Annotated in this window: 52 protein-coding genes and 3 pseudogenes (1 of these 55 only partly in view); 25 read left to right on the forward strand and 30 right to left on the reverse strand. The window is 60.1% G+C overall.

Annotated elements, in window-relative coordinates; all coding sequences use genetic code 11:
• From BN2476_RS14785 to BN2476_RS14795, 4 genes are all read right to left on the reverse strand, one after another.
• The coding region (locus BN2476_RS14785) for an acyl-CoA dehydrogenase N-terminal domain-containing protein (protein WP_143810968.1) at positions 1–100 on the reverse strand (100 nt) is incomplete at its 3' end.
• A gap of 181 nt (positions 101–281) precedes the next feature.
• Entirely contained in the window at positions 282–1,295 is a 1,014-nt protein-coding gene (locus BN2476_RS14790) for an AraC family transcriptional regulator (RefSeq protein WP_087734928.1), read from the reverse strand.
• Positions 1,296–1,400: 105 nt separating this feature from the next.
• The gene (locus BN2476_RS45500; protein ID WP_143810969.1) at positions 1,401–1,580 is read right to left on the reverse strand and encodes a hypothetical protein; all 180 of its coding nucleotides are present in this window, start codon (positions 1,578–1,580) and stop codon (positions 1,401–1,403) included.
• 289 nt (positions 1,581–1,869) lie between these two features.
• Positions 1,870–3,423, reverse strand: coding sequence for a hypothetical protein (locus tag BN2476_RS14795; RefSeq protein WP_087734929.1), 1,554 nt, complete (start codon positions 3,421–3,423; stop codon positions 1,870–1,872).
• 807 nt (positions 3,424–4,230) lie between these two features.
• Between BN2476_RS14795 and BN2476_RS14800 the strand changes: the two genes are divergently transcribed.
• The 4 genes from BN2476_RS14800 to BN2476_RS14815 are packed head-to-tail and all read left to right on the forward strand — an operon-like array spanning position 4,231 to position 7,694.
• The gene (locus BN2476_RS14800; RefSeq protein ID WP_328590292.1) at positions 4,231–4,950 is read left to right on the forward strand and encodes an ABC transporter permease; all 720 of its coding nucleotides are present in this window, start codon (positions 4,231–4,233) and stop codon (positions 4,948–4,950) included.
• A complete protein-coding gene (locus tag BN2476_RS14805; RefSeq protein WP_087734930.1) occupies positions 4,947–5,864 on the forward strand; it encodes a glycine betaine ABC transporter substrate-binding protein in 918 nt (305 codons plus the stop codon). Before BN2476_RS14800 ends, BN2476_RS14805 begins: the two co-directional genes overlap by 4 nt.
• Positions 5,865–5,877: 13 nt before the next feature.
• Complete coding sequence (locus BN2476_RS14810) at positions 5,878–6,531, forward strand: ABC transporter permease (RefSeq protein WP_087734931.1); 654 nt, start codon at positions 5,878–5,880, stop codon at positions 6,529–6,531.
• Entirely contained in the window at positions 6,528–7,694 is a 1,167-nt protein-coding gene (locus BN2476_RS14815) for an osmoprotectant ABC transporter ATP-binding protein OsmV (protein WP_087734932.1), read from the forward strand. The genes BN2476_RS14810 and BN2476_RS14815 overlap by 4 nt, the downstream gene beginning before the upstream one ends.
• 177 nt (positions 7,695–7,871) lie before the next feature.
• Here the strand turns inward: BN2476_RS14815 and BN2476_RS48200 are convergent.
• Both BN2476_RS48200 and BN2476_RS14825 read right to left on the reverse strand, forming a co-directional pair.
• A pseudogene (locus BN2476_RS48200) lies at positions 7,872–8,000 on the reverse strand (response regulator); the annotation flags it as partial.
• Positions 8,001–8,171: 171 nt separating this feature from the next.
• Entirely contained in the window at positions 8,172–8,885 is a 714-nt protein-coding gene (locus BN2476_RS14825) for a GntR family transcriptional regulator (protein WP_087734933.1), read from the reverse strand.
• A gap of 207 nt (positions 8,886–9,092) precedes the next feature.
• Between BN2476_RS14825 and BN2476_RS14830 the strand changes: the two genes are divergently transcribed.
• From BN2476_RS14830 to BN2476_RS14870, 8 genes and pseudogenes are all read left to right on the forward strand, one after another.
• Positions 9,093–10,391, forward strand: a complete 1,299-nt coding sequence (locus tag BN2476_RS14830; protein WP_087734934.1) for an MFS transporter — start codon at positions 9,093–9,095, stop codon at positions 10,389–10,391.
• Between the two features lie 73 nt (positions 10,392–10,464).
• The gene (locus BN2476_RS14835; protein ID WP_087734935.1) at positions 10,465–11,193 is read left to right on the forward strand and encodes a maleate cis-trans isomerase family protein; all 729 of its coding nucleotides are present in this window, start codon (positions 10,465–10,467) and stop codon (positions 11,191–11,193) included.
• A gap of 10 nt (positions 11,194–11,203) precedes the next feature.
• Entirely contained in the window at positions 11,204–12,610 is a 1,407-nt protein-coding gene (hydA, locus tag BN2476_RS14840) for a dihydropyrimidinase (protein WP_087734936.1), read from the forward strand.
• Between the two features lie 55 nt (positions 12,611–12,665).
• Positions 12,666–13,862 (forward strand): serine hydrolase domain-containing protein, encoded by a 1,197-nt coding sequence (locus tag BN2476_RS14845; RefSeq protein ID WP_087734937.1) that lies wholly within the window; start codon positions 12,666–12,668, stop codon positions 13,860–13,862.
• A gap of 108 nt (positions 13,863–13,970) precedes the next feature.
• Positions 13,971–14,584 (forward strand): annotated as a pseudogene (locus BN2476_RS14850) (amino acid transporter); the annotation flags it as partial.
• A 485-nt stretch (positions 14,585–15,069) separates the two neighbouring features.
• A complete protein-coding gene (locus BN2476_RS14860) occupies positions 15,070–15,384 on the forward strand; it encodes a hypothetical protein (protein ID WP_235850833.1) in 315 nt (104 codons plus the stop codon).
• A gap of 208 nt (positions 15,385–15,592) precedes the next feature.
• Positions 15,593–16,012: a hypothetical protein gene (locus tag BN2476_RS14865; RefSeq protein WP_235850834.1), complete on the forward strand. Its 420-nt coding sequence runs from the start codon at positions 15,593–15,595 to the stop codon at positions 16,010–16,012.
• Between the two features lie 298 nt (positions 16,013–16,310).
• Positions 16,311–16,850, forward strand: a complete 540-nt coding sequence (locus tag BN2476_RS14870) for a class I SAM-dependent methyltransferase (RefSeq protein ID WP_087734939.1) — start codon at positions 16,311–16,313, stop codon at positions 16,848–16,850.
• 140 nt (positions 16,851–16,990) lie between these two features.
• Here the strand turns inward: BN2476_RS14870 and BN2476_RS14875 are convergent, their stop codons facing one another.
• From BN2476_RS14875 to BN2476_RS14915, 9 genes are all read right to left on the reverse strand, one after another.
• Complete coding sequence (locus BN2476_RS14875; protein ID WP_160111718.1) at positions 16,991–19,240, reverse strand: glycoside hydrolase family 28 protein; 2,250 nt, start codon at positions 19,238–19,240, stop codon at positions 16,991–16,993.
• Positions 19,241–19,383: 143 nt separating this feature from the next.
• The gene (locus BN2476_RS14880) at positions 19,384–19,716 is read right to left on the reverse strand and encodes a non-heme iron oxygenase ferredoxin subunit (protein ID WP_087734941.1); all 333 of its coding nucleotides are present in this window, start codon (positions 19,714–19,716) and stop codon (positions 19,384–19,386) included.
• Position 19,717: 1 nt separating this feature from the next.
• Entirely contained in the window at positions 19,718–20,074 is a 357-nt protein-coding gene (locus BN2476_RS14885) for an SUF system Fe-S cluster assembly protein (protein ID WP_087734942.1), read from the reverse strand.
• Positions 20,075–20,093: 19 nt separating this feature from the next.
• Positions 20,094–20,549 carry a Fe-S cluster assembly sulfur transfer protein SufU gene (gene sufU / locus BN2476_RS14890; protein ID WP_087734943.1) on the reverse strand — a complete coding sequence of 152 codons (456 nt, stop codon included), beginning with the start codon at positions 20,547–20,549 and terminating at the stop codon, positions 20,094–20,096.
• Complete coding sequence (locus BN2476_RS14895; RefSeq protein ID WP_087734944.1) at positions 20,546–21,799, reverse strand: cysteine desulfurase; 1,254 nt, start codon at positions 21,797–21,799, stop codon at positions 20,546–20,548. Before BN2476_RS14895 ends, sufU begins: the two co-directional genes overlap by 4 nt.
• Positions 21,796–23,121 (reverse strand): Fe-S cluster assembly protein SufD, encoded by a 1,326-nt coding sequence (gene sufD, locus BN2476_RS14900; protein ID WP_087734945.1) that lies wholly within the window; start codon positions 23,119–23,121, stop codon positions 21,796–21,798. The genes BN2476_RS14895 and sufD overlap by 4 nt, the downstream gene beginning before the upstream one ends.
• Positions 23,122–23,163: 42 nt before the next feature.
• Positions 23,164–23,946, reverse strand: coding sequence for a Fe-S cluster assembly ATPase SufC (gene sufC, locus BN2476_RS14905; RefSeq protein ID WP_087734946.1), 783 nt, complete (start codon positions 23,944–23,946; stop codon positions 23,164–23,166).
• A 13-nt stretch (positions 23,947–23,959) separates the two neighbouring features.
• Positions 23,960–25,408 carry a Fe-S cluster assembly protein SufB gene (gene sufB, locus BN2476_RS14910; RefSeq protein WP_087734947.1) on the reverse strand — a complete coding sequence of 483 codons (1,449 nt, stop codon included), beginning with the start codon at positions 25,406–25,408 and terminating at the stop codon, positions 23,960–23,962.
• A 12-nt stretch (positions 25,409–25,420) separates the two neighbouring features.
• The gene (locus BN2476_RS14915) at positions 25,421–25,951 is read right to left on the reverse strand and encodes an SUF system Fe-S cluster assembly regulator (protein ID WP_087734948.1); all 531 of its coding nucleotides are present in this window, start codon (positions 25,949–25,951) and stop codon (positions 25,421–25,423) included.
• Between the two features lie 667 nt (positions 25,952–26,618).
• Here BN2476_RS14915 and BN2476_RS14920 point away from each other — a divergent pair.
• Together BN2476_RS14920 and BN2476_RS14925 are read left to right on the forward strand one after the other, a co-directional pair.
• Positions 26,619–26,882: a hypothetical protein gene (locus tag BN2476_RS14920; RefSeq protein ID WP_087734949.1), complete on the forward strand. Its 264-nt coding sequence runs from the start codon at positions 26,619–26,621 to the stop codon at positions 26,880–26,882.
• Positions 26,869–28,248, forward strand: a complete 1,380-nt coding sequence (locus BN2476_RS14925; protein WP_087734950.1) for a nicotinate phosphoribosyltransferase — start codon at positions 26,869–26,871, stop codon at positions 28,246–28,248. The genes BN2476_RS14920 and BN2476_RS14925 overlap by 14 nt, the downstream gene beginning before the upstream one ends.
• Positions 28,249–28,342: 94 nt before the next feature.
• On the opposite strand, the gene BN2476_RS14930 is transcribed toward BN2476_RS14925, so the two are convergent.
• Positions 28,343–28,615, reverse strand: coding sequence for a hypothetical protein (locus BN2476_RS14930; RefSeq protein WP_143810970.1), 273 nt, complete (start codon positions 28,613–28,615; stop codon positions 28,343–28,345).
• A 571-nt stretch (positions 28,616–29,186) separates the two neighbouring features.
• Complete coding sequence (locus BN2476_RS14935) at positions 29,187–29,639, reverse strand: PA2169 family four-helix-bundle protein (protein WP_087734952.1); 453 nt, start codon at positions 29,637–29,639, stop codon at positions 29,187–29,189.
• A gap of 80 nt (positions 29,640–29,719) precedes the next feature.
• On the opposite strand from BN2476_RS14935, the gene BN2476_RS49335 reads away from it, so the two are divergent.
• Positions 29,720–29,842, forward strand: a complete 123-nt coding sequence (locus BN2476_RS49335; RefSeq protein ID WP_268957902.1) for a hypothetical protein — start codon at positions 29,720–29,722, stop codon at positions 29,840–29,842.
• A 112-nt stretch (positions 29,843–29,954) separates the two neighbouring features.
• On the opposite strand, the gene BN2476_RS14940 is transcribed toward BN2476_RS49335, so the two are convergent.
• The 3 genes from BN2476_RS14940 to gcvA form a co-directional block, all read right to left on the reverse strand.
• Positions 29,955–30,305 (reverse strand): RidA family protein, encoded by a 351-nt coding sequence (locus BN2476_RS14940; protein ID WP_087734953.1) that lies wholly within the window; start codon positions 30,303–30,305, stop codon positions 29,955–29,957.
• A gap of 34 nt (positions 30,306–30,339) precedes the next feature.
• Entirely contained in the window at positions 30,340–31,671 is a 1,332-nt protein-coding gene (locus tag BN2476_RS14945) for an NAD(P)/FAD-dependent oxidoreductase (protein ID WP_162849248.1), read from the reverse strand.
• A 352-nt stretch (positions 31,672–32,023) separates the two neighbouring features.
• A complete protein-coding gene (gcvA, locus tag BN2476_RS14950; protein WP_087735121.1) occupies positions 32,024–32,932 on the reverse strand; it encodes a transcriptional regulator GcvA in 909 nt (302 codons plus the stop codon).
• A 244-nt stretch (positions 32,933–33,176) separates the two neighbouring features.
• On the opposite strand from gcvA, the gene BN2476_RS14955 reads away from it, so the two are divergent.
• Both BN2476_RS14955 and fdxA read left to right on the forward strand, forming a co-directional pair.
• Positions 33,177–34,583, forward strand: coding sequence for a KamA family radical SAM protein (locus BN2476_RS14955; RefSeq protein WP_087734954.1), 1,407 nt, complete (start codon positions 33,177–33,179; stop codon positions 34,581–34,583).
• Between the two features lie 63 nt (positions 34,584–34,646).
• The gene (fdxA, locus tag BN2476_RS14960) at positions 34,647–34,985 is read left to right on the forward strand and encodes a ferredoxin FdxA (RefSeq protein WP_087734955.1); all 339 of its coding nucleotides are present in this window, start codon (positions 34,647–34,649) and stop codon (positions 34,983–34,985) included.
• Between the two features lie 83 nt (positions 34,986–35,068).
• Here the strand turns inward: fdxA and BN2476_RS14965 are convergent.
• Together BN2476_RS14965 and BN2476_RS14970 are read right to left on the reverse strand one after the other, a co-directional pair.
• Positions 35,069–35,206, reverse strand: a pseudogene (locus tag BN2476_RS14965) (DUF1330 domain-containing protein); the annotation flags it as partial.
• A gap of 80 nt (positions 35,207–35,286) precedes the next feature.
• On the reverse strand, positions 35,287–36,165 hold the full coding sequence (locus tag BN2476_RS14970; RefSeq protein WP_218274520.1) for a LysR substrate-binding domain-containing protein: 879 nt from the start codon (positions 36,163–36,165) through the stop codon (positions 35,287–35,289).
• Positions 36,166–36,487: 322 nt separating this feature from the next.
• Between BN2476_RS14970 and BN2476_RS14975 the strand changes: the two genes are divergently transcribed.
• Positions 36,488–37,747, forward strand: coding sequence for an aromatic ring-hydroxylating oxygenase subunit alpha (locus BN2476_RS14975; RefSeq protein ID WP_087734957.1), 1,260 nt, complete (start codon positions 36,488–36,490; stop codon positions 37,745–37,747).
• Between the two features lie 82 nt (positions 37,748–37,829).
• Here BN2476_RS14975 and BN2476_RS14980 read toward each other — a convergent pair whose 3' ends face one another.
• Together BN2476_RS14980 and BN2476_RS14985 are read right to left on the reverse strand one after the other, a co-directional pair.
• Positions 37,830–38,804: an Ldh family oxidoreductase gene (locus BN2476_RS14980; protein WP_087735123.1), complete on the reverse strand. Its 975-nt coding sequence runs from the start codon at positions 38,802–38,804 to the stop codon at positions 37,830–37,832.
• Positions 38,805–38,917: 113 nt separating this feature from the next.
• Positions 38,918–39,970, reverse strand: a complete 1,053-nt coding sequence (locus BN2476_RS14985; protein WP_087734958.1) for a proline racemase family protein — start codon at positions 39,968–39,970, stop codon at positions 38,918–38,920.
• A gap of 365 nt (positions 39,971–40,335) precedes the next feature.
• Between BN2476_RS14985 and BN2476_RS14990 the strand changes: the two genes are divergently transcribed.
• On the forward strand, positions 40,336–40,923 hold the full coding sequence (locus BN2476_RS14990) for a dimethylsulfonioproprionate lyase family protein (RefSeq protein WP_087735124.1): 588 nt from the start codon (positions 40,336–40,338) through the stop codon (positions 40,921–40,923).
• A gap of 189 nt (positions 40,924–41,112) precedes the next feature.
• Here the strand turns inward: BN2476_RS14990 and BN2476_RS14995 are convergent, their stop codons facing one another.
• Positions 41,113–42,189 carry an ABC transporter substrate-binding protein gene (locus tag BN2476_RS14995; protein WP_087734959.1) on the reverse strand — a complete coding sequence of 359 codons (1,077 nt, stop codon included), beginning with the start codon at positions 42,187–42,189 and terminating at the stop codon, positions 41,113–41,115.
• A 799-nt stretch (positions 42,190–42,988) separates the two neighbouring features.
• On the opposite strand from BN2476_RS14995, the gene betI reads away from it, so the two are divergent.
• Positions 42,989–43,660, forward strand: coding sequence for a transcriptional regulator BetI (gene betI / locus BN2476_RS15000; protein ID WP_087734960.1), 672 nt, complete (start codon positions 42,989–42,991; stop codon positions 43,658–43,660).
• A gap of 20 nt (positions 43,661–43,680) precedes the next feature.
• On the opposite strand, the gene BN2476_RS15005 is transcribed toward betI, so the two are convergent.
• On the reverse strand, positions 43,681–45,351 hold the full coding sequence (locus tag BN2476_RS15005; RefSeq protein WP_087734961.1) for an electron transfer flavoprotein-ubiquinone oxidoreductase: 1,671 nt from the start codon (positions 45,349–45,351) through the stop codon (positions 43,681–43,683).
• Between the two features lie 214 nt (positions 45,352–45,565).
• On the opposite strand from BN2476_RS15005, the gene BN2476_RS15010 reads away from it, so the two are divergent.
• The 5 genes from BN2476_RS15010 (at position 45,566) to BN2476_RS15030 (ending at position 50,214) form a co-directional block, all read left to right on the forward strand.
• Positions 45,566–46,585 carry a LysR family transcriptional regulator gene (locus BN2476_RS15010; RefSeq protein ID WP_160111719.1) on the forward strand — a complete coding sequence of 340 codons (1,020 nt, stop codon included), beginning with the start codon at positions 45,566–45,568 and terminating at the stop codon, positions 46,583–46,585.
• Between the two features lie 147 nt (positions 46,586–46,732).
• Positions 46,733–47,920: an NAD(P)/FAD-dependent oxidoreductase gene (locus tag BN2476_RS15015; protein WP_087734963.1), complete on the forward strand. Its 1,188-nt coding sequence runs from the start codon at positions 46,733–46,735 to the stop codon at positions 47,918–47,920.
• Between the two features lie 10 nt (positions 47,921–47,930).
• The gene (locus BN2476_RS15020; RefSeq protein WP_160111720.1) at positions 47,931–48,518 is read left to right on the forward strand and encodes a HutD/Ves family protein; all 588 of its coding nucleotides are present in this window, start codon (positions 47,931–47,933) and stop codon (positions 48,516–48,518) included.
• A 16-nt stretch (positions 48,519–48,534) separates the two neighbouring features.
• A complete protein-coding gene (locus tag BN2476_RS15025; protein ID WP_087734965.1) occupies positions 48,535–49,284 on the forward strand; it encodes an electron transfer flavoprotein subunit beta/FixA family protein in 750 nt (249 codons plus the stop codon).
• Positions 49,285–50,214: an electron transfer flavoprotein subunit alpha/FixB family protein gene (locus BN2476_RS15030; RefSeq protein WP_087734966.1), complete on the forward strand. Its 930-nt coding sequence runs from the start codon at positions 49,285–49,287 to the stop codon at positions 50,212–50,214. It begins immediately after the preceding gene.
• A gap of 203 nt (positions 50,215–50,417) precedes the next feature.
• Here BN2476_RS15030 and hutG read toward each other — a convergent pair whose 3' ends face one another.
• The 4 genes from hutG to BN2476_RS15050 all read right to left on the reverse strand — a co-directional run.
• Entirely contained in the window at positions 50,418–51,260 is an 843-nt protein-coding gene (gene hutG, locus BN2476_RS15035) for an N-formylglutamate deformylase (protein WP_173819625.1), read from the reverse strand.
• A gap of 247 nt (positions 51,261–51,507) precedes the next feature.
• Positions 51,508–55,275 carry a bifunctional proline dehydrogenase/L-glutamate gamma-semialdehyde dehydrogenase PutA gene (gene putA, locus BN2476_RS15040; protein WP_235850836.1) on the reverse strand — a complete coding sequence of 1,256 codons (3,768 nt, stop codon included), beginning with the start codon at positions 55,273–55,275 and terminating at the stop codon, positions 51,508–51,510.
• Positions 55,276–55,316: 41 nt separating this feature from the next.
• Positions 55,317–56,153 (reverse strand): ABC transporter permease, encoded by an 837-nt coding sequence (locus tag BN2476_RS15045; protein ID WP_087734967.1) that lies wholly within the window; start codon positions 56,151–56,153, stop codon positions 55,317–55,319.
• A gap of 5 nt (positions 56,154–56,158) precedes the next feature.
• Positions 56,159–57,276, reverse strand: the 3' portion of a protein-coding gene (locus BN2476_RS15050; protein ID WP_235850837.1) for an ABC transporter permease. Its footprint extends 115 nt past the window's final position; the window shows 1,118 of its 1,233 coding nt (coding positions 116–1,233); the start codon falls outside the window, past its right edge; it ends in the stop codon at positions 56,159–56,161.

A 57,276-nucleotide genomic window follows, 5' to 3' on the forward strand; every position in this document is an offset into this window, starting at 1 on the left:
GGCCGGCTTCTTCGAAGCCGGGCAACTTTGCAATGTCTTCGATGCCGCTCAGCTCGCTGAGCACGAAAAGCATGTCTTTGACGGGGGCGGTGTAGCTCATGGTGATTCGTCCAATCAAGCGGTCGATGGATAGCTGCCACGGCGCCCGAAAGGAAATGGCCAGGCGGTGACGATGCAAACGATCGTACCGCTATATGCCGTGCACAAGCTGTCCAAACCTGCCCACGCACTGACAAATCAGGCCACGACGAGCGGGCGCGCCCGTGCCCGCCCGAGGGTTTTCACCCAGCTTCGACGGGCCGTCGGTAGGTGCCGGGCGTGCTGCCCGTCCAGTGGCGGAACGCGCGATGAAAAGCGCTTGGATCGTCGAAGCCGATGTCGCCTGCAATGACGGCGATCGAGTCCTGTGTCTCCGTCAGCCGCTGGATCGCGATGTCGCGCCGCAGTTCGTCCTTGAGCATCTGAAAGGTCGTCTCTTCGGAGGAAAGGCGCCTGCACAGTGTGCGGACCGAGCAATGGAGATTTTTCGCGGCCTGCTCGATCGTCGGCAAGTCGGGCAGGTCGCCCGCCAGATATTGGCGAACGCGATGACTGACAAGTTGCTCGCTGAACGACTCGAAAATCCACTCGCCCGGAGAGCGCGCGAGAAACTTGCGCAAATTGCGTTTGCGCTGGCGGATCGGCATGTCGAGAAAGGCCGCGCTGAAGCGCATCAGCGTGGCATCACAGCCGAAGCGAATGGGACCTGAAAAGAAGTAGCGGTGATCGACGGCATGCGGTGGTTGCGGACACGCGAAATCGACTTGCAGCAGCGGTATTTTCTGGCCGACGAGCCACGACGAGACACCGTGCGCAAGCTTGAGCGTCAACTCCTGGCCGAGCGGTCCGATGTTCCCGTACGCGGGACTCGGGCGCAGTTCGACCTGAGCCATCAGTTCGCTGCGGCGCGATTCCAGACGAAAGTCGTCGAGCACGATATGAAAAAACTGGCCGAAGCGGTGCAGCGCCGTTTCGAGGTTTGGCGCATCCAGAAGGCTGAGGCAAAGAAACTTCAATGTGCCGCTGCGCAGCGGACGACTAAAGATGCCCGGCATTTCGTCGTCCAGTTCGATCGCGAGCATGCGATACAGCGTGGAGAACTGCTCCTCGGTCACGCGGGCGCCTCGCTTGCCGAGTAGTGCGGGCGTGATGCCCGCCTCGTGGAGATAGCGATGCGTGACGTCGACGCGCGCGCCGGCGGCCTCAAGAAAGCCGTTGACGAGCGAGATCGGGACAGTTGCACTGGGTGTTTGCATTCGTGATCCCGTCGAGTTGGGGACTTCATGCTTCACGGCACGCGTCACTGTTCTTTCACTGTGATCCGCGAGCCTTGGCGGATTGAGCTTTCGTGCATACGTGGCTCACGCATCATTGTGGATCAGCGACTTTGACAGCTTCGATTTTTTCTTTCGAGAAGCGATTTCGCAGTCGATCGCTGACCGGAAGAACGAAAGTTTTAATGCGAACAAGCTCGCCGTCGCAAGCGACACGACGAGCAAAGCCGGCGCTGCAATGGCGGAATGACTTTCGAGCAGGGACATAAAAGAAGCGGCGGCGGTCGAGCGAGAATTATATGACAGCAAGGGAGCGCGCCTTCCGTTCTTCTAGTCCCGTTCTTTGACGATTGACCAACGGGGCTTTATTGGCAATGCCGTAGGAAGCTGAAGGATGCGTGATCGGCCGGGAAGCGTTGAATGGCGGAAGGCAGCCAACGCCGATGAACGCGATCTTGCGTTTGCCGAGTTAGCGGGCGACATAGAGATGGTGCGGAAAGCCTTGGCCCAGACGCGTTTCTTGACGCCTCTGGGCCTGCAGGAAGCGACTAGTCCATCAGACGTCAGGGTTGCCGGCGACGAACGCAGTAAATGCGTTATAGGGCTGAGCCACCACGGCTCCGTCGATCATCAGGCCGTAAGTCGTATCTCCGCTGTCGAGCACGTAATACATCACGGACTGGATGTCCTTCGACTTTCGCGCGCGATAGTAGTTCGCGAACTGCGTGCTGATGTAGTTCGCGCGATACGCCTCCGTGCTTTCCGGCCCGGTGTTCCATTCCGTGATCAGGAATGGCACGCCGTAGCGAGCCTTGCAGTAGGTCGGCAGATCGAAACCCGGACCCGCTCCATCGGTGCCGAGGTTGAAGATGTCGCCGTAGACTTCGTAGTTGTGCCACGTCGTCATGTCCCAGCGCACTTGCGGATAGCCGCCCGTGCCGTCCGGCTGCATGCCGTCCCACAGTGCGTCGGACGCGCCGACGTCGGCCACGCAAAAGTTGACGCCGCATTTGGCCGTGGGCTGCACCGACTTCACGCCGTCGATCATGCCGCGCATCGCGCCGCGCATGATCGGCCAGTTCGCGTTGTTGAAGTCGACTGCTTTCGATCCCGCAGTGGTCGAGTCGAGGATGATCTCGCTTTCCCGCGTCAGCTCGTTGCCGCACTCGTACATCGTGACGCCCCATGGTGCGAGCGCGGCTGCGACAGTGGCCGCGCCAGCGCGTGTGCGGTTATAGGCAGCCGATTCGCTCGAGAACATGACGCCGGGGGATTCGTGGATGCCGAAATTGACGAGCACGAACAACGTCAGCCCCGCTGCCTGGAAGGCCTTGGCCAACTCGACGACTGCGCCTAGCGATACCGGGTCGTCAATGCAACCGACGCGGTACGTCGAGCATCCCATGCTCTTCATGATCGACACGATCTGGTCGGGCGTGTAGCGATAGTCGTAGTGTCCGTTGATGCCGTAGAACGTGCCAGCCGTCGCCGCCGACACGATGCGAGGATCGCTGCACGGCAACCAGGTGCTCGCGTCCGTAAGAACATAGAACTGTCCACCCGTGCCGCGATGCCAGATCTTGCTCCCGTACCACAGCAGCAGCGAAACGTTGTAGGTATTGCCGACAGTGTTGTTATTCCGATAGATGACGCCGTTCACGACGGTCCACACATTGCCGAGCTTGTCGATGATGTACGAGGCGGACGGAATCGTCGTGCCATCGGCAGAAGTACCGCCGAGCCGCGGATCGTTGCATGCGATCCACGTGGAGCCGTTCCATCCGTAGAACTGCCCGCCCGATCCCTGGTGATAGACGCCGCCGCCATACCACAGCACCAACGACACGTTGTAGTTGTTGTTGGCCTTGACCCCATTCTTGTAGACGGAACCGCCAACCAGCGTCCAGACGGCGCCCTGGTTGTCGATGATCGAGTTGGCGGGCGGAATCGTTGTCCCGTTGGTGGATGCCGCTGCCGCTCTGGCTGCTTTGGCCGCTTTGGCCGTAGCGGTGTCGCCCGTGCCGAAATCGGATGCGCCGCCGCATGCGCTGAGCACGTAGCTGCCACCAAGCGCCGCCACGCGGCCTAGAAATTTACGTCGATTAATCATGGAAATGGTCCCTGCCGAAAACGGCTAAAAAAGGAACGGTGGTTACAGCGGCACATGCGGACGAGTGACGACCGATGCATTTACTTCGGATACCGAACTATTTGCCCTTGACCCTCGTGCGAAATGCCGAGCGGGAGTCAATCGATTAATCGGTAATTACTGCCTTAGTGGTCGCAATACGTGCAATTAATTCCTGGTTTTCGGCAACGGAAAGGCCGCGCATTAGGGCGAAAATTTAAATAAGTCGAATCTTCTGATTAATCTGCGTAGAAGAGATTTTTTTCGTCTATTTGAGGATATGGAGGAATATTTCCGCGCAATGTAACTTGATGTTACGAAGAAAACGTTTATATATGACGTAAAAAAGGTTCTGTCGCCATCTATCGGAATTTTATTCTTTATCGGTCCCTTATTAATTGCCGTTTAATTAGGGATGGATATTGCATTTAATTAGGGAATGATTGTTAGAAATACCGGCTTCCTTTTCGAGAACGCCAGCGCAGCCAGGCACGCTGCTTGCTGAATCCCTCCCGGTGCCCATCACGGAGCACTTGAGTCCACAGCAATACAAGGGAAGCCAACAACCACACCTGAAATCCGCGGAACGTCGCCATGAGCGCGTTCCCTGTTCAACGAGCAGGCAGGCCATCGGCCTGATCGTATGCAGCGTCCGGTCGCCTCCGTGCCGCCGATGTTGCCGCCTTCGTCACCGGCCTGAGCCGTCACCACCCGAATGGACTGCGCGCTCTGCCGGATGCGTCCACAGCGGACACAGGTTCCGCTTCAGCCAGAAAAAAGGAGGCCATCTTGCCTACCCGACGTACTGTCCGTTTCGCGGGCAGCCTGATCTTCGTCGTGCTCATCGTCGTGTTTCTCACACGGGCGATCGAGCCCGACACTTATCGCCAGTACTCGGACGACCTCGCCTACTACGCGATCCGGCATCTGATACTGGTGGGTTATTCGATGGTGCTTGCGATCCTCGTCGGCGTGCCGATGGGCGTGCTGCTGAGCCGGCCGTCAATGGCGCGCCAGGCCGAAGCGTTCATGCAGATCTTCAACATCGGCAACACGGTGCCGTCGCTCGCCGTGCTGGCGATCGCGCTCGGCATCTTCGGCATCGGCGACGTGCCCGCCATCGTCGCGTTGTTCTTCGCGTCGCTCCTGCCGATCACACGAAACGCGTATGTGGGCATTAAAGGCGTCGCGCCCGCACTGCTCGAAGCGGCGCGCGGGCTCGGCATGACGAATACGCAATCATTGTTGCGAGTCGAGCTGCCCAACTCAATGCCGATCGTCGTCGGCGGCATTCGCACCGCGCTCGCGATCAATGTAGGCACAGCACCGCTTGCATATCTGATCGGCGCGGACAGCCTGGGCACGCTGATCTTTCCCGGCATCAACCTCAACAACAACCAGATGCTGCTTCTGGGCGCGGCCGCCACGGCCATTCTCGCGCTGCTGCTCGATGCGATCGTCTCGACACTCAGCCGCGTGTGGCTCACGCGCAAAGGGGTGGCGGCATGACGCGACTCATTGCTGATCGACTGAACCGCATCGTCACACTGCTCATCGCAGGTTGTGCCGCCGCGTGTCTGAGCATGCCCGTGTGGGGTGCGAAGATCGTCATCGGCGGCAAGAACTTCACCGAGCAATACGTGCTCGTCGAACTCACGGCGCAGTATCTGCGCTCGCGCGGCTACACGATAGAAACGCGCACGGGCCTCGGCAGCGTGCTGCTGCGCAGCGCGCAGGAGAACAACCAGATCGACCTGACGTGGGAGTACACCGGCACGGCGGCGCTCGTCTACGACAAGCTCACGGAAAAGATGACGCCCGATGAGATGTACCAGCGCGTGAAAGAGCTCGATGCGAAGCGCGGCCTCGTGTGGCTGAACAAGTCGCCGATGAACGACACGTATGCGCTCGCACTGCCCGCGGAAGCGGCCAGGAAAACCGGCATCCGCACGATCTCGCAACTGGCCGCGAAGATGAAGAGCGACCCGAAAGGCATGCGTCACGTGTTCGGCATGGACGCGGAATTCGCGAATCGTCCAGACGGCCTGAAGCCGCTCGAAGCCGCTTACGACATGCACTTCACACGCAAGGAAACGCGCCAGATGGACCCCGGCCTCGTCTACACGGCGCTCCACAACAACCAGATCGCGATCGGCCTCGTCTACACGACGGACGGCCGCGTGAAGGGCTTCGGCATCGTGCCGCTCGAGGACGACAAGCACTTCTTTCCGCCGTACAACGCGACCCCCGTGGTACGCGCGCCGATCCTTCAACAGAACCCGAAGCTCGCGGAACAACTGAACGCACTGTCGGCGCTATTGAACAACGATGTGGTCCTCGACATGGACAAGCAGGTCGATATAGACGGCAAGTCGGTGCAGGCGGTCGCGGCCGAATTCCTGCGCGCGCATCAACTGCCGTAACAACGGAGGAACGATGAACCTGTTCGACTATCTGTCGGCGAACTGGCCTGAACTGCTTCAACTCACGCTGCAGCATGCGTGGCTCGTGAGCCTCGCGGTCGGCTGCGCAATCATCGCCGGCGTGCCGCTCGGCATTCTGATGAGCCGCTGGGAATGGCTTGCCGCGCCGCTGCTGGGCATCGCGACGGTGATCCTCACGCTGCCGTCGATCGCGTTGTTCGGCCTGATGATCCCGGTCTTTTCGCGCTTCGGTGAGGGTATCGGCGCCGTGCCGGCGATCACCGCCGTATTTCTCTATTCGCTGCTGCCGATCATGCGCAATACCTATCTCGCGCTGCATAACGTCGAGGCGAGCATCAAGGAAGCGGGCATCGGCATCGGCATGACGCGCTGGCAGCGCCTGCGGCTCGTGGAGCTTCCGCTCGCCGTGCCGGTGATCCTGGGCGGCGTGCGCACCGCCGTCGTGATGAACATCGGCGTGATGACGATTGCCGCGGTGATCGGCGCGGGCGGCCTCGGCTCGCTGATTCTGCGCGCGATCAGCCAGAGCAGCATGATGAAGCTGCTGGTGGGCGCGGTGCTCGTGAGCATCCTGGCGATCGTCGCCGACTTGCTGCTGCAACTGTTGCAGCGCGTACTGACACCGAAGGGAGTACAGGAAACATGATCGAACTCGACCAGTTGACCAAGACTTTTACGCAGAAAAACGGCCAGCACGTGCACGCCGTCGATTCTGTCAGCCTCGAGGTGGACGAGGGCGAAATCTGCGTGTTTCTCGGACCGTCAGGCTGCGGCAAGACCACCACGCTCAAGATGATCAACCGGCTGATCGAGCCGACCTCGGGCCGCGTGCTGATCAACGGCGAGGACACCGGCGAGCTGAACGAAACTGACCTGCGCCGTCATATCGGCTACGTAATCCAGCAGATCGGTCTGTTCCCGAACATGACGATCGAGGAAAACATCACCGTCGTGCCACGCCTGCTCGGATGGGACAAGAAGCGCTGCGCGGAGCGCGCGACCGAACTGATGTCGATGGTCGCGCTCGATCCGAAGCAGTATCTGAAGCGCTATCCGCGCGAGTTGTCGGGCGGGCAGCAGCAGCGTATCGGCGTGATTCGCGCGCTCGCGGCGGACCCGCCCGTGCTTCTGATGGACGAGCCGTTCGGGGCAGTCGATCCGATCAACCGCGAGACGATTCAGAACGAGTTCTTTCAGATGCAGCGGCAACTGAAGAAGACCGTGATCATGGTGAGCCATGACATAGATGAGGCGATCAAGCTCGGCGATCGCGTGGCCGTTTTCCGGCGCGGCAAGCTCGTGCAGTACGACCATCCGGACACACTGCTCGCGCATCCGCGCGACGACTTCGTCGGTCAGTTCGTCGGCGCGGACAGCACGTTGAAACGCCTGTTACTGGTGAAGGCCGGCGATGCTGCGACGACGCCGGAGACCGCGCGTCCCGACACGCCGCTCTCAGAGGCGTTCACGACGATGGACGAACACGACTTCCGCTATCTGACCGTGGTGGACGAAACCTTCCATGCCCAAGGCTTCGTCACGCGCCGCGCCGCGCGCAATGCCGAAGGCGTGTGTGCGGACAAGCTGGCCGAATTCCCGGCCACCGTGTCCGACGGCGACAACCTGCGCATCGTGCTCTCGAAGATGTACCAGTTCCGCACGTCGTGGATGCCGGTACTCGATGCAGACGGCGTATACGTCGGCGAAGTCACGCAAGACTCGATTGCCGAGTATCTGAGTTCGGGCCGCTCGCGTCATCAGACCGGCAAGGCGCCCGTGTTCACGACAAGCGAGATGGCGGGTACCTGAGGCCCGAGATGCGCTCAATCACTATTGCTGGCGATGCGCGCAACGATCGCGACCGGCGCCTCGATCTTGACGGGCTTGACCAGGTGACTGTCGCAGCCGGCCATTATCGAGCGCCTGGTCCTCGGGCTGCCCATAACCCGACACGGCAATGATTTCGAGGCATTGACCCGCTGCCTGTCGTTCCCTCAACCGGCGCGCGACGTCGTAGCCGCTGATCCCCGGCAGACCAAGATCGAGAAACACGACCTGCGGTTCGAAGGCAACGGCGATCTGAAGCGCTTCTTCCCCGCTGTGCGCGGTGCGCACATCGTTTGTGTCGAAGAATCGATCAGCGTATTGCCGCTGTAGAGATTGCGCTTTGACTTTCCGCCGCAGATATCGCTTCAGGCACCAAACCGATTTGCGGCGCCCGTCGCATCGATATCCTTGCGAGCGTTTCTAAACCCGTTTGTTTTGGACGCAATCGTCAAGCGTCCGTCAAGACTGATCAGACTGGGCAACTTCTTCGTTCTTGCCCGCGGCCTCCAAAGCGCTCGCTTCCCGGGCCGAAGCGGCATCGCCGCGCGTGCGATTTAAAACGGCCAGCACTTCGCGAGCGGTATTCTCGGAATGCTCGCGCAATATTTGCGGCAGGTTCGCGTGATCGGGATCTTCCAGCGCGGCAAGAATCGCCTCGTGTTCTCCGAGCGACTCGGCCCAGCGCAACGTATCGGCGTTGGCCGCGCCGCGCGCGCGATGCACCTTCGACATCAACGACGCGTACACATTCGTCAGTACAGGATTGCCGGCTGCATCGACGATCATCTGGTGGATCTGCTGATTGAGCCGGAAATACTCGAGCCGCTTGCCGGCGTTGTGACAGTCGACCATGCGCCGATGCTTCGCCGCGATGGCTGCCACCTGTGCCAGGCTCACGCGCTGGCGCAAAAGCTCCCCCGCCATCGCTTCCAGTCCGTGAAGCATCTCGAACGTGCTGGCGAGGTCGTCGAGATCGATCGGCGCGACGCGATAGCCGATGTACTGCCGATGCGTCACCCGCCCTTCCGATACCAGCACCTTGAGCGCCTCGCGCAACGGCGTCTTCGACACGTCGAACGCCGTGCTCAGTTCCTTCTCGTCGATGCGCGCGCCGGGCGGCAATTCGCCCTCGTCGATCATCACGCGCAGACGCGCGGCGATCTCCGCAGCCATGCCGCGGGTGCGCAACAAAAGAGGGGTTCCGTTCGCCTGATTCATCGTAGCGCAAGCTTAACACGATCCTGGGACATACCCTGAATTTTTACATGAATCGTTTTATATCAATTACTTATCTCATTTGTAATTATAAATTCCTAATCCTATACTCTGCCCTACGTTGCGCGACGTCACGAAAACACCCGCCTATCTCAGGAGCCGCTCATGTCTTCAACATCCGGTGTAGCCGCAATGGCGGTGGGTAAGTCCACCGTCCGCTGGAAGATTTTCGTCGTCATGCTCAGCCTCATCGCGATCAACTACATCGACCGCGCGTCGCTGTCGGTTGCCATGCCGCTCATTTCGAAGGAGTTCGATATCGGTCCCGCGATGGAGGGACTCATCCTCAGCTCGTTCTTCTGGACCTATGCGGTCATGCAGATTCCGGGCGGCATGCTCGCCGACCGCTTCAAGCCGCGCATCGTCATCGCTTCGGCCACCGTCTTCTGGGGCTTCTTCCAGGCCATCGCCGCGATGTGCACGAACGCGCCGAGCCTGTTGCTGACGCGTCTCGGCCTCGGCGCATCTGAAGCGCCGATCTACCCCGCGGGCGGCAAGCTCAACGCCATCTGGATGACGCAGACGGAACGCGGCCGCGGCGCAACGCTGCTCGACGGCGGCGCGCCGCTCGGCGCAGCGTTAGGCGCGATCCTGATCACCGGGCTTATCGCAGTGCTTGGCTCGTGGCGGCTCGCGTTCGCGGTGGCAGGCGTCGGCACCGTGCTCGCCGGCATTCTCGCGTGGTTCTATGTGCGCAATACGCCGCGCGAACATCCGGGCGTGAACGAACAGGAGGCTGCGTACATCGACGAATCGCATGCGCGCGACGCGGCGCTCGAACCGCCGTCGCTCTCCGGACGCACGCGCGACTTCCTCAAGTACCGCTCGGTGTGGGGCATGTTTTTCGGCTGGATGTGCTTCAACAGCGTGTTCTACGGCCTGCTCACGTGGATGCCGAACTACCTGCACATGGTCCACGGCTTCGACATCAAGCAGATGGGCGGATCGAGCTTCATCATCTTTTTCAGCGGCTTCATCGGCGAGCTGATCGGCGGCTGGATCGCCGACAAGTGGAAGGCCGCGGGCGGCCGTCCCAACGTCGTGATGCGCACGTTGTTCGGCATCGCGGCGCTGGTTGCCACTGCATCGATCTTCTCGGTCGCTTACGTCACCAATCCGGTTGTCGTGGTCGCCCTGCTCTCGACAACGCTCTTCTTCCTGCGCTGGTGCGGACTCTACTGGTGCATTCCGTCGTCGCTCGGCACGCGCAACAAGATCGGCTTTCTCGGCGGCTTCATGAATCTCGGCGGCAATATCGGCGGCATCACGGTGCCGATCATCGTCGGCGCGATCGTGCAGTTCACTCACTCGTACTTCCTCGCGCTGATGTTCTTCGCAGCGGCCGGCATCGGTCTGCTGCTGTGCTCGAGCGCAATCGATTACGAAAAGAAGATTCCTGTCTGACGGGCCCTTGCGCTCGACGTATTGCTTCCGCCTTATTGCTTCGACTCACATTCATCACATCGGAGATACCACGATGAAAAAACGTACCTTGCTCGGCATGCTCACGCCTTCTTCCAACACGTCGCTCGAACCGCTGACGAGCGCGATGGTGTCCAGCCTGCCTGACGTCTCCGCGCACTTCGCCCGCTTTCCCGTCACGGAGATTTCGCTCGCCGATCACGCACTCGGCCAGTTCGACGATTCGAAGATCCTGCAAGCGGCGCAACTGCTCGCCGACGCGAAAGTCGACGTGATCGCCTGGAACGGCACGTCGTCCGGATGGCTTGGCTTCGAAGCCGACGAGCGGTTGTGCCGGCGCATCACGGAGGCGACGGGCATTCCCGCGACCACATCGGTGCTCGCCCTGAACGAGATCCTCAAGAAGACCCGTGCAAACGAATTCGGTCTCGTCACACCGTATCTCGACGACGTGCAGGAGAAGATCGTCGCCAATTACCGCGGCGAGAACTTGCACTGCATCGCCGAGCGGCATCTGAACCTGAAGGTGAACTTCTCGTTCTCCGAGGTGACGCCCGACGAAATCCGTCGCATGGTGCGCGAAGTGGCCGAATCGAAGCCGCGCGCGATCTCGATCTTTTGCACGAACCTGAAGGCCGCGCATCTCGTCCCCGAGCTCGAAGAAGAAACGGGCATTCCGATTTACGACACGATCTCGACAGTCGTATGGAAGTCGCTGCAACTCGCCGATTACGACACCCGCCGCGTGGCTGGCTGGGGGCGCCTGTTCAGCGAAGTGATCTAAGGAAACGGCCATGTCGAACGATCTCGATTTCGTGATCCGTCACGCCGACGTCGTCACTGCGTCGGACCGGTTTTCGTGCGACATCGGCATTCGCGACGGTCGCGTGGCGATGCTCGGGCAAGGTCTGCCGCGCGCGCCGCGCGAACTCGACGCGAGCGGAATGCTGGTGCTGCCGGGCGGCGTGGACGGGCACTGCCATCTCGATCAGCCGATGCCCGACGGCTTGCGCATGGCCGATGACTTTTTCACGGGCACGCGCTCGGCGGTCTGCGGCGGCACGACCACGGTGATCCCGTTCGCCGCGCAGCACAAGGGACAGACGTTGCAGGCCGCAGTGGACGACTATCACCGGCGCGCCGAAGGTCGTGCGCTGATCGATTACGGCTTTCATCTGATCGTCGCCGATCCGACGCCGCATGTACTCGCCGAAGAGCTGCCGCGCCTCATCGCCGACGGCTACACATCGTTCAAGGTCTACATGACCTACGACGATCTCAAGCTCAACGATCGCGAGATGCTCGACGTGCTCTCGGTCGCGAGGCAACACGGCGCGCTCGTGATGGTTCATGCGGAGAACTCGGACTGCATCGGCTGGCTGACCGAGCGGCTGCTCGGAAACGGGCATCAGGCGCCGCACTTTCACGCGCATGCGCGGCCCGCCGTCGTCGAACGCGAGGCCACGCATCGCGCGATCGCATTCGCGGAACTAGTCGACGTGCCGATTCTCATTGTGCATGTGTCGGGTGCCGACGCCATCGAGCAGATTCGCTGGGGCCAGTCGCGCGGCCTGCCGATTCTCGCCGAGACCTGTCCGCAGTACATGTACCTCACGGCTGCCGATCTGGGCTGCGGCGAGTACGAGGGCGCGAAGTGCGTGTGCAGTCCTCCGCCGCGCGATCCGGCGAACCAGCAGGCAGTGTGGAGAGCACTGCGCCAGGGCGTGTTCTCGATTGTGTCGTCGGATCACGCGCCCTTCTCCTACGACGATCCGCAAGGCAAGAAGCCCGGCGGCAAGCAGGTCTCGTTCGATCACATACCGAACGGCATTCCCGGACTCGAAACGCGTCTGCCGCTGCTATTCGACGGCGTGCGGCAAGGGCGGCTCTCGCTGCACCAGTTCGTCGAGCTGACCTCGCTGCGTCCGGCGAAGCTCTATGGTCTCTACCCGCGCAAGGGCACGATTGCAGTGGGCGCGGATGCCGATATCGTCGTATGGGACCCGGAAAAGCGCGTGAAGATCGGCAATGCATCGCTGCATCACGCTGTCGATTACACGCCCTATGAGGGCATCGAGGTGACGGGCTGGCCGCGCCATTGCCTCTCGCGCGGCGAGGTGCTCGTCGAGGACGGCAAGCTCGTGACAACGACTGCCGGACGCGGACGCTTCTTGCCCGCCGGCAAGCCCTGCCTGGATTGACTCTGCATTGACCTGACGCGGTGCGCTCGCGCGCCGCACGACGAAGGAGCAAGCGATGAAAATTCCTCACGCGTTGTGCACGATGGCGACAGCAACAGCATTCGTCGTCGGTTCGACGGGACATGCGCACGCGGCAGGCGCAGCGTCGCAGGACATGCCGACAGTCGCGCCCGAATCGGTTGGCGTCGATTCGCAGCCGCTCGTGCGCATGTCGGAATGGCTGCGCGGCGACCGGATGGATGTGAGAAGCCTCGTGGTCGTGAAGGACGGCAAGATCGTATTCGAGCGATACAGCGGCGGACTCACGCGCGACAACAACTACGAGCTGTATTCCGTCACGAAGACGATCACGTCGCTGCTCGCGGGCATCCTCGAAGGCGAAGGCAAGCTCAGCCCATCGACGAAAGTCGCGCCGCTGATCGCACAGGCACGGCCCGACCTCGCGAGTGAACTCGCGGACAAGCAGGATATCGAACTGCGCCATCTGATGTCGATGTCGAGCGGCCTCAGCTATCAGACGCGCGAAGGCACGGACCCGCTCTACTACAGCGCGCCGGACCGGCTGCGCGTCGCGGTGACGAGCCACGCTGCAACGACGCCCGGCACGCGCTTCGACTATATCGACGTGAATCCCGTGCTCGCGGGCACAGCCGTCGCGGTTGCGGCACACCAACGCGAAGACGAGTTCGCGCGCGACAAGCTGTTCGGACCGCTCGGCATGTCGCATTACCGCTGGACGGGCGCCGATCAGACAGGCGCCGTATCCGGCGGTTGGGGACTGCGGCTGCGCGCCGTCGACATGGCGAAGATCGGCATGCTGCTGCTCGACAACGGACGCTGGCGAGGCAGGCAGATCGTGCCGCAAGCATGGATCAAACAGATGACGACGCCCTCGCCCGCCGCCGACGACTACGGCTACTACTGCTGGATCCAGCACGTGGTCGAGAAGGGACAGCCAGAGTTCGGCGCGATGGGCTTCAAAGGACAGTTCATTACAGTGCTGCCCGCGCAGCATGCCGTCGTCGTGATGACGAGCCTGCTGCCGACGGATGGCGGACTGCGCGATGCGACCTATCTGAACCAGTATCGCCGGATGGTCAACGACTACATCCTTCCCGCCTTGACGCCTGCACGCAAACCCGTTGCGACGGCCGCAAAGACGCAGGCGCTGCGCGACGAACTGGCGCGCAGCCGGCAGACGCAAGGTATTCCCGGCACGGCTGCCGCGTTCAACGATGCACCCGAAAGCTGATGAAAAGAACTCGACAATGAAGGCGCGACGATGACATCTTCTCGAATCTGATTGTTCGATTCGCAGCGCGCCGCCTTGCGCGTATTGCACGCGCGTTCGGCCACATGCTGGCTGCTCGCGACGAGTGCCGTGGTCGCGCTGTGCTTGCTCGTCAAGCGTCACTACAGCGACACGCGCCCAGATCGCAAAACAGGATCGCCTGTTTGCAGGCGCTGCGCCTGAAGTCGATGCCGATGCGGCGCCGGCCAAACCCGACCCGTCCTTGCCCACCGCGATCCTGCTCGTCGGCAAGCATCGGGGCGCAAGCATGCATGCTTGCATTATTGTGGGTGAACCGGCTGTTTCCCGGACACTTCAGGAACATCATCTTTTTCGCCGTCGGCGAAGTGGATGCGCAAAACCACGGAGGTGCAGAGCATCTGGGGAAACTGCGGCAGACGATCACTTCGTCGCTCGACTATTACGCCGCGCATTGCAGGCGGCATGGCATCGCCTCCGACTACCGGATTGCCTTCGGCACGCATCTGATCGGCGAGTTCATGAAGCTGGCCGAAACCACGATGGATGAGTTTCCAAATAGCGTGCGCTTTGCCAGCAAGCTGATCTTCAAGCGCGTCAATTTCCTGACAGCATGGCTTCACAACCAGACACCCGTCGAAATACAGACATGCCTTCATTTGCAGGGCCGGCAAATGGTAGTGTTGCCGATGAATGTCGGCTAGAAGATCAATCATGGCTGCGCACTCACATATAGTGCATTAACAGCGCGAGCCTATGGTTTTACGAATTCCTTATACGGCATTTGGCAGAATCTCAACCTTGAAAAGCGAGGTTCCACGTGTTTCGGTTGAGGTTTCGCCAATACAAAAACGCAGCGGAGACTGTCGCTAAAGCGACTCCCGACAGAAGCATATTCACGGGCCGCCGGATTCAACACCGCTGGTGCTTCGGACTGGCAGTCGCCGCTAGTGTTCTCGCGTTGCTGGCGATCAGCCTGGGCTTTGCTACGTTCGGAATCTCGGTCTATGTCGCCGCGATCTTGCCGTTCGCGTTCTTTTCTTAGACGGCTGTTGCAAGCGCTTGTAGGAACACGTCAGATGGTTTGGGGGCGAAGACAGCACGTGGCGAATGGTTCGGACATACGCTGTGTGTGTTTCTACGAGCGCTTGCGTCAGCCAGGCGCTACTTGAGATGAGAGATCCGGATCGTGCTGGATCTACCGTACTCTTTGACATCGGACGGAAAGGTGCTTGCTAAAGATCAACCCGAGACCCAATTCACCGAAGCCATCATCACTGCGGACTCGTCCGTGTGGTTTTCAGCGTACCGTTTCGGATGGGGATACTGCGCGTTCGCGCTGCCCGCCGAAGTGGTTTGCGAAGGACTCGGTGCGGCGGATGAATCGCCAAAGCAGCTGGTGCTCGCGTTCGGGCTTGGCAAACACCGTATTCGGAAAGCAATCGCCGAGAAACGCTTGCCGGGTACGGGAGAGCGGATCACGCTTTGCGCCGCCGATCTCTGACTTTGCGAGTCCGACTCCGCGTTTCTTCGAAGCAACCGCTTCGGTACCGATGGAACGTGTAGCGGCGAGTTTCGCGCAAGTCTTTACGACATTTTTTCTTGTGGCACGTCGACGTCAACCCTAGACTTCGGATGACCGAAGAGGTCCGGAGGAATGTCATGTCGAAACACCGCGCCACAACCGCGAGCAAAACGCCCTTCGCCCACGCATGAACGACGAAGACAGACGCAAACGGTCCCGCGAGCAGGATGATTCAGCACACAAAGACCCGCAGGACAGCGCTCGCCTTAAGGCCGCGATGCGCAAGCGCGGCTGGCTGAAGCTCGTGCTCATGACCGTCGCGGCCAATCAGGTGTTGACCACCGCCTTTGTGTATGCCGCGCAGCAGGTCGATCCTGGTCTGGCGATGTTGCACACGTTGATCTTCAGCTGCGTGACGTACGTGCTTGTTGGCTACTGGCTGCAGGCCGATGCCCGGCGTGCGTGGTGCAACGCGAAGGACGAGGGCTACATCGGCACGCGGCATGCCAGATACGACGACGTGCTGAAGATTGCCGACAACTGTCCAAGGCGTTGGCTCGTCGTATTGCATATCGAGTTGAATCCCGAACTTGCAGGGCTCTCCTGAGATTGCGGACAGCGCCTCGTGAGCGCGCGTCAATTCAATTGCGTCACTTGGCCTCTCACGAAGCAATACAGCACTAGCCGCGATCTGCCAGACCAAAGTGTTGTTCATGATGATGCGCCCGTCATGCAGTGGGTCGCGACATTGGGGCGCCTCGTCTTGATGATCTCCTGCCGAATTCACCCAGTGTCGTGCCTGCGAACGGACCCTGTAGCAGGCACGATGATTGCTGCTCTCCCGCTGTGTCCAAATCTGGACGCTGTCCCTGTTTTGGCCTGTAGACGCTGTAGCCTTTAACTCCGTGAACATTCACTTCATCAAACACTGGCTGAAGAACCCCGCTGCCGTGGGCGCGATCGCTCCATCTTCCCCGTATCTGGCGCGCGCAATGGCGCAGCCGGCCGATCAGTTTGATACGATTATTGAACTTGGCGCCGGCACGGGCGTCATTACCGATGCGCTTATCGAGCGCAACCCTTCTGCAAGGCTGATAGCCTTCGAACTGGACCCGGCACTGGCTGGCAAGCTTGCCGCGCGACATCCCGGCATCGAAGTTGTCGCTGGCTCCTTTCACGAACAGGCGCAGATTCTGGATTCATTGCCGGAGCGCGCCCTGATCGTCTCGGCGCTGCCGTTTCGCTCGCTGCCGAAGGAAGTCATTCACCCGACGACGGTGATTCTGGCAAGGTTTCTCATGCAGAATGTCGCGCGCAGCCTCGTGCAGTTCACCTATCAGCCTAGAACGCCATTTGATGTCCCGACGAGCCTCACCTGGCGCTGGCGGCGTGTCATCTGGCGCAACACGCCGCCGGCCGGCGTTTGGGAACTCCGACAAGGCTAAGCCAAAGCTGTAGAGGAACTCGATTCGCCCCAATCGAGCCCGTGAAGATCGCCGTAGGCGGCCTCCTCGAAGAGCGTTTCCAATTCCCGTCAAAAACGTGGATTTGATGGCCGCGAAGGTCGAGGTCGCACCGTATGTCTTTACGGATTCAGACCCGGATGTACCGTCGGCGGCAGACGATACGAGGTATTGGGAATCGCGTAGCCATACGGATGCACGGCGCTCGGCACGGTCGGATAGCCATACAAGCGGTCCGGCGGTGTGCCCGGCGCGGGTCGCAGAATGGCGACAGCCTGTTTCGTTACCCCCGGCGGCGTGAACACATTGCTGACCGTCGTCATGCGATACGGTACGTTCGGTACAAACTCGCTCTCCGCTTCGCGCTTTCTCGCATTGGCGACCATGACAAACTCTGGCATTCCGGGTTTTGCCATTGCCGAGAATCCAATAAAGCTGCTGTCGTGAACATCATCCAGTACAACAGGTGGCCGCTCGTCTTCGACGCCATAAGAGAGTTTGACGTTGCGCATCTTCAAGCCGTGCACGTGACGAGCGTAAAGGCCATAGGCGGGAAGAATGCCGAACATGCTGGGCTCCGGATATTCACGGGGCGCCTCGGGGATGTTGTACGGATCGTCCACCCAGGCGCCTTTCCCGTCCTTCGCTTTCGGGTCCCAGCTGATACGCGGCAGCAACGCCTCATTGTGATCCGCTGACGAGCCGTTCACCATCCAGATGACCGAGCCGGTGTCGGGCTCTGCCTGGTAGGCGGTGTAGTCTCGCGGCTGGTTGACTTGCCGCTGTTCGACGGCGTCCTGCATTTTCAGCCCGCCCCTGAATTCGACACTCAGGTTCCTGATGCTCACGTTGCGGACGGGATGATTGACCAGACCGGCGATGATGATCGGATAGCGTGGGTCCGAATCGTTGATTTTTACATTATTGATCTCAACGTTTTCCAAAGTTGCGAACGGCGCGCCGACCGCATTGGCGTATAGAGGATCAAGAGGTCGAACCGATACAGCGTTCAATCGCGTTGGAGCAGTCTGATTCACAACCGCGAAATTGCTCCCGCCTCCAACGGAAACAATCTGGTCGCGATCGTATGACGGGATATAGCGAACGGCTGGATAGGTTCCGTAAGAAGGTCTATTCGGCAGAACCCAATTGCGATCGTCGAGGCGCACCGTGTCGGCAGGCGCTAGTGATTCATCGCTGCTGTCCCCGGTGACAGGACTGCGGCCGCGATCGCCGAGTACGATGAATATCGGCGCACCCATAACATGCTTCATCGTCACGTCTGTGAATATGACGTTCTTCAGCGCTGCTCCATCGACCGACTCCAGCGCGAAACCCCTTGAACGATCGAATGTGACATGACGGACAGTCACCGTATCGAACCCGGTTGTACTTTCCGTGCCCAGCTTGATTCGACCTGTTGGCCCGTCGTTCGGTCCGATTTGCTGGACGCTGTAGATCTTGTCCAGTACCGAGCCCGTGTCATAGCCGCTTACCGTGCAGTTTTCGATCAGCACGTTACGTGTCGGCGCATATCTGCCCAGCGCAAACGTGCCTTTGAGCACGATCGCGTCGTCATTGATGGTGTTGAACGTCGAATTTCTGATGGTGATGTCCTGCGATGCGTCGATGTCGATACCATCCCGATTGCTGTCGACAAGAATGTCGTCGATGGTCCAATTCCTGACTCCTGTCCCGAGAATGCCGAAATGACCGCCGTATTTGATCTTGAAGTCGCGGAAGATGACGTCCGCGGCATTCTTTAGCGCGATGGCTTTGTTGGCGCCGCCGGGTTTGCCGGCAGCGGTGCGCTCAGTCACTTCCGCAGAATCCGCGCTCGTCAGGACCTTCACGGTCTTGCCGCCTGGCCCGAGATAGCTGCCGTCGATCAGTCCCGGGCCTGAAATCATGATGTGCTTGACGTTATCGCCGACAATCAGGCTGTTCGCCCAGTGACTGTGGCCTTCGTCCTGAAGCCCGACATAGGGATTCGGCTCGGGCGCGTCATAGAAGCCGCCATCCTCGCCTGCTCCCGTCCCTGGCACGGCCGCGCGCAAAACGGAACGCTTCGATGCGAAGTGCAACCCGACGTTGCTGGCCAGATGGACCGTGTAGGTTTTGAACACGCCCGCGGGAATGACGACCGTGCCTCCGGCGCGAGCGGCCGTCGCAATGGCGTTATTGATCGCGGTCTGATTGGCGAGCGCGGGACCATTCGAAATCGCGCCGAATTTCGTGATGTCGAAGAAGGGACCTTTTGCAGCGAGCGTCACCTGTACGTTGCTTCCAGTGGCCAGAGGTATGTGGCGGCCCGACACGTTCTCATGCTGCCCGGAGGCTTCGCAATTCAGGGCACTGATGGCCAGCGTCACGCAAAGGGTGAAACAACCATATCTCATCACAGGGCAATGCCCCTTTTGCACGAGCTTTCGCTTGTCGATCCAAACGACAGGATGGCGCAATCCCGCCACCTGATCACGAAGTTCCCGTGAGCGCGCTGCAATGCGTTGGCTCTTCAGAAGCCGCGCTCGTCCCACCGTGCGTCGCGCACCTGCACGATGCCGGCCTCGACGCGGACAGGAAATACGGCCACGTCTTCATAGGCCGGCGGTGCAAGTACCCGGCCCGTCCTGATGCAGAAGCGCGCGCCATGCCGCGGACACACGACCACGTCGTCTTCTACCTCGCCGCCAGTCAGGATGCCGCCGTCGTGCGTGCAGACATCCTCGATCGCGTAACAGGTGCCATCCAGATTGAACACCGCCACTTGCGCGCCGTCTACATCGACACTGCGCACCGAACCCGGCGGGAAATCGGTCATCGCCGCGACATCGACCCAGTCCGACATGTCAAAGCATCCCCAGCTGCAAACGCGCGGCCTCGGACATCCGCTCTTTCGTCCACGGCGGTTCCCACACCAGTTCCACTCGTACGCTGTTCACGCCTGTCACCGAATACACGGCATCCTCGACCGTCGCGGGAAACGTCTGCGCGACGGGACAACCCGGCGCGGTCAGCGTCATGCGGATCGCCACCGTGCCTGCTTCGTCGTCAACGTCCATGTCATACACCAGCCCGAGATCATAGATGTTCACGGGAATCTCCGGATCGAACACCGTACGCAACGCTTCGATCACGCGCAAGCGCAGATCGCCGTCACCAGACTCCAGCGCGTCGGCCCGTTTGAACCAGTCGAACCCAGTCATGTCCTTTCGCCTCATTGCATCATTCCGTCGATATCGTGCCGTGCTCGTCGTGCAAAGCCGCGTGCAGCGTATGCCATGCGAGCGTCGCGCACTTCACGCGCGCCGGAAACTCGCGCACGCCCGAAAGCGCCGCGAGCTTGCCGAGACCTGCCTCGTTTGCAGCGGGTGTGTCCGCCGGTGTCGTCACCATGTCGTGGAACGAACCGAAGAGCGCCTCCACTTCCTGCTCGCTGCGGCCCTTCAGCGACTCCGTCATCAGCGAAGCCGATGCGATGGCGATCGCGCAGCCTGTCCCCTCGAACCCCGCGTCTTTCACGACACCGTTTTCGATGCGCAGATACAGCGTGATGCGATCTCCGCATAGCGGGTTGTATCCTTCCGCCCGGTGATTTGCATTGGCCAGCGCATGACAGTTTCTCGGCCGCCGGTAGTGGTCGAAAATGACTTCCTGATAGAGATCACGCAAACTGCTCATTGCCCAAACACCTCATGCACACGCGCTATTCCTTCGACGAGCGCATCGACTTCGGCCCGCGTGTTGTACAGCGCGAACGAAGCGCGCACGGTTGCCGGTACGCCATAGCGCTGCATTACCGGCATAGCGCAATGATGGCCCGCGCGCACCGCGACGCCTTGATGATCGAGGATCGTGCCGACGTCGTGCGCGTGCACGTGGTCGAGCACAAACGACACAATGGCCGCCTTTTCGTGCGCGGTGCCGATCAGCCGCAGATGCGGGACGGCACGCATTGCACCCGTCGCATACGCAAGCAGGTCGGCCTCGTGTGCGCCGATCGTATCGGCACCGATTGCGCTCACATAGTCGAGCGCCACTGCGAGAGCGATCGCACCGCAGATGTTCGGCGTGCCCGCCTCGAATTTCCATGGAATGGCGTTGTAATCGGTCTTCTCGAACGTCACCGAGCGAATCATGTCGCCACCGCCTTGCCAAGGCGGCATCGCTTCCAGCTTGTCCGCGCGCGCGTATAGCGCGCCGATTCCCGTCGGCCCATACACCTTGTGCCCCGAGAACGCATAGAAATCGCAATCGAGCGCCCGCACGTCGACGGGCAGGTGCGCAATGGCTTGCGCACCGTCGACCAGCACCGGCACGCCGCGCGCATGCGCGATTTCGATCAGCCGCGCGACCGGGTTGACGGTGCCTAGCGCATTCGATACATGCGCGATCGACACCATGCGCGTGCGCTCGCCGAGCATCCGCACGTATGCATCGACATCGAGCGTGCCGCTGTCATCGATCGGCACGACCTTCAGCACCGCGCTCGTCTGCTCGCACAGCAGTTGCCACGGCACGATGTTCGAGTGATGCTCCATCGCGCTGATCAGGATCTCGTCACCAGGTTTCGCGAGTGGACGCAGATAGCTTTGCGCGACGAGATTGATCGCCTCCGTCGTACCGCGGACGTACACGATTTCCTCTGCCCTGGCGGCATTGACGAAGCGGGCAATCCGGGCACGCGCGGCTTCGTAGGCGTCAGTGGCGCACTGCGACAGGTGATGCACGCCGCGATGCACGTTGGCGTTCATGTGCTCGTAATACGCGCGTTCCGCATCGATCACGGCCGAAGGCTTCTGGGTTGTCGCCCCATTGTCGAGATAGACCAGCGGCGCGCCGCGCACACGTTCGCGCAGAATCGGAAAATCGCTTCGCCAGCGCGCAACCGTATCGGAGTCCGGGACGCACACAGGTTCGAACGGCTTCATATCAGCCCCCGCATATACTCGCCTTCCGGCACACGCGCCAGCAGCAGTTTCTTGAGTCTGCTGCGCACCGCGCCGATATTCACCCGCTCCACGCTGTCGCGCGCAAACCCCCATACGAGCAAAGCCCGCGCAATGCGTTCGTCGATGCCACGCGAGCGCAGATAGAACAACTGGTTCTCGTCGAGCTGACCGACAGTTGCGCCATGCGTACATTTCACGTCGTCGGCGTGAATTTCAAGTTGCGGCTTCGTGTCGATTTGCGCGTCGCGCGATAGCAGGAGGTTGTAGTTCGCCTGATGCGTGTCGGTCCGCTGCGCGTCCTTACGCACGATCACGTTCCCGTTGAATACGCCATGCGATGCGCCGTCGAGCACGCCGCGATAGTATTCGCGGCTCGTGCCATCCGGCTTCTCGTGATCGATGCGCGTGTGATGATCGACATGCTGCCGCGCGCCCACGAAATACAGCCCGTTCAGTTCGGCGTATGTATCGAAAGCCCGGAGCGCCGTGTCGATCTCCGTGCGTGACAGCGCGCCGCCAAGCGCGAACGAATGTGACGTAAAGCGGCTCGCGCGCTGCTGCGTGACGTCGACGCGCGCGATGTGAAAGGCGCTACGCGCTTCCTGCTGGACGCGGCAATGCTGGATGTTCGCCTCCTCGCCGGCGACTATCTTCGTTACCGTGTTGAGGAGATACGCATCGTCTGCGATGCCTACGAACTGCTCAACAACCGAGCAGCGCGAGCGCGCGTCCGCCAGTATCGCGTTGAAAGGATGTATCGCGAGGCCGGCTTCGTCGGTCAGAAAAAGCATGACGAGCGGAGTCTCGATCGTACAATCCGGTGGCAACAGGAGTACATATCCGTCGCTCAGGAATGCCGTATTCAACGCCGCAAAACCGTCACGCGGCGCCTGCTGCCCGATGACTTCCCGAAGCCGCTCCGGCACCTCGCGGATCGCGCGTGTCAGACTGCCCACGAATGCCGCCTCCGGCAACGCCGGCATGCGCGACAGTCTCGGCATATGGCGGCCGTTGACGAACACGAGCCGGCCTACCTCCTTGTCGGGCACGAGATCGTCGACGATGCCGGAAACATCCATGTGGTCACTTTGAGGCGAAGCGAAATGCCACGACCGCTTCGCGATGGTGGCCACATTCGTGTACTTCCAGTCTTCGAGTTGCGTCGTAGGAAAGCCAAGCTCCTCGAACTGCTCGAACGCATGGCGCCGTGCGTTGCGCAACCAGCGGCGTTCCGCGCCTGGCAGTATGCTCGACAGGGTCTCGAATGCTTGATTGAGGTACTCGAGCGTCGCTTCATTCATTTGACGTCTGCTCCTCGCGATATCACGTGTGACCACCTTGCGTCAGCGGGCGCCAGACGGTTCGGAATGCGGCTCGGCCGACCCATCGGTATCAAGCCAGCCGTAACCCTTGCGTTCCAGTTCAAGTGCCAGCTCGCGCGTCCCGGATTTCGCAATGCGCCCGTGCGAAAGCACGTGCACGTAATCGGGCACGACGTACTCGAGCAGACGCTGATAATGCGTCACCACCACGATTGCGCGGTCCGCGCTGCGCATCTGGTTGATGCCCCGCGCCACCACCTGCAACGCGTCGATATCGAGGCCCGAATCGGTCTCGTCGAGAATCGCGAGGCGCGGCTCCAGTACCGCCATCTGCAGGATCTCGTTGCGCTTCTTCTCGCCCCCCGAAAATCCTTCGTTGACAGCGCGATACAGCAGGCTTTCCTCCATCTGCATGAGCGCCATCTTCTCCTTGACCGCCTCCAGAAACTCGATTGCGTCCATTTCGGGCTCACCGCGGTGCTTGCGCTGTTCATTCAACGCGGCCTTCAACAGGTACACGTTGCTCACGCCCGGTATTTCGACCGGGTACTGAAACGCGAGAAAAAGCCCTTCCCGTGCGCGATCTTCTGGCGCAAGCGCGAGCAGATCACGGCCCGCGTACTGCACGCTGCCGCCCGTCACGCGGTAATGTGAATGGCCCGCCAGCACGTGCGCAAGCGTGCTCTTGCCCGAACCGTTCGGGCCCATGATCGCGTGCACCTCGCCCGCCCTCACGCGCAGATCCACTCCGCACAAAATGGGCTTGCCTTCCACTTCAACGTTCAGATTGCTGATTTCAAGCATGATCGTTGCACCGTCAGCCTATGCTGCCTTCCAGACTCACACCGAGCAGCTTCTGTGCTTCCACTGCGAACTCCATCGGCAGCTCCTTGAATACTTCCTTGCAAAAGCCATTGACGATCATCGACACCGCGTCCTCCTCCGACAAACCGCGCTGCAGGCAGTAGAAGAGCTGGTCCTCGCCGATGCGCGACGTCGATGCCTCGTGTTCGACCTTCGCAGTCGGGTTCTTCACCTCGATATACGGAAACGTGAGCGCACTGCATCGATCGCCAAGCAGCAGCGAATCGCACTGCGTGTAGTTGCGGGCATCCTCCGCCGAGCGGGCGATTTTCACGAGCCCGCGATAAGCGTTACTGCCGTGGCCCGCAGAAATGCCTTTCGACAAAATCGTGCTGCGTGTGTTGCGGCCCAGATGCGTCATCTTTGTTCCCGTGTCGGCCTGCTGATAGTTGTTGGTGAGCGCCACCGAATAGAATTCGCCGACCGCGTTGTCGCCTTGCAGGATCACGCTTGGGTATTTCCACGTGATCGCGGAGCCGGTTTCGACCTGCGTCCATGAAATTTTCGAGTCCGCTTCGCGGCAATCGCCACGCTTGGTCACGAAGTTGTAGATCCCACCACGCCCATGCGCATCGCCCGGATACCAGTTCTGCACCGTCGAATAGCGGATCTGCGCACCCTCCAGCGCAACCAGTTCCACCACCGCGGCGTGCAGCTGGTTTTCATCGCGCATCGGTGCGGTACACCCCTCCAGATAACTGACGTATGCCCCCTTGTCCGCGATGATGAGCGTGCGCTCGAACTGCCCCGTGTTCTGGGCGTTGATGCGGAAATACGTGGAGAGTTCGACCGGGCAATGCACACCCGGCGGGATGTAGCAAAACGATCCGTCACTAAACACTGCGGAGTTCAGCGCAGCGAAGAAGTTGTCGGTGTGCGGCACCACCGAGCCGAGATATTGCCGCACGAGTTCAGGGTGTGTCTGCACCGCGTCCGAAAACGAACAGAACACGATGCCGAGCGCACCAAGTTTTTCGCGAAATGTGGTCGCTACCGACACGCTGTCGAACACGGCATCCACCGCGACACCCGCGAGAATCTCGCGCTCCTTCAGCGGCACGCCCAGTTTCTCGTACGTGCGAAGCAACTCCGGATCGACCTCTTCCAGGCTCTTCGGGCGATCCTTCGGTGTAACGGGCGCCGAATAATAGGCAATGTCCTGATAATCGATCGGCGGGTGCTCAACGGTGGCCCAGTGCGGCTCGGTCATCGTCAGCCAGTGCCGATAGGCAGCGAGCCGCCATTCGAGCATGAATTCGGGTTCGTTCTTCTTTTCTGAAATCAGCCGGATAACGTCCTCGGACACGCCACGTGGCAATGTGTCCGACAGCACATCGGTCACGAACCCATGCTTGTATTCGCGCCGGATCAGATCGTCGATTCTGGACGTGGTCGAACTCATGCATGTCCTCCTTCAACGTTGCTGGGGCCGGATGACGGTCCTATGTTGCGAGACTGAAACCGGCCGCGTGCGGTCGATTCCCGTATGCCGAAGCGGCAACAGGCTTCGCGCGCGAATCGCGCTGATATCGACTTCGCTCAGCGTCGGACCCGCCATATCGGCGAGCGACACCTGGTTCAGCGCTTCGAGTATCAGCCGGTTGACCTTCTGCCAGTTGGCGCGTGCGCTGCATACCGCTTCCTGCGTGCATAGCCCCGGAAACGCGCTGCACTCGGTCATCCCGAACGGACCGTCGACGATCACGATCAAATCGGACAGCGTGATCCGCTGCGGCGGCAGAGCGAGCTGATAGCCCCCGCTCACGCCTCGCACTGACGCCAGCACACCACCGCGCGCAAGCATCTTCATCACTTTCGACACGGTCGGGGCCGGGATGCCGGTGGCTTCCGCGAGGCAGCCGGCACTTTTCACAGTGTCCGGCTCCCGTGCCATCGTGATCATGATCACCGTGGCATAGTCGGCTAGCTTGCTCATCCGCAGCATGGCTGTCCCTCCCCCGATTCACCGCATCGAATCCGTACCAAATCAGTCCCGATTCGTAAACAAGGCTAGCACTCTGTTGTCCCTGGGAAAAGGAAAGACATCACTGTGCGTAGACGTTCTACGCATGCGGTTGGGTTACGGCTGCTCAGGATCAGGACGTAGATATTTCCGCTTTGCAATGTGTCGGCCAATGATGCTGGAGATGACGCTGCATGAGCGCGGCGACAGGCGGTCGTACGCGATTCCCACTCATCGCAGCAGCCCCTTGGCGAGCTCTAGCCGCAACTGTGTCGCGAATTCCAGACGGGACGCCGCGCTGATTTCCCGGCCTGTCTCGATGCGCTGATTTCTCTCGCACTACACTGCTCCTTCCCTGCTGCGCACGCCGCCGGATCACGCCGTGCGACGCGGCCTGCGATCGCAATTGCGCAATAACCATACCCCCAAATCCGTTCTTAATAACCTCGAGGAGCAGCCGGCTCCACCTCACCGCATCACTGCGAGGCACATCGCATGCGCGCGCGAGGCCCGGTGAACTGGGCCTGTTCGCGGGTAAAACGAACCTGCTGATCCCGATGCGCTAATGTGGGATCAGGGCTATCTCGACGGCCGGCAGATGGCACGTGCCTTTTAGCTGCTTCAATCGCGCAACCTGATCTGGTCGCGGATGATGCACGAGTATCCGCCCGGCGAACACATCGAGCCTGCGGATCTGATGGCATCGAACACGGATACGATGCCTGCCATACCGCCGCCTGCACAGGAAATGCTGCGACAACTGTACGGGCGCAATTCGGTGGCCGAGGGGCGGTATCACGTTCGCGGCCCCGCGGTGGCGCTCGCCAATCTCAAGGCGCCGGTGTTTGCGGCACCTTGTGAGCGACAAGAACGCCTGCACGGAGCATCAGGAGGAACGTATGCCGATCAATGACACAGCCGGCGTGCCGTCCTGTGACGGTGCGCTGCTAACCGACCTGTACGAGCTCACCATGCTGCAGACTTATTTCGAGCGTGGCATGAACGGGCTTGCGGTGTTCGAGCTGTTCGTCCGGACGCTACCGCCGCAGCGCAATTTTCTTGTCGCAGCGGGGCTGGAACAGGCCATTGAGTATCTGACCGCGCTGCGTCTGCGCGACGATGAACGCGACTGGCTGCATCGAAGCGGGCGATTTACCCCGGCATTCATCGCATCGCTTGCCGATCTGCACTTCACCGGCGACGTCCTGGCCATGCCCGAAGGTACAGTCTGCTTTCCGAACGAGCCGTTGCTCCAGATTGCTGCGCCGCTGCGCGAGGCTCAACTGGTGGAGAGCCGGCTGCTCAACCTGCTTCATTACCAGACGCTCGTTGCCAGCAAGGCTGCCCGTTGTGTGCAGGCTGCGGCGAACAAGCCCGTGATCGATTTCGGACTACGGCGGGCGCATGGAGCGGAAGCGGCCTTGCTCTCGGCACGCGCCAGCTATCTGGCAGGATTTGCCGGCACCGCAACCGTGCCGGCGAATGCCTGGTTCGGCATCCCATTGTTCGGCACCATGGCGCATTCGTTCATTCAGGTGCATGACGATGAACTGGATGCGTTCGAGGCATTCGCCCGTGCCCAGGCGAACAATACCCTGCTGATCGACACATACGACACCGAAGCGGCCGCCCGCAAGGTTGTCGCGCTCGCCCACCGGCTCAGGACCGATGGGATCGAAATCCGCGCGGTACGGATTGATAGTGGCGACCTTGGGGAACACGCGCGGCGCGTACGCGCCATTCTCGATGCGGGCGGGCTGCGGCAGACGCAGATATTTGCAAGCGGAAACCTGGATGAATACCGGCTCGAAGCACTGCAACGACAAGGCACACCTATCGATGGTTATGGCGTCGGCACGCATGTGGGCACGTCGGCTGACGCACCGTACCTGGACTGTGTTTACAAGCTGCAGGAATATGCCGGTCGGGCACGTCGCAAACGCTCGGAGCACAAAGCCACTTGGCCGGGCCGAAAGCAGGTATATCGATACGTCGATGAAAGCGGCCACCTGCTGCACGATGTGCTCACCCTCGCAACGGATCAACAGGATGGCATGGCGCTGCTCAGTCCCGTCATCAAGGCGGGGCAGCGCATCCAGCCACAGGTGCCGCTCGATCAGGCTCGCGTCTATTGCAAAGCGCAGATTGAAGCGCTGCCCGCGGCACTGCGCGCGATGAACGGCACAAGGCCATACGCCGTCACCATTGCCGAGCCGCTGCGCGCGCTGACACGTGAGGTGGACAGCTCGACGACGCCCTCGATTGCCCCAAATCGCTAACTGATGTGGAAAGGCAGCGAGCGGGACGTGGTACGGCGCTCCGTATCATCGCGGACTTCGCGCTGCCCTGGTCGTAAGTCGGTCAATCATTCGATCAAGGGCAGAACCATACGTCGAGCACCCACGGCAGCGCAGCAAGACGGTTTGCCATGGCGATCAGCGCGTCGTCCGGGACCCACGTGAGAATCAGGCTCATTTCTTCGTAGATCGCGCCGCTATTCGCCACTGCGCGGCAGCGCCGCACGTGCGACGCGTACTGACCGATGACCTGCCATAGCGTGATGACCTGCAACTGTCCAGGACGACAGCGAACGCCAAACGTGCGAGCGGTGGCGCAGACCAGGATGGGTTCTCGTGGCGATAGCACGTTACCGCCTCTGGCAGCTGTTGGAGGTGGATCGGGTGTCGTGGCTGAACGCGGCATTATTTTTCGACAGGGGCCGCCTTTATGCAGGCGACCCGGGATCTCGGCTCCGCTGGCCGCACCACGCGGCCAGCTGCGTAGACGATAGACCGCCTCGATTGACGCAGCATGTGTGCCCGATGATTTTCCTCAGTTCGTTCTCCGCGTCGATACATGCCGAGCGAGGGTTTTCGCCTGGTGCTCCCTTGTCGCTTCGCGCGTCGTCATGTCTGGGCCTGCTCCAAAGCCGTCGTAACATTCACCACCATAGGCCGGCCGTTCTTCAGGGTTCGGAGTAACCGGTACGCTCCCCAGCAGCTGCTCGCTGATCAAAGGCCGGGTAGATTCTGCCAACGGTCGGCAGTTTCTACCATCCGTGCATGATCGAGGCGGTCGAGATTCCTCTAACCGTTCAGACAGCGTTTTTGTCCCACCGCATATCGCGCACCTCCGGATGCCCGCCTCGACGCGCACGAGAAACACGAACCGCCCAAATCATACGAACGGGAATACCACTCTGCACGGGCAGCTGCGTTCAGGCTTTGACCGGCGCATATTGATCGCGCAACGCGCGAATGCGATCGTGATCCTGTGCCAGGCCCAGATAAAGCCGCTCGACAACGGCATTCACATCAGCAGGCAGATCCTGCTCAAGTGCATCGTGAAACCGCTTCTCTGCAGCATCTTCTTCCTTTTCGCAATCGGCAAGGATCGCATGATCGGTGAGGCCGCCGACTGCAGACTTCAAACCGAGCCAGCCGCGATGCAACATACCCGCCACGCTGCCGTCACTTTTAGGCCTGCCGCCAAGCTCCAACACGAGGTTATGCAGTTCGCGCGCATCACGCGAGCAGAGTTCGGCACTTTCGAGCAATGCATCGTTCACACTCGAGTGCCGCACCTCCTTGGCTGCTTTCATGAATTCGCGCTCGCCGTCTTTCGACGTTTCGATTAACGCGTTCAACAGGACAATGATATTGGTCGTCATAGGTACGCTCCCCTCGGGTAGTCTCGTGAGACGCCACCCCGCTTCAGCACGCGCCATGCCCGTCTGGCCCCGCACCATCCATGAAGCAAACGACAGCGGCGCACTGGAGAGCCGAGCGCGAAGCGGATGTCGAACTGCCACCCGAAGCGAACACGCACCTGCGTCCGCCGCTCGCCACCATGACCTACGGGCACTGTTCATAAGGGAAGACTTACGAACACCGCCCGTTCATTAAACTATATAGCCGTCTTGTCTAAATGCCACACGCGCTCCCAGTCGCAGACCGGCGTGCCGTTTAAAGGCAGACACGTGAATCTAGACAGCCGCCACGATCACGACTTCGATCAGCTTTTCGCGCTGTGCCAGAGTCGCCCCCACCGTCGCACGCGGCGGCGTGTGTCCCGACGGCACCCACGCGTCCCACACTTCATTCATCGCCGCAGCCTGTGACATATCGGACAGAAAAATCTGGCATGACAGAATGCGTGATTTGTCGGACCCATGTTCTGCAAGTAGTGCATCGATCGATGCCAACACCTGGCGTGTCTGACCCGCCATGTCCTGCGTAATGTCTTCAGGTACCTGACCGGCAAGGTAGATCGTTCCCTGATGGATGGCGACTTCGGACAGACGCTTCCCTACATGGCTACGCTTGATTTCGGGCATCTTCACTCCTCTTCGTGTCGTTGGCGATAGAAAACTAGCGTTCAGCACCGGCGAGCGCGGCCTGGTATTTGATCGACGAAACGACGCCTATGCGTCTGATCGGCTCCGGAGGTAGCCAGCTCGGGCCTTCCAGACTGAGCGCGTCAGACAGTTGCGAAGACTGGGCACCCATGGCCATCTCGCCCAATAACTTGCCGTATGTCGTTCCTTTCAGCACGCCGGCGCCATTGCATCCCAATGATGCGAACAGGCCGGGACGCAGCTCTCCAAAGAACGTGGCGCCGTTGCGTGTCAACGCCGTTGTCCCTCCCCACACATACTCGAAATCATGAGCTTTCATGTTCGGATAGCGGCGCTGATAGCAGCTCGTCAGCTGAGCCAGCGTATCGGAAGGTGACTGCTCCCGCTCATATGAATAGGCGCTGCGCACCATGAATCGTCCATCGTGGACACGGCGCAATGTCGTGCCCAGACGGTTGGCGGGTATGACGCCCCACTCTTGGGTATCGCCGAGTTTCTTCAGCTCCGACTCGGAGAGCCTGGGAGTGACCGCCGCATAGGTGAAGATCGTGATCAGCCTGTCACGCAGTATGCCTAACGCTTTGGCGAACCCGTTGTTGGCCAATATGACTCGATCAGCCATGTATTCCGCCTCGGATGTGGTGATCCGAAACGGAGAGGATTCGCTAAGCTGAATGACAGGCTCGTTCTCGATCAGAACGACGTTCGATGGCTGACTATCTGCCAGTCCCCGGATCAATGCGGCAGGCTGGACGAAAACATTATTGGGCGAATGAAATCCGTAACGGTAGTAGCCGGTGCCGAGCTTTTCCCGCAGCGCATCGCGATCATACTCTTCGAAGTTCACGCCCCATTCCCGGTATTGAGCCAATGATACGCTGAGATTCTCTACGCCCGAATCGCTCGCTGCGGCATGGAACTTTCCGGCCGGATTCCAGCTACAGTCAATCCGATGTTCGCGAACGACCTGCTCAAGCCAACGCAAACCAGCGTCATACAGGCGAATCTGCTTGCGAGCAATTTCCAGCGGGCTGGTGTGGCCGCCCATCTTGGTGTTGTGCGGCAGATTGATAACGAAACCCGAATTGCGCCCGGACGAACCTTCGCCTATGGTCGAGGCTTCAAGCACCAACACTGGCTGGTCGGGCTGCATCTCTGCGATGCGGCGCGCGGCAGCAAGACCCGTGTATCCACCACCGATCACAATCGTGCCGAACCGCCGGATACTCGTTCGAGAACACTTTGGACGCTCGGGCAGCATCGCATTCCAGCCCGAGCCAAGTTGATACGTGGGGTATTTCCCGGCGGTCACGTCGGAAGTAGGGAGACCTTGTCGGATATGCATGGAATCACCGCTACGATCGAAATATCATTGCGCTCGCGCCTCGAGCGCCTGCGAGCGAACAGCGGACCGTGTCAAAGCCCACGCCCCTTCGTACAAGGAAAGGAGATCGGCTTCCTCGATGGTTTAGTCTCTTCTCATAATGCCGAGGAAGCCATGACTTCCGGCTAATATCAGCAACCCAAATGATGAGCTTAACTGCGCTTTGATTTTCTGGCTCGCACTGCACGCCGAAAGAAGGCGCATTAATCACGTGCGTTGAACTGCCGTGCACACTGGGATCAGATGTCGTGATCGTTGAACGTCATACAGGAGTGTGCGATCCACGTCGACATGATCACGTGGACCATCATCGTCATGCCTCGCGTTGGGCATATCTGCCGGCTTCCGCAAGCAGCCAGTGCGCGAACGCCTGCAGTTGCGGTGAATTCTGCTTGGACTCGGGATAGACAAAGTAGTATCCCTTTTCGCTCCGTAGAGACATGCTGAACGGTAGCACCAGTTCTCCCGTCTCGACCTCGTGCGATACAAAGAACCGAGGAACAAGTGCAATGCCAAGTCCGGCACGCGCCGCTTCGACGAGCATCGAGAACAGTTCATAACGCTGCCCTCGCATGCAATCGATGTCATCAGCAATGCCAGCCTGCGCGAGCCATTGCCGCCATGCATCCGGTCTTGCTGACTGGTGAAGCAGCGTAAACTTAGGGACGTCCTGAGGCTCGAGCGAGTTTCTTCCCTGCAATAGTCGCGGACTGCAAACCGGCGTCATCTCCTCACCGAAGAGGTAGGTCGTTATGGACCCGGGCCATACGGGATCGCCGAAGTGAATAGCTGCGTCAAACGGCGTGTCTGTGAACAGGAATGGTTCTGCCCGTGTCGTCAGGTTGACCGTAACGTGTTCATGCTCCGCATAGAACTGTGGAAGCCGGGGAATCAGCCACCGGGTTGCGAACGTCGGAATGACGGCAAGCTCAAGAATCCCGCCGGCGTTCCGATGCGCCATTGCCGCCAGGGCATTCCGCTCTATCCGGTCAAGATCTTCGCGAACCTGCCTCGCATATACCTCACCTATCTCGGTCAGGCTGAGCCTCTTCTTCACACGGTTAAACAGCGGTACGCCCAGATAATCCTCCAGGCTCGCCACTTGACGGCCGACGGCGCTCTGTGTCAAAGCCAGCTCATCGGCGCTGCGGGTAAAGCTCAGATGGCGCGCTGCTGCCTCAAAAGCGATCAGCGCTTCGATACTCGGGATTCTTCGCCTCACGTTCATTCCTCAAACGCACAACGTTGCGAGTTTATATCGTTTGCTGCCCGTCGACCATGAAGTAACAATGACTTCCATGACATACGGGAAGTACCCGGTCCTATTGCCTTCACTAGCTCTCTGGTCATCCGGATGAGTGGGTCCGCGTTGTAGCGCTCGCTTCACAATATATCTGGCGCGCGCGAATATCATATTTTCTTTGCATTCCTATTTATACAACACTCCACTTTATAGAGGATGCTTCATGACTTCCGATTCACTTCCTGCCAAGTTCAAGCCTTATACCCGCCAGACGATCAGCCAGGCGCCTCAATGGCAGCTACTCCCGGAAGAACTTCGCGAAGCCGTACAGGTCGTCTCCCGTGTCATGCCGTTCCGAACCAACCAGTACGTGATGGACGAACTGATCGACTGGAACAATGTCCCCGACGATCCGATCTACCGTCTGACGTTTCCGCATCAGGACATGCTTTCTCCATCCGACTACTCGAACCTGAGAGACCTCGTACTGGTGAAGAAGGATGACGCCGCCATCGACGATGCCGTTCGTGGCATCCGGCTCGCGATGAATCCCCATCCCGCCGGTCAGATGACGCACAACGTGCCTTTTATGAACGGCCAGCCAGTGAATGGTCTGCAGCACAAATACAGGGAGACGGTCCTATTCTTTCCCAGTGCCGGGCAGACATGTCACGCGTACTGCACCTTCTGTTTCCGCTGGCCGCAGTTCGTCGGAATGGACGATCTGAAATTCGATGCGCGTGAATCGAGCGAACTGGTCGCCTATCTCAAGCTGCACCCCGAGGTTACCGACGTGCTGATCACCGGTGGCGATCCGCTCATCATGAACACTCGTTCGCTCGCGGGCTACATCGAGCCGCTGCTCGTCCCCGAGCTCGCGCATATCCAGAATATCCGTATTGGCACAAAGTCCGTAGCCTATTGGCCTCAGCGCTTCGTGACGGACAAGGATTCGGATGATCTGCTGCGGCTGTTCGAAAAGGTTGTGGCCGCCGGTAAAAACCTGGCGATCATGGGCCACTACAATCATCCGGCCGAGCTTCGAACCGCTATCGCGCAGCGGGCTGTGAAACGAATCGTATCGACGGGTGCGACGCTGCGCATGCAGGCCCCACTGATCCGCCATATCAACGAAGATCCGAAGGGCTGGGTAGAACTTTGGACGACGGGCGTACGGCTCGGCGCCATTCCCTACTACATGTTTGTCGAGCGGGATACGGGCCCGAGCCACTATTTCCAGTTGCCGCTCGCCCGCGCATACGAGATCTTCCAGTCCGCGTACAGTTCCGTATCGGGCCTGGCTCGCACGGTCCGTGGACCTTCGATGAGCGCATTTCCGGGCAAGGTCGTGATTGACGGCATCGTCGAGATCGCTGGAGAAAAGGTGTTCGCGCTGCAGTTCCTGCAAGCGCGCAAGCCCGAGTGGGTCCGTCGTCCGTTCTATGCGAAGTTCGATCCCAATGCGACGTGGCTCCATGATCTCGTGCCTGCATTCGGAGAAAAGAAGTTCTTCTTCGAAACCGAAACGGACGCACCGCACAAAACCCTGCAGCTTGTCACGAGACACACGGGCCGATATGTGCCGGGCGCGACATCAGAGACGCCGCAGCCACTCGCGATCGAAGCGTAACTTCGGCGCTGCGGCCCGCCTGCGCGGGTCACAGCCCGATTCAATCCACGCCCCGGAGGAGAAATGGCGTACGTTGTAACCGAGAGCTGCATCCAGTGCCGCTATACGGACTGTGTCGAAGTCTGTCCCACCGACTGCTTCCGCGAAGGGCCGAACTTTCTCGTCATCGACCCGGACGAATGCATCGATTGCGGCGTCTGCGCCCCCGAGTGCCCGGTCGATGCGATCGCCCCGGCCGAGGAGATCACGGGAGGCGAGCAGCACGCTTTCATCGAACTCAACGCCTCGCTCGCCAAAGAATGGCCAGCGATCACGACCCGGCAACCCCCGCTACCAGCCGCCGACGAGTGGAAGGACGTGCGATCCAAGTTGTCGCATCTCACACGCGACACGGTAATTTAACCGTCACGTTGCGTTTGCCGCGCCCGCGCCTTCGTCGTATCACGATGCCGACGAAGGCGCGAGCCGTCCTGATTCAAACGCATCTAGCTCAATTCACCCTGCAGAGCCGGCAACTCCCGTTTCGACGCCTGTAACGCAAACGTCGCTGCCTCCTGACAGGCACGGTCAGCGTCGCACGCCTTCGCCTGTTCATAGGATGGAAATTCGACAGCTACCACACTTGATTTTTTCTCGCCGCATTACTTCAGGTTATTGCAGTCGTGCCGTACTCGCGCGGTCGTCCAGTGCTATGTGTAGCCAGTCAGATCGGAGACGGATCTTCATTCAGCCATTCGATGAGTCCGGTGATGGATGATGTGATCGATCTGCCGTGCGGCACCACGACGTAATACCCGTCCCGCATCTTGCATGTAGCCGTCTCCAGTCTCACCAACTCGCCTGATACCAGGAGATCATGGACCAGCCGCCCCCAGCCGAGCGCAATGCCCTGGCCGTACCGGGCTGCCTGCACTGCGTCGGTGTAAATGCTGCACCGGAGCGCATAGTTGAGCTTTGGTGGGCGGTGTCCAACAGACGCGAACCACTCATCCCATCCCATCCATCCCTCGGATGTCGAGTCGGATTCGACCAGCGGAAGTTGCGCCAGCTCTTCAAGGGACCGAGGCGCCGCGTTTTCCCGCAGCCAGCGCGGCGAACATACGGGGAAGACCTCTTCATCGAAGAGCAACGTCGATGAACCGTCTCTCCACGTGCCATCACCAAACCTGACGGCTACATCCACCTCGTTATGCCGTAGATCAGCGGTGAACATCTGGGTCGTCAACCGGAGCTTCAACCGAGGCTGTAGCTTCTTCAGATTCGCCAGGCGCGGCAGAAGACGAAGCTGAGAGAAGGCGGCGGTGGACGCAAGAACCAGTTCCTGCTGCTCTATCCCTGTAGACAGGCGATCGAAGACACCCGCAATCTTCTGCATCGACTCGGCGACGACGAGGTAAAGCGATTCCCCTTCGACGGTGAGCGATATCGACCGATGCAACCGGTGAAAGAGCTTTACGTCGAGCGTCTCTTCAAGGAACCTGACCTGCCGGCTCACTGCGGCTTGACTCACCCCGAGTTCCGCTGCTGCATTTGTAAAGCTCGACAGACGCGCAACCGCCTCGAATTCGACGAGCGCCGTCATTGACGGAATGATCCGTCGATATCCCTTGGGGCCTCTTGTAATTTTCATCTCACTCTCTCTACCTGAGTAATGAAGTGCAATCAACCCTCGGACCCATTGCGAGAATGGCGGAGTTCTCCCCACAGCGAATCAGATGACCGGCGCCGGTGAAGCCGCCGCCAGTCGCAAGTGCCCGCAGCCTGGCGAACGCAAAGGTTCGCATAACATGGAGTAATACCGGCAGCACAATAAAGGCCGTTGACGCTCCAAATTTGCACTTCAATACTGGCATTGCGGCTTCACGCCTTCGCCCGCTGAAATACAACGTGACTGGAGCAAAAAAGTGTCTGTCATCCCCATCAAAACCCATCGTGAACTGCTCGACAGCCGGGTGCCCGGCTGCGGATTCCCCGGCGAAATTTTCAGCCGTCAGGACGTCTTCGAAAACGATCAGGATGTCTTCTTCAACAAGCTCTGGATTCTTGTCGGCGTCACGGCCGACGTACCCGAACCCGGTGACGTGTCGACCGTCGAGATCGGCAAAGCATCGATTATGATCGTTCGCGACGACGACGAAAACATCCGAACGTACCGGAACGTCTGCCGCCATCGCGGATCGCGCATCATGAAGGAGCCCGGAAAGACGAGCGTGGGCATGCTGGTCTGTCCTTATCATCAATGGACCTACGACCTCGATGGCAGCCTGAGGCACACGTCGCATATGGGCACGGATTTCGACGCGAAATGCCGGAGCCTGATCCCAGTTCAAACGAAAGTGGTCGGCGCGCATATCTTCGTTTGTCTGTCCGACGAACCCCCGGCCGACATCGCGAAGCTGGAAGAAGTCATGACACCCCGCTTCGCGCCGCATCAGATGCAGCGCACGAAGATCGCTTTCGAATCCGAGCTCATCGAGAACGGCAACTGGAAGCTGGTGATGGAAAACAATCGCGAGTGCTACCACTGCGAAGGAACTCACCCCGAGTTGACCAACTCGTTCCTCCCGGAAGATTTCGGCTTTTGTCCGGATGGTCTCGGAGAGGAAGCGATGGCTTCGTATCACGCCTACGTGGCGCGCAACGCGGCAAACAAGGAGAACTGGGAAAGCGAAGGCTACATCTGCTCGATCTTCGAGTCGCTCGACGAAAGCGTGCATACGAACTTCCGCACCCAGCGTCTCGTGATCGCGGGAAGCAACGAATCGCAAACCATGAGCACCAAGGTGGCGTGCACGAAGCTCATGGGAGACCTCACGCGCCGCGATCTCGGTGACGTTCATATGTGGGGGCACAATTCGTGGACCCATGTGATGAGTGACCATTCGATTGTCGCTTTCATTCTTCCGATCGCACCGGACAAGACGCTCGTTCGCACGAAATGGCTCGTTCACGAAGACGCCGTGGAGGGCGTCGATTACGACGTGAAGACTCTCACTGAAGTGTGGCTCGCAACCAACCAGCAGGATGCCGACCTTGTGCAAGGCACTCACAGTGGCACGCAAGATCCTGCTTACGTCCCCGGACCCTACTCGAAGTACACGGAGGCAGCACTCGACCAGTTCTGCCGGTGGTATGACGCGAAACTGAAGGAACAAGGCATCTGACCGCCTGCCGGCGTCAGGTCGGGCAGCACCTGACGCCGGCCGATCGCCCTGTGGCGCAACGGCTACCGGGCGCCCGTCATATCTACGTGGTGGCGCGCCCAAACGAACGCACCTTCTCCATGACGTCGTCGGCGACGTCGATCTCATGCACCTTGATGTGACTACCTGGAATGCGGACACCCGCTTGCGCCAGTCTGTCGATCTGCGCGGAGAGGCGAGCTTCGAAACCTTCCGCAAAGACGTCTGCCTTCAAGGCCACGAGGAAAAGCCCGACGCCAGGCGTCTCGCTTCCTTGCGCGTAATGAGGCGCGTCCATTGACCAGTTGGCCCCGGTCAAGCCAGCCGCAAGAATCTCCATCATCATCGCGATGTTGGCTCCCCGGGCGCCACCAAATGCCAGCAATAGGCCCTTGATGGCCGCTTTCGCGTCGGTGGTCGGCTCGCCATGCTCATCCACCGCCCAGCCCTCGGGTAGGGTCTCTCCGGCTTCGGCAGCCCTTCGGACATTGACGAACGCAGTGGCACTCGACGCCTGATCGATGACAAGAGGCCGACCGTTCGCCACTGGCGCAGCGAAAGAAACGGGATTGGTGCCGTAGACAGCCTTTCCACTTTCCAGCGTGGTCATCTGGGCTGTTGCATTGCAAGTTCCCACAGCAACAAGACCTGCTTCCGCGAGTCGCCGCGTGTAGTAGCCAAGCTCACCGACCGTGAAGCTGTTGGATACCGCGAGCACGACGACGCCGTATGTGTTCGCTCTTTCAACGACCTCATCAAAAACGCGATCGTATGCGAACTGTGCGATTCCGCGCTGCGCGTCGACCCGCACGGCCGCCTGGGCCGGAAACGTCACTTGCGGCTCGGCATTCACAGCAATTCTGCCCTTCACGAAGCCGTCCAGATAGTCCGGAAGGTGAGCAAAGCCAACCGCCTTGCTACCGGCAAGCTCTGCCGATATCACAGCCTCGGTGAGCGAATGAGCGATCGCCTCATTTGCTCCGGACGTCGTGATCGCCTCGTATGCTATCCGCCGCGCGACTTCACTGTCGTATTTCATAGTCTCATCACCCAAGTGCAAACAGTGGACGAGCCGAGCCGTCTCACTGCACTCGCATCGCCCACATGCATGCGGACGCCCACCAATAGACGGTCCATCATGACCGCCGTGCGTCAGGCCCAGATGTCGCCCATCGTGAAGCCGTTCACGAAGGGATCGTCAGGGTCAAGCACATACGTGTTGTAGCCATAGATCCACGAACGGCCGGAGATCGTTGGCACGACGGCCTCGAAGTCACCGATCTTCGCTTGCTCGACGAGGTTTCCCGTGAACACGGTTCCCAACACGCCCTCGTGCCGGAAAGGCTGGTTCAGATCCAGCTGGCCTTTCGCATGAAGCGTGGCCATCTTCGCAGATGTGCCCGTTCCGCATGGGCAGCGGTCGATAGCGCCCGTCCATGTTGCCGGGTTATCAAAGTCGATCTCCCCGCTTGCAACCGTGACAGCGTTCTTCCAGTCTGCATTCGGATTGCCGGTCGGACCAGACAGTTGCGCGATCGTGATGCCGTATCCAGGATAGTGCGGATGTGCGACGGGCAACTGCTCCTGGGCCGCCTTGAGGATCAGTGCAGAGACTCTGGTGATCTCACGACCGTGCTCCGGCTTGAGCTCGAGCCCCTTGAACTGGCGAACGTCGGCAATGACGTAGAACATGCCGCCCCAACCCACATCCACGGTGACCTTACCGAGATGCGGCACGTCGATGACCTTCTCGATGTGGGCCGCAAATGCGGGCACGTTCCGGAACGTAACCGACGTGACCTTTCCGTTGCTGCACTCGGCCCTGATACCGATCAAACCTGCCGGCGCTTCCAGTTGAAACTCAGTGACCGGCTCCTGCATCGGAATCATCCCGGTTTCCAGAAGCACGGTTGCAACCGAGATCGTGTTGCCGCCGCTCATCACCGGATACTCGACCTGCTCCATGATGATGTAGCCCGCTGCCGCATCCGGATGTTTCGCCGGCACCACCAGATTGCAGCACAGCGGCGGATAGCCGCGCGGTTCCCGCAGCATCAGCATGCGGATCTGGTCATCGTTTTCTTCGAGCCACTTCATCTGCTCATAGACGGTGTTGCCCGGAATATGGGGAACGCCGCCCGTAATCACGCGCATCGGCTCACCGGAGTGAGTCTCGACGGCGTGGAAAGTGCGTTTGAATGTCATGATCTTCTCGATTCGTACATCGTTGCCAATAGTGATGTTCCCCGGCGTCGCGCGAAGTGCCGCCGCGTGCAGTGGAAGCGCCGCCGCCCGTCAGTCGTGCCAGATACCCACCCGGCCCGTTCTGGTTATGCCCGGGCACTGCAGCGTTCCGCGGCACGTCCGATCGGGTTTCCCGGATCAGGTCTCCACCCACCAATCCGAGATTCAACATACTCCGATCAAACAGGCGCTCCGCCAGATTTGGCCCGTGTTGTATTGATCATAAGCGCGGCTTAGGTAACGGGCAGAACCGATGCCGCGGATCATCATCGGACTCGCCACATTTCGCCGTTGGCTATTGCACTGCCTTAAATCACGAGGTAATGATGACAACCCGCCCCGCCGTTGTGAACGAATTCATCCATGTCGCTCGACAGCACTTCGCGTCACAACTTCTTCCCGTCGAGGCCCGCAAGATGGCCGAAGCGGTATTCGCAAGACTGGAGGTCCCGTCGGACGACGGACAGAGGTTGGGTACACGCTATCCGGCCTGTGAATGGCTCGACGCATCGCTAATGACGCTTTCTGGAGATGCGAGATTCAGTGACATTGCAAAGGCACTCAAGTCGGTTGAGCCGCTTCTCGGGTGGCGCCGAAGAGCGTCCGGTGCCAACGGTAGTCAAGATTACGTCGAACGACACGCGAATGGCTTCGTTTGCGGGCCTGGCGGAGCCGAAAGCCGAAGTGATGTGCAGCTTGGCATCACGATCATGCTTCCCAATACCCGCTATCCGGATCACAGTCACCCGCCACAGGAGGCATACGTACTGCTGAGTCCTGGCGAGTTCCGGCAGGGCGATGGTGAATGGATCGATCCCGGTCCAGGCGGCGGCATCTACAACACGCCAAACTTGCTGCACGCGATGCGCTCCCGTACATCGCCATTTCTCGCGCTGTGGTGCCTTCTTGTCTGAACTGTCACACACGACGGAAGCATTGGCGCCGCTCGCGAAACTTGTGCAACGACAGTTGAACGCAAAGAGCGCCGCAGACTGCCTGCGACGCTCCCGCAACCGGGATCAGGAAAGCGCCACGCTCAACTGCACTCATCGCAAACGGGTGGGCGACCTCTCCGAAATGAGCGCGCCCTCCCGCGTGATCAGTTACTTGGTGCCGAGCCACACTGCGAACTTCTGATTCAGGTCGTCGGAATGGTCTGCCCAGAAGGCTACGTCGACGTCGACTGCTGTCTTCTCGTTTGCCGGGTTGGTCGGCAGATACGGGCTGACTGAGGGATCGACCATGGAGATCGACGATTTGCGCATCGGTCCCAATGCAGTTGCAGAACCGAGCTTCGCGAGCTGTTCCGTCGATGTTGAGAAGTTAAGAAAGTCCTGAGCGGCCTTCAGGTTCTTGGTGCCCTTCACGACCGCGAGGCCCTCGATGTTCTTCACTTCACCATCCCACACGAACCCGAACGGCTTCTTGTCCTGAGCAATGGCGGTCCAGATGCGGTTGCAGTAAGCGCTCGTCATCGAGACCTCGCGGTCGGCCAGGAGCTGGGGCGGCTGGGCGCCCGCCTCCCACCAGACGATCGAGGATTTGATCGTATCCAGTTTCTTGAACGCGCGGTTGACGCCCGCCGGTGTAGCCAGCACCTTGTACACGTCGGCCGGCTTTACGCCATCAGCGAGCAGCGCCCATTCAAGAGCCGCTTCGGGCGATTTCCGCAGGCCCCGCTTGCCGGGAAATTTCTTCAGGTCGAAGAAATCCGCAACGGTCTTCGGCTCGCCGTTCTTGAAGGCTTCCTTGTTATAGGTGATGACAGTCGACCACGCTACGTTGCCAACCATGCAGTCCGTGACGCCGCCGGGCAGGAAATCCGACTTCGCAGGCGTTCCGTTTTTGGCGGCAGGCAGCGCGGCGACATTGACTTTTTCCAGCAGCCCTTCATCGCACGCCCGGATAGCATCGGCCATCTGGATGTCGACTACGTCCCAGGTCACGTTGTTGGTTTGGACCTGGCTGCGAATCTGCGCGATGCCGCCGTTGTAGACGTCACTCTTCACGTTGGTGCCCACCTTCGCAGCAAATGGCTTCACTGCCGTTGCGATCTGGGCGTCCTGATATGAGCCGCCCCAACTCGCAAATACGAGATCAGCAGCGCTAGCAGTGACACTCACAGCCGCCGTCGCGACCAGCAACGCAACCTTCGCTGAATGCTTGATTTCCAGTTTCATGCTTTTGTCCTTCCTATTGACGTCTAGTGGCACGGTGAAGCCAATCGTCGCGGTTAAAAAAAGAAAAACACTCCTGATGTGGACTGCCAACTTCGAACTGTTACCTCGTCGTATCGCAAAGCAGAAAGAACCTGGCGTCACGACGACGGACATCCTTTGCCGCCGCCGTTTGTCTGAGCATCAGCTCAAGCTGGATTCTCATTTCTGCCCTCGCTTACTAATAAGGTCTACTACTTATTGCGTTGTGTCCCGTGGCACTAGCGCGTCGGCGGACTTTGCAACATCAGCGGCTCTCCGCCCGAAGCTGCAAACATTTTCACGTTAGGTGTCGGTGGGCTTCGACTACGCACCACGGGGATCAATGCCCGATCGCGGCGCCCGAAAGCTGAACTACCGATCAGCCCAAACCGCATTTAATCAACAGTATTAGTCAGCCTTAAGCTGAACATCCGTTCAATAACAACAACGTGAAGATCACTATATACGCGATTTTTCGATGTCAAAAATAATTTTTCAACGCAGTTCACCCAGAAATGATCGGTTTTCGATAGAAACGCGGGTATTCACCTACGCCACAGCCGTCAATACTATGAACAACCGTTCAACATCATCGCTTTCTCACACCAGCAAACAATGAACATTTGTTCAGTTAAATAGCCAGAAAAAAACAGTTCGCGAACGAGGCTGCCAACGCTTCGCGGCAGATTGAGCGAATCAGGTCCTAATGGACGTTCGGGGTAAACTGGCGCACTTACGCGGTTCGCCTGGACGGCGGATGCACAGAACAGACGAGGGAGCCATGCAAACAACGACGACGACGGCAGCCGCTGCGAAGGATGACCGGAAGCAAGATCCGGGTCCCTACGAGGGAATGCGGCTGAGGCTTATCGATGCGACGCTGGCGGTCGTCGGTGATGTCGGTCTCGAGAATTTGACAATCCGACGGGTCAGCGAACATGCAAACGTGTCGGTCGGCCTTGTTCACCATCACTTTGAAAACAAGAAGAGCCTCGTCTACAAAACGTTCGAACATATGATTCGCAGGGTGCGTGATCAGTTGACGAGTGGCCGGCGGGGCATCGAAGATCCCGTCGAGCGGATGAAGTTCACGGCAGACTTGTGCTTCAGTGATGAGGTGATGAGCCCAGGTGCAGCCAACGTTTGGCCGCACATGTGGAGTTCGTCGGCTCACGATCCGGAAGTGCAGCGACTTTGCGCCGCATTTTCGAAGCGCTTGCGATCCAACTTCATCTTCGATCTGCAGCAGGCTGGGTGCGATCACGCGATGGCAAGAATCCACGCCATTCAAGCGCTTGCGCTCGTTCACGGGCTCTGGATCGAGCATCGCGTCGCAGCGAGCGTGACACTCAGCGAGGTCATCGGCATCTTTCACGGAATGATCGACGACGCGACCAGACAGATCTGGAAGATGAACATGTCCAAAGCAGCGACGTCAACTCCCCTCAGTTGAATGCGTACAGTTCGCGCCGTCTACATGTTGGGGTAGTTGGGGCCGCCTCCTCCCTCTGGCGTGACCCACACGATGTTCTGCGTCGGATCTTTGATATCACAGGTTTTGCAATGCACGCAGTTCTGCGCATTGATCTGTAGGCGGGGCCCGTCATCGCCAGAAACAAATTCATAGACCCCAGTTGGACAGAAGCGTGCTTCGGGGCCCGCATAGGTTTGCAGGTTCACATCGACAGGCACTGACGGGTCTTTCAACGTCAGATGCGCGGGCTGGTTCTCTTCGTGATCGGTGTTCGAGATGAACACCGACGAGAGCCGGTCGAATGTGAGCTTGCCATCAGGTTTCGGATACTCGATCGGCTTGCACTGAGATGCGTGCTTCAGCGTCTCGTGATCCCAGTGCTGGTGACGAAGCGTCCACGGCACGTTGCCGCCCAGCAGCTTCTGTTCGATGCCCACCATCAGCGTGCCGAGGTACAGGCCCTTGCTCATCCACTGCTTGAAATTGCGCGCCCGGTACAGCTCGGTGTGCAGCCACGAGGTCTTGAACGACTCGGGATACGCGGCGAGTTCATCTGACTGACGGCCCGCCTGCACCGCATCGAACGCGGCATCGGCGGCCAGCATGCCCGTCTTGATCGCCGCGTGCGAGCCCTTGATACGCGAGGCGTTCAGGAAGCCCGCGTCGTCGCCGACCAAGGCGCCGCCCGGAAACACGAGTTTCGGCAGCGACATCAGCCCGCCGGCCGTGATCGCGCGTGCGCCATACGACACACGCTTGCCGCCTTCGAGGAACTTGCGGATTTCCGGATGCGTCTTGTAGCGCTGAAACTCTTCGAACGGTGACAGGTACGGGTTCGAATAGCCGAGACCGACCACAAAACCCACCATCACCTGATTGTTGTCAATGTGGTAGAGGAACGAGCCGCCGTAGGTCTGCGCATCGAGCGGCCAGCCGGCCGTGTGAATCACAAGGCCCGGCTTGTGCTTCGACGGATCGATTTCCCACAGTTCCTTGATGCCGATGCCATAGACCTGCGGATCGGCGCCGTCGCGCAGCCTGAACTTGTCCGACAGCTGACGGCCAAGATGCCCGCGCGCGCCTTCGCAGAACAGCGTGTACTTCGCGTGCAGTTCCATGCCAAGCTGGAAGTTTTCCGTCGGCTCGCCGTCCTTGCCGATCCCCAGGTTGCCGGTCGCCACGCCCTTCACGGAGCCGTCGTCGTTGTACAGCACTTCCGCCGCTGCGAAACCCGGGAAGATCTCGACGCCCAGCGCTTCGGCCTGCTGACCCAGCCAGCGCGTGACATTGGCCAGGCTGATCACGTAGTTGCCGTGATTCTTGAAATTGTCCGGCAGCGCCCAGTTCGGGACGGCTTTCGCGGCAGTTTCGGAAAGGAACAGGAAGCGGTCTTCCGTCACTTCGACGTCCAGAGGCGCGCCTTTTTCCTTCCAGTCCGGAATCAGTTCATTCAATGCGCGCGGGTCCATCACCGCGCCCGAGAGGATATGCGCCCCGATTTCCGAGCCCTTTTCGAGCACGCAGACACCAATATCGACGCCTTTTTCCGCCGCGCGCTGCTTCAGACGAATAGCCGCCGACAGACCCGCCGGTCCGCCGCCGACGATCACCACGTCATATTCCATTGCTTCTCGCGGACCGAATTGCTCGAGCAGACTTTGCGCGTCCATATTCAAAAAATACTTGTGAGCATAGGGAGACGGACATGACATCGCCCGCACCAAGGTTCTGATCGCCTATCGACGATCAACCGAGGCGGATCGTAGAACAGACGAATTTGCCAGACGGAACACATAACGGCCGCTTATGCTAGTTTCAAGAATTGTTTGGATTAGCTCGGCCCGGTCAGTCTCGCGGCACCATTCACCCAAGATGGAGGTGGATATGCGAACTGAGACCGTTGGAGTGGACCTCCATGCACTTCAGGCATTCGTGGCAGTCTGCGAAACGCGATCCATGACACAGGCCGCAAAGGTTCTGGGTGTCACGCAGAGCGCAGTCAGTCAATTGATCGCATCCCTGGAGCGAGAACAGGGGGTCGCGCTATTCGACAGGGAGTGTCGGCCAGTCAGGCCAAACGCTGCCGGCAAGATCCTGTTCTCGAGTGCGACGGGACTCCTTGAACACGCTCACGCAGTCGCATCGCATGTGCGGTCAACTGCAAGCAATCAAGCCCGAAGCCTGAGAATTGGTTGCGTCGAATCGTTCGCCGCGATCTTCGCGCCGCGCCTGGTCCAGTTGTTAGGTCCACAAGTCAGCGATCTGACGATTTCGTCGGGCTCCACTCAGACGCTCAGTGCCAGACTGTCTGCTGGTGAGCTGGAACTGGCTATATGCAGCGACGCGGTTGCGGACATAGAAAAGACTGAAGCACGGCCCCTGTTATCCGAGCAGTTCGTAGCAGTTGCCCCGAAGAAATTCGCGGATCATCGTGAGCTCGAACAGATCGTGCGCGAACTCCCTCTTCTACGCTACAGCGCCGGCTCGCGAGTGGGAGCGCAGATTGAGCGCTTCATGCGCCAGATAGGCCTGTTCGCGCCGAAGCGATATGAACTCGACAGCACGGAAGCACTCCTGAGTCTCGTCGACGCCGGGTTCGGCTGCGCGATCACCACTCCGCTATGCCTCTATCGGTATCGCGCACTACTCGGGAGCACAACGGTGATCCCATTGCCCAACATGCGGCCCGGTCATCGCGACATGTTCATTCTGACCCGGCGCTCCGAATGGTCGACCATAGCCGAAACCGTCTCGCGTGAAGCCCTTTCAATTGCCCGGGACACCATCACACCGACTCTTCAGCGAACATTCCCGGAAGCTGCGTCGTCGGTTTTCGAGTTCTTTTACTGCGCCAATCTGGATACCTTGGGAAGTCGAAACATCCAGGATTTTGCGTTGGGGTAAGTCATCCTGGTCGTCCGCAGATGCAACATTCCACTAAGTCCGCCCTCGCGACGCTTAAATTGAAAATAGAGCGTGCTTATATTCCCGCGCGGAATTATTTCTGGTCGCACACTTGACTCACACCTTGCTCAATGAAGGACGCAAACCGTGAACAATTTCGATGTGGTTGTGATTGGCGCCGGCGTTATCGGCAGCTCTGTGGCTTTCCAGCTTTCCACGCTAGGGGCGAAGAACGTTCTGGTACTGGATCGCGGATTGATCGGCGCCGGAACGACCTCACAGTCGTCAGGCATCCTGCGCACCCACTACTCCGTCAAGGAAAACGTCGAACTGGCGAGGAAATCGTGGGAAGTCTTCAACAACTTCCCGTCCTACCTGGGCGACGAGGAAGCGTCGTGCGGGCTGGTCAAGTGCGGCTACATGATCGTAGCGAGCGAGGGTGACAAGCTCGAACCTCTGCGCGCCTCGCTGAATCAGCAGAAAGAGCAAGGCGTTCCGCTCGAACTGCTGAACCAGCCACAAGCCAGGGAGTTGATGCCAATCGCCCGCTTCGATGACGCAGCGCTTATCGGCTACGAGCCGGAAGCCGGGTTCGCGGATGCATACCTCGTCGCAACAAGCTTTGCGCGCGCCGCACGCCGTGGCGGCGTGACGATCAAGGAAAACGTCAACGTCAACAAGATTCTGTTTGAGAACGACAAGGTCGTTGGCGTATCGACGAGCATCGGCGACTTCAGCACATCCACCGTGATCAGCACGCAGAACATCTGGACACCCGAGCTAGCGGGCTGGACTGACCGTGAGCTTCCGATCATGCCGGAGCGCCATGCCGTGCTCGCGCTCGAATGCGAAGCGGCAAAGTACACGTTCAAGATGCCCGTCTTCAAGGATCTGGCATCCCCGGGCATGCTCTACTACCGCAGTTACGGCGGCAGCCAGATGCTGGTCAGCGAAGGCGTCGTCGGCGAGAAGCTGAACACGGCCGACACCGAGCAGGGCGACATTCCGATGGACTACATCGTCGACGTCGGCGCCCAGGTCGCCGAGCGTTTCCCTGAGTACGAAACGGCGGGCATCGCTTCCTCGTGGACGGGCGTCTACGACGTCACGCCCGACTGGAACCCCGTTCTCGGCAAGCTGCCCGGAATCGAAGGTCTCATCGTCGGCTACGGCTTCTCGGGTCACGGCTTCAAGCTGTCGCCGACAGTGGGCCGCGTGCTCGCACAAGAGGCACTGGGCATGCCGACGGATGTATCGCTTAAGCCGTACTCGATCGAACGCTTCGCAACGGGCGAACTGTTGACAGGCAAGTATGGTCTGGGCGCCGTTTCCTGAAGAACAGCCGATGTCCCCGATGCAAGTGCGTGATATCGCTTCAGTACCTTCCGGGAAATGGCGCAACGGCAAGGGCGTGACGAGAACCCTGGCTGCGGAGGGAACCGACTGGCGCGTGAGCATTGCAGAGGTCGAACGCGACGGTCCCTATTCGATGTTCGACGGCATGACCCGGTTATCCGTCATTCTCCGGGGCAAGGGAGTCGTGCTACGCGCGGGCAGCCTGACAACGACTCTTACGCCGTTCGCAGTCGCGGAATATGACGGCGGGGTCGCATGGGATGCGTCGTTGCTCGACGGTCCGGTGACCGCGCTCAACGTCATCTGCAAAAGGCACATCTTCCGGCCGACCGTGCGGGCACTCACTGGCCACTTGAGCGTACCCGCGGGTGCCACAGCCATCGTGCTGGCGGCGGGTCGTGCATGTCATGCCATAGCGTCGCCGGAAGCACCGCCGCACCGGATCGCCGTAGACCAGTTTGCTGTCTTTCAACAACTGGAACATCCGGTTCGGATCAGCCCCGACCCGGTCGGCGGAAATGATGGAGGCTTTGGGCTCGTCCCACAGCTGGTGATCATCGAACCCGCGGCCGTCTGAACTTGAGGAACATGAAATGAAGGTACTGACTGCAGTAAAGCGCGTCGTTGACTACAACGTGAAGGTGCGCGTGAAGGCCGATCAAAGCGGTGTCGATATCGGCAACGTGAAAATGTCGATGAATCCGTTCGACGAGATTGCCACGGAAGCGGCTACGCGCCTTAAGGAAGCAGGGCAGGCAACCGAAGTGGTAGCCGTGTCGTGCGGCGTGCCGCAATGCCAGGAAACGCTTCGCACTGCTCTGGCTATCGGCGCGGACCGTGGTGTGCTCGTCGAGACCGATGCCGAACTGCAGCCCTTGGCGGTCGCCAAGCTACTCAAAGCCGTCATCGACAAGGAACAGCCGCAGCTCGTCATCCTCGGCAAACAGGCGATCGACGACGACGCCGGCCAGACCGGTCAGTTGCTCGCGGCGCTGCTCGACTGGCCTCAGGCAACGTTTGCCAGCAACATTGAGATTGGCGACGGTTCGGCCACCGTCACGCGCGAAGTGGACGGCGGGCTTGAAGTGATTACGATCCCTCTTCCGGCAATCGTCACGACGGATCTGCGTCTGAACGAGCCGCGGTACGTGACGCTGCCCAACATCATGAAGGCGAAGAAGAAGCCCATCGACACCCTGAAGCCTGCTGACCTCGGCGTAGATCCATCCCCTCGCCTCAAGACGCTCAAGGTGGTCGAGCCTGCGGCGCGCAAGGCAGGTGTGATCGTCCCCGACGTCGCAACGCTGGTCCAGAAACTCAAATCCGAAGCAAAGGTGATTTAAATGACGACGCTTGTTATTGCGGAACACGACAACGCTCACGTGAAAAGCTCGACGCTGCACACGGTGTCGGCAGCACAGAAGATCGCGGGCGGCGTACACGTACTGGTCGCCGGCAGCGATGCGCGTCCCGCAGCAGAAGCGGCAAGCCGGATCGCAGGTGTCGAGAAGGTCATCTTCATCGACGCTCCTCATCTCGCCGACGGACTCGCCGAGAACGTCGCCGCGCAGATCATCGGACTGGCCCGCGACTATACGCACGTCTTCTTTCCCGCGACCGCGGCCGGCAAAAACACGGCGCCGCGCGTCGCTGCAAAGCTCGACGCGTCTCAGATTTCGGATGTGATCGCGATCGATGCACCCGACACTTTCCAGCGACCCATCTATGCAGGCAACGCCATCGCGACGGTGCAGACGGGCGACCCTGTGAAGGTCGCGACGATCCGCACCACCGCGTTCGACGCAGCCCCAGCGGAAGGCGGAAGCGCCAGCATCATCGAAGTGACGGCGGCGACCGACACCGGCCTTTCGACATTCGTTCGACGCGAGATCGCGAAAAGCGACCGTCCGGATCTGACGGCTGCGCGCGTCGTGGTATCGGGCGGACGGGGCCTCGGCAGTGCCGGGAACTTCACGATACTCGACCCGCTCGCTGAGAAGCTGGGTGCCGCGATCGGCGCTTCGCGCGCCGCGGTGGATTCGGGCTATGCCGTGAACGATCTGCAGGTCGGTCAGACCGGGAAGATCGTGGCGCCGGAACTCTATGTGGCCGTCGGCATTTCCGGGGCCATCCAGCATCTGGCGGGCATGAAAGATTCGAAGATCATCGTCGCCATCAACAAGGACGCTGAAGCGCCGATCTTCGGCGTTGCCGACTACGGCCTCGTCGCCGATCTGTTCGACGCTGTTCCGCAGATCACGCAGTCGCTGTAACGCCGCAACGTCAACGACTCACGATTTCCCCATCTCCTTGGGTAGCCGGCCGGCACCGCATGAAACACGCGGTGCCGGCTTCTTTTTAAGCGGGAGTCGAGAGTATCGTATGGGTAGAGTCTGGAGGTAATGCTCTCAGGAATCGATAGCCGGCGGGCTCGAAGCTCTCAACCCTGACGGGCGCATAGTCTGGTTGCTTGTGCTCAGGAAGTTGCTGCACGGAGTTTCGATGTCGCGGCAGTGGCCGCGGACATCATGCGCTCGATCACAGGTTGAACCCGTTCAGCGAGATCCTGCCGATAACTGAACGGCGCATCTTCGTCCATATATGTCGACTGACACATCTCGAGCTGCACCGCGTGGATACCGCTCGACGGCTGACCGAATGCCCGCGTGATATAGCCACCCTTGAACCGGCCATTCGCGACCCATGTGAACGGCTGTCCCTTGACCAGTTCGGATGAAATGGCTTCCAGAATGCTCGCATCACAGCTGGCGCCGGCGTTAGTACCGATGTTCAGGTCAGGAAGCCTGCCCTGGAAAAGTCGCGGCAGAACACTGGCAATCGAGTGGGCTTCCCACAGCAGCACTTGCCCGAATTGCTGCTTCATCCTGTCCAGTTCAGCACGCAGCTTTTGATGATACGGCCGCCAGTATCGTTCGAGACGCCTTTGCACTTCGTCCTGCTCCGGCTCGTTCCCTTCCAGATACAGTGGTTCACCGCGAAATGTTTCCGCCGGACAAAGCCCTGTCGTCGTCTGCCCCGGGTACAGGCTTTCGCCACCGGGCGGCCTGTTGAGGTCAATGACATAGCGCGAGAACCGGGCGCCCAGGACCGAAGCGCCAGCAGATTTCGCAAAGCTGTAAAGACGATCGAGATGCCAGTCCGTATCGGCGACAGAAAGAGCCGCGTCCGTCATCTGCGCCGCGATCGCCGCCGGAATCTCCGTGCCCAGATGCGGAATGGAAACCAGGAGCGGAATTCGCCCTTGATGGAATGTGAACATCGCTTCTTGCACAGCAAAAAACTCCTGATACCAGGTCATTTGAACGTCGCGGCCGGTAGGCGGACCTGCTGACCTGTTCCTGTTCAACGCCCTCGCTGCCACGTTGATCGCCTCAGGTGCGAGACGCTCATTTCGCTTGTCCGTCGGCGCCGCCATCAGCGACGACGAACGACTGACGTGCCGCAAAAGCATGCAAAGCCTGGAACAGCCGGAACAAGCCATCCAGCCGCATGAGCTATCGACCGCGCATCTCGCGGGGCGTCTTGCAAGCGCCTCGCTTTCCTGCCTAAAAAACGTCCTCGCTCATCACCATCAGCTGCGTGTTGCCGCCCGCAGCGCTCGCATTGACCGTCGTGATGCGCTCGCGAACCAGTTGCGTCCAGTCGTAGGTGCCGTCGTCGTGTGTCACCGCGATGCTGATCATCCGCTGCGCCGCCATGCGACGCAGATTGCCTACGCCTCGCTGGTCAGCCGTCGCGAGGACCACGTCAGGGCGAACGCCGGGGACCTCGCCATCGAGCACACGAGCGGCATCCGCGGCGTCGATGACACGGCAACCGATACCGAGAGCGGCTGCAATTTCATCCGCAACCGACGATTTCAGCAGCAGCACATCATTGCCGAACGCACACGCAGCCGTTGCCTGAACCAGCAATGCCTCGACGGAGTCCGCAGCACAGAAGGCCTGTCCGCGAGGCAGGAGTTCGACGGTGTTCTCCTCGCCTGTCAGGGCAGGCAGGCTCAGGGGCCGGAAGCTATCTGCGAGGCGCAGGAGCTGCGCCCTGTACCGCACGAGTCGCGCCTGTGCGTCGGCATTGAGACGCCGTACGGCGGATGTATTGGCGATCGCCTCGACGCGTTGCGTGGCGCTGGCCCGGGCCTGAGCCTGAGCGATCGTGCGCGCAACGAAACGCCCCTCAGCCGAAGCGACAGGAAACTCGAAGTACTTGTCGCTCACGCCCGCCTGCGACGGGGCGAACGGTCCCACGTCCGCTGCGTACGCATTGGCGGTGGAACGGGTGAGGCTGGCCAGCGTCAACGGACCGGCAATCATCGGGCCCGTACCTGATGCTCCGTTACCGCCCATGGGTTGCATACCCGGGAAGGCACCCAACATCGCCCGATTGACGCAGATACTGCTCGCCTTCGACAACGACAGCAGCGCACCCGCTGCTTCGTTGATGCGGGTATGCAATCCCTGCACGCCGCTGCCCAATCCGTTCAACGCCTTGACGAGCGCTTCCATATTGCCGGTTTCATAGCGTACGACATGCAGGATGGGCCCCGTTATCGACGGGTCGATTGCGGCAAGCGATCCGATATCGCCGATATCCGCGATCGTGGGCGCAACGAAATTTCCATTGCCGGCGCCCGCGCCCAGTTTGCCCCGGCTAATCCGGAAGCCGCGACGCTTCAGCTGCTCGATATACGCCTCGGCGCCATCGCGCGCCTTGCGCGTGGCCATCGGCCCGATATCTGTCGCACCGCTCAGCGGGTCGCCCGTGTTGCGCTCGCTGAGCATGCCGTTGAGCATGCGCAGCACCTTGTCTGCCGTCGAGTCCTGCAGGCACAGGATTCGTAGCGACGATGCCGCTTGTCCCGCCGATCTGAACGCGGAGACGATAGCGTCCGAGATGACCTGCTCGGGCAGAGCCGAACTGTCAACGATCATCGAGTTGACCGAACTGTAGGTGGCAATGAACCTGGCCGGCCGGGCGGCAGCAGAGAGTTGCACGGCGATGGCGCGGGCCACCTGACGTGAACCCGCAAAAAGAACTGCGGCCACGCGTTGATCGGATACGAGCGCTTTGCCCACCGTCGCGCCATCACCCAAGGCGAGCTGAAGCACGTCCTGCGGAACGCCCGCGCCATGGAAGACCCTGGTGGCTTCGAACGCGATCAGCGAAGCGTCCGACGACGGCTTCGCAATAACAGCATTGCCCACCGCGAGGGCAGCCGATACGTGCCCCACGAACGCGCTCAGCGGACACGCCGAAGGCGTGAGACTGATGACGGTTCCCAGCGGCTGCACGTCTGCCATGGTCGTGTCGCTCGTCAACTGGAACGCGTATAACCGGCACAGGTTGACGGCGGTGCGGACCTCTTCCACAGCCTCCGAAAGCGTTGTTCCATTTTCGAGCGACAACAGTGCGCCAATTCGCGACGCGTTGGCTTCCAGATCGCTCGCAACCCGCTCCAGCACTTCGGCGCGGCTGGCCGCCGTTCTGAGGCCCCAGGTGGAAACGGCCCGACCTGCGGCGTCCAGCGCTGCTGCCACACTGCTCATCGTGCAACTGGCGAAACTTCCAATAGCCTCAGCGAGATTACCCGCGCTATAGACCACGGCAGTCGATCCGGATTTGGCATCTCCTGCTCCCGCGAGCAACGAATGCGCGTTCACGCGGTTCGACCGGATTTCCGCCAACGCTCGCTCGAACTCCGGCGCCCCGGAAAAATTCAGCGCCGCCGCGTTGACACGGCCCGGCAACAGATTGCGCGGCGACGCGATGCCGGCATGCGGCTTACCGCCCGTTCTTGCAGCCTTTGCGACGGGATCTTCGACGATGTCGGAAATGCTGACGGCCGGATCGACGATCTGGTTGACGAACGAAGAGTTCGCGCCATTCTCCAGCAGACGGCGGACAAGGTAAGCAAGCAAGGTCGCGTGCGGCCCCACGGGCGCGTAGATGCGGCATGGACGGTTCAGCCTGGCGGCGCCCACTACCTGGTCGTATACGGTCTCGCCCATGCCATGCAGACACTGGAACTCGTAGTCCTTGTCCCCGGCAAGCGTATGCACTGCCGCGACGGTGAACGCGTTATGGGAAGCAAATTGCGGGAAGATGGCATCCGGCGCATTGAGCAGAGCCTTCGCGCAAGCGATGTAGCTGACATCCGAATGCACCTTCCGCGTGAACACCGGGTAGCCCACCGCGCCCGCATCCTGCGCGAGCTTGATTTCGGTATCCCAGTATGCTCCCTTGACCAGGCGGATATTGATCCGTCGCCCGTTGGCTCGAGCGAGCGCGATGATCCAGTCCGCCACCGCCCTGCCGCGCTTCTGGTACGCCTGCAACGAAATACCGATACCATTCCAGCCTTTCAGGCTTGGCTCGGCGCACAGACGCTCCAGCATCTCCAGTGTCAGGTCGAATCGCGCTGACTCCTCCTGGTCGAGGTGGAAGCCAATGCCGTACTGCTTCGCGATCTGTGCGAGTTGCAGCAATCGCGGATACATCTCGTCCAATACCCTGTCGCGTTGCGCCAGCTCATATCGCGGATGCAGGCCCGAAATCTTGACTGAAACGCCTGGCCCGTCAATCGGTCCCCGGCCCTTCGCTTCCTTCCCGATCGCTTCAATGGCGTGGCGGTACGACTCGAAATACGCCTGCGCATCTTCATCCGTGAGCGCCGCTTCGCCAAGCATGTCGTAGGTGTACCGGTATCCGCCCGACTCGCGACCCTTGGCCACGCCGATCGCTTCTTCAATCGTCTGGCCCGTGACGAACTGCTTGCCAAGCATCCGCATCGCGTACGCGACGCCAGCGCGCACGACCGCCTCTCCACCCTTGCGAACGACGCGCGACAGCGCTTCCGCGAGCGCATTCTCGTCCGGCTGCTTCAAAAGCTTCCCGGTGAAAAGCAGACCCCAGGCCGTGGCGTTGACAAACAGCGACGGGGATTTGCCGATATGCGCGCGCCAGTCCGCGTCGACGATCTTGTCCCGAATAAGCTGGTTGCGGGTCTCCGTGTCGGGAATCCGAAGCATTGCCTCGGCGAGGCACATCAGCGCGATGCCCTCGCGACTGTCGAGCGAGAACTCCTGCGTCAGGAGATCGACTCCGCCCGCGTTGATACGCGCGTCACGCACGCCCTGGGCGAGCCGCGCGGCAAGAGCCTGGGCCTTTGCGAGCGTCGGCGCATCCATGCGCGCCTCTTCGATCAGCCCGCGCACAACGACATCCTCGGCAAGCGCCGAGGCGTCGCGAATGCGCTGACGCAGTGCTTGAAGCTCCGCCGTGCCGCTTTGCATCGATTGGATTTCCGACAGCATGATGAGGTTACCTGGTGAATGCTTGTTTGTTGACCGATTGATCAGAACTGGTTGGCCGTTCCACGCAGACGCTCGGTTCTGCGCCGCAATAATTCGAGTGTGATGAGCAGCAGCGTCGAGATGACGACGAGTACGCTTGCCACGGCGAGGATGGTGGGACTGAGCTGCTCGCGGATACCGGCCCACATTTGCCGCGGTACCGTTCGCTGGTCGGTGCCCGTCAGGAAGAGGGCAACGACAATCTCATCGAATGAGGTTGCAAACGCGAACAGCGCGCCCGAGATCACGCCAGGGGCAATGATGGGAAGCTTCACCTGCATGAAAACGCGCAGCGGCGAAGCACCCAGGCTGCGGCCTGCCCGGGACAGCGTTTCGTTAAAGCCGGCGAGCGTCGCGGTAACGGTGACGACGACAAACGGCACCCCAAGCGCGGCGTGCGCAAAGATCAGACCCGTCAGGCTGTTGACAAGGCCGAACGGACTGAAGGCAAAGTACACGCCCACTGCCGTAATGATCAACGGCACGATCATCGGCGAAACGAGAATGCCGGTAATGAGCGCCCTTCCCTTCAGGCGTGGATGAGTCAATCCGAGGGAAGCCATAACGCCCAGCGAGGTCGCGAGCAGCGTCGAGACAACGCCCACAATCAGCGTATTTTTCAGCGCCAGCATCCATTCCGGGCTATTGAGAAAGTCCTCGTACCAGCGCAGGCTGACGCCTGGCATCGGATAGGTGAAGTACGGCTGCGAGTTGAACGACAGCGGCATCACAACGAGGATCGGGGAAATCAGAAACACGAGTACTGCCACCGACAGGATCACATGCGCCCACCGTCCCAGACGTCCCCAGATCGTTACATATGCGGGAAAACTGAACATTTCGATCACCCCAACTTGACGCCGGCGCCGCCGGTCATGCGGACAAACACGCCATAAATCAGCAGAACCCCTGCGAGCAGAATTGACGCCAGTGCGCTTGCAAGGCCCCAGTTCAAAGTGTTGTTGACATGATTTGCGATGTAGTAGCTGGCCAGCTGATCATCCGGGCCGCCGACGATCGCCGGCGTGATGTAGTAGCCGACGGCGAGAATGAACGTCAGCATCCCTGCCGCTCCGACACCCGGAAGCGTCTGCGGGAAATACGCCTGGAAGAACGAGCGGATCGGACCCGCGCCAAGCGAACGTGCCGCTTTCATGTAGATGTTCGGAACACCTTTCATCACCGAATAGAGCGACAGGATCGCGTAGGGCAGAAGAATGTGCGTCATCGCAACGAGTACGCCGAAGCGGTTGTAGATCAGCGGTAATCCGTGATCCGTCAAGCCGAGGTGCTTGAGCACGTCATTGATCACGCCGTGAGCCTGGAGTACCACTACCCAGGCAGTCGTCCGCACCAGGATCGACGTCCAGAAGGGCAACAGAACCATGATCATGAAAAGATTGCTGTAGCGTGCCGGTATGTTGGCGAGGAAAAACGCCACCGGGTATCCGAACAGCAGACAGAGCGCACTGACCGCAATGCTCACCCAGGCTGTCCGGACGAAAACATCGACGTAGAGCCGCTCGCTCTCGCTCTGGCGCACGATCGCGCCATGACTGTCGCGTTTGAAGTCGAATGCCTTCAGGTAGTAGCCCAACGTCCACGGCGAAGAAGCGTATTTGAGCGTGGACCACGCGGCAATGTCATCCCAGCGCGCGTCGATCGCGGTGAGGCGCTGATGCCATGATCCCGTGCTTTCATCGCCCAGACGACGAGCCGTCTTCATTAGAAGGCTTCGCATGCCGGCTTCATCGTAGTTCAATCGCGACGCAATCCGGCTCACTCCCTCGCTTCCCTTTGCCGCAAGGAGATCATGGGCGAATGCGTCATACACCTGTTCCCCCGGCAGCTTGTCTCCGCTCGGGTCCCATTCGCGAAGCAGCGCGGATGCGTGCGGCATCTCCTGGGAGAGCGTCGGGTCCCTGAAGCTCTTCATCAGCAGGCTTCCGATGGGAACAAGGA

Source organism: Paraburkholderia piptadeniae (assembly GCF_900007165.1).
Classification (GTDB): Bacteria; Pseudomonadota; Gammaproteobacteria; order Burkholderiales; family Burkholderiaceae; genus Paraburkholderia; species Paraburkholderia piptadeniae.

Bases quoted from the DNA above. Each gene is read 5' to 3' on its own strand.
- BN2476_RS14835 (WP_087734935.1), top strand. From the start codon at position 10,465: ATGAAAAAACGTACCTTGCTCGGCATGCTCACGCCTTCTTCCAACACG.
- BN2476_RS14920 (WP_087734949.1), top strand. From the start codon at position 26,619: ATGATGCACGAGTATCCGCCCGGCGAACACATCGAGCCTGCGGATCTG.
- BN2476_RS15010 (WP_160111719.1), top strand. From the start codon at position 45,566: ATGCGAACTGAGACCGTTGGAGTGGACCTCCATGCACTTCAGGCATTC.
- BN2476_RS14995 (WP_087734959.1), bottom strand. From the start codon at position 42,189: ATGAAACTGGAAATCAAGCATTCAGCGAAGGTTGCGTTGCTGGTCGCG.
- BN2476_RS14885 (WP_087734942.1), bottom strand. From the start codon at position 20,074: ATGACTGGGTTCGACTGGTTCAAACGGGCCGACGCGCTGGAGTCTGGT.
- betI (WP_087734960.1), top strand. From the start codon at position 42,989: ATGCAAACAACGACGACGACGGCAGCCGCTGCGAAGGATGACCGGAAG.
- BN2476_RS14970 (WP_218274520.1), bottom strand. From the start codon at position 36,165: ATGACGGCGCTCGTCGAATTCGAGGCGGTTGCGCGTCTGTCGAGCTTT.
- BN2476_RS14865 (WP_235850834.1), top strand. From the start codon at position 15,593: ATGAACGACGAAGACAGACGCAAACGGTCCCGCGAGCAGGATGATTCA.
- BN2476_RS15005 (WP_087734961.1), bottom strand. From the start codon at position 45,351: ATGGACGCGCAAAGTCTGCTCGAGCAATTCGGTCCGCGAGAAGCAATG.
- putA (WP_235850836.1), bottom strand. From the start codon at position 55,275: ATGCTGTCGGAAATCCAATCGATGCAAAGCGGCACGGCGGAGCTTCAA.
- BN2476_RS45500 (WP_143810969.1), bottom strand. From the start codon at position 1,580: ATGTCCCTGCTCGAAAGTCATTCCGCCATTGCAGCGCCGGCTTTGCTC.
- BN2476_RS14925 (WP_087734950.1), top strand. From the start codon at position 26,869: ATGCCGATCAATGACACAGCCGGCGTGCCGTCCTGTGACGGTGCGCTG.
- BN2476_RS15030 (WP_087734966.1), top strand. From the start codon at position 49,285: ATGACGACGCTTGTTATTGCGGAACACGACAACGCTCACGTGAAAAGC.
- BN2476_RS14815 (WP_087734932.1), top strand. From the start codon at position 6,528: ATGATCGAACTCGACCAGTTGACCAAGACTTTTACGCAGAAAAACGGC.
- BN2476_RS14915 (WP_087734948.1), bottom strand. From the start codon at position 25,951: ATGCTGCGGATGAGCAAGCTAGCCGACTATGCCACGGTGATCATGATC.
- BN2476_RS14880 (WP_087734941.1), bottom strand. From the start codon at position 19,716: ATGTCGGACTGGGTCGATGTCGCGGCGATGACCGATTTCCCGCCGGGT.
- BN2476_RS14955 (WP_087734954.1), top strand. From the start codon at position 33,177: ATGACTTCCGATTCACTTCCTGCCAAGTTCAAGCCTTATACCCGCCAG.
- BN2476_RS14825 (WP_087734933.1), bottom strand. From the start codon at position 8,885: ATGGCTGCGGAGATCGCCGCGCGTCTGCGCGTGATGATCGACGAGGGC.
- BN2476_RS15020 (WP_160111720.1), top strand. From the start codon at position 47,931: ATGTCCCCGATGCAAGTGCGTGATATCGCTTCAGTACCTTCCGGGAAA.
- BN2476_RS49335 (WP_268957902.1), top strand. From the start codon at position 29,720: ATGAAGCAAACGACAGCGGCGCACTGGAGAGCCGAGCGCGAAGCGGAT.
- BN2476_RS14845 (WP_087734937.1), top strand. From the start codon at position 12,666: ATGAAAATTCCTCACGCGTTGTGCACGATGGCGACAGCAACAGCATTC.
- BN2476_RS14980 (WP_087735123.1), bottom strand. From the start codon at position 38,804: ATGAAATACGACAGTGAAGTCGCGCGGCGGATAGCATACGAGGCGATC.
- hydA (WP_087734936.1), top strand. From the start codon at position 11,204: ATGTCGAACGATCTCGATTTCGTGATCCGTCACGCCGACGTCGTCACT.
- BN2476_RS14805 (WP_087734930.1), top strand. From the start codon at position 4,947: ATGACGCGACTCATTGCTGATCGACTGAACCGCATCGTCACACTGCTC.
- BN2476_RS14985 (WP_087734958.1), bottom strand. From the start codon at position 39,970: ATGACATTCAAACGCACTTTCCACGCCGTCGAGACTCACTCCGGTGAG.
- sufC (WP_087734946.1), bottom strand. From the start codon at position 23,946: ATGCTTGAAATCAGCAATCTGAACGTTGAAGTGGAAGGCAAGCCCATT.
- sufB (WP_087734947.1), bottom strand. From the start codon at position 25,408: ATGAGTTCGACCACGTCCAGAATCGACGATCTGATCCGGCGCGAATAC.
- hutG (WP_173819625.1), bottom strand. From the start codon at position 51,260: ATGACCTGGTATCAGGAGTTTTTTGCTGTGCAAGAAGCGATGTTCACA.
- BN2476_RS14945 (WP_162849248.1), bottom strand. From the start codon at position 31,671: ATGCATATCCGACAAGGTCTCCCTACTTCCGACGTGACCGCCGGGAAA.
- sufD (WP_087734945.1), bottom strand. From the start codon at position 23,121: ATGAATGAAGCGACGCTCGAGTACCTCAATCAAGCATTCGAGACCCTG.
- BN2476_RS14935 (WP_087734952.1), bottom strand. From the start codon at position 29,639: ATGACGACCAATATCATTGTCCTGTTGAACGCGTTAATCGAAACGTCG.
- BN2476_RS15025 (WP_087734965.1), top strand. From the start codon at position 48,535: ATGAAGGTACTGACTGCAGTAAAGCGCGTCGTTGACTACAACGTGAAG.
- BN2476_RS14990 (WP_087735124.1), top strand. From the start codon at position 40,336: ATGACAACCCGCCCCGCCGTTGTGAACGAATTCATCCATGTCGCTCGA.
- fdxA (WP_087734955.1), top strand. From the start codon at position 34,647: ATGGCGTACGTTGTAACCGAGAGCTGCATCCAGTGCCGCTATACGGAC.
- BN2476_RS14795 (WP_087734929.1), bottom strand. From the start codon at position 3,423: ATGATTAATCGACGTAAATTTCTAGGCCGCGTGGCGGCGCTTGGTGGC.
- sufU (WP_087734943.1), bottom strand. From the start codon at position 20,549: ATGAGCAGTTTGCGTGATCTCTATCAGGAAGTCATTTTCGACCACTAC.
- BN2476_RS15045 (WP_087734967.1), bottom strand. From the start codon at position 56,153: ATGTTCAGTTTTCCCGCATATGTAACGATCTGGGGACGTCTGGGACGG.
- BN2476_RS14895 (WP_087734944.1), bottom strand. From the start codon at position 21,799: ATGAAGCCGTTCGAACCTGTGTGCGTCCCGGACTCCGATACGGTTGCG.
- BN2476_RS14810 (WP_087734931.1), top strand. From the start codon at position 5,878: ATGAACCTGTTCGACTATCTGTCGGCGAACTGGCCTGAACTGCTTCAA.
- BN2476_RS14830 (WP_087734934.1), top strand. From the start codon at position 9,093: ATGTCTTCAACATCCGGTGTAGCCGCAATGGCGGTGGGTAAGTCCACC.
- BN2476_RS14790 (WP_087734928.1), bottom strand. From the start codon at position 1,295: ATGCAAACACCCAGTGCAACTGTCCCGATCTCGCTCGTCAACGGCTTT.
- BN2476_RS14940 (WP_087734953.1), bottom strand. From the start codon at position 30,305: ATGCCCGAAATCAAGCGTAGCCATGTAGGGAAGCGTCTGTCCGAAGTC.